The 57,671-nt window shown below is 26.5% G+C and carries 63 protein-coding genes, 2 rRNA genes, 6 pseudogenes and 1 riboswitch (2 of these 72 running past the window's edge); of the genes and pseudogenes, 21 read left to right on the top strand and 50 right to left on the bottom strand.

Features of this window, described 5'->3' with window-relative positions:
• The 3 genes in view from tkt to deoD are tightly spaced (at most 45 nt apart) and all read right to left on the bottom strand, a layout consistent with a single transcriptional unit that may run on beyond the window.
• Positions 1-43: the 5' end (the start) of a transketolase gene (tkt, locus tag AACK91_RS08670; RefSeq protein ID WP_338965907.1), read on the bottom strand. It extends 1,943 nt beyond the left edge of the window; 43 of the gene's 1,986 nt are visible here — the first part of the coding sequence; the start codon lies at positions 41-43; its stop codon lies off the left edge, out of view.
• A 45-nt stretch (positions 44-88) separates the two neighbouring features.
• A complete protein-coding gene (locus AACK91_RS08665) occupies positions 89-712 on the bottom strand; it encodes a deoxynucleoside kinase (protein WP_338965905.1) in 624 nt (207 codons plus the stop codon).
• An 18-nt stretch (positions 713-730) separates the two neighbouring features.
• The gene (gene deoD, locus AACK91_RS08660) at positions 731-1,441 is read right to left on the bottom strand and encodes a purine-nucleoside phosphorylase (RefSeq protein ID WP_338965902.1); all 711 of its coding nucleotides are present in this window, start codon (positions 1,439-1,441) and stop codon (positions 731-733) included.
• Positions 1,442-1,840: 399 nt separating this feature from the next.
• Positions 1,841-2,011, bottom strand: a riboswitch (cobalamin riboswitch).
• A 225-nt stretch (positions 2,012-2,236) separates the two neighbouring features.
• Between deoD and AACK91_RS08655 the strand changes: the two genes are divergently transcribed.
• On the top strand, positions 2,237-3,199 hold the full coding sequence (locus tag AACK91_RS08655) for an IS1/IS1595 family N-terminal zinc-binding domain-containing protein (protein WP_338963247.1): 963 nt from the start codon (positions 2,237-2,239) through the stop codon (positions 3,197-3,199).
• 123 nt (positions 3,200-3,322) lie between these two features.
• Here AACK91_RS08655 and AACK91_RS08650 read toward each other — a convergent pair whose 3' ends face one another.
• From AACK91_RS08650 to AACK91_RS08535, 24 genes are all read right to left on the bottom strand, one after another.
• On the bottom strand, positions 3,323-3,592 hold the full coding sequence (locus AACK91_RS08650; protein WP_338965899.1) for a hypothetical protein: 270 nt from the start codon (positions 3,590-3,592) through the stop codon (positions 3,323-3,325).
• Between the two features lie 608 nt (positions 3,593-4,200).
• On the bottom strand, positions 4,201-5,163 hold the full coding sequence (locus AACK91_RS08645; RefSeq protein WP_338963247.1) for an IS1/IS1595 family N-terminal zinc-binding domain-containing protein: 963 nt from the start codon (positions 5,161-5,163) through the stop codon (positions 4,201-4,203).
• Between the two features lie 46 nt (positions 5,164-5,209).
• The gene (locus AACK91_RS08640) at positions 5,210-5,722 is read right to left on the bottom strand and encodes a hypothetical protein (protein ID WP_338965898.1); all 513 of its coding nucleotides are present in this window, start codon (positions 5,720-5,722) and stop codon (positions 5,210-5,212) included.
• A 30-nt stretch (positions 5,723-5,752) separates the two neighbouring features.
• On the bottom strand, positions 5,753-5,896 hold the full coding sequence (locus tag AACK91_RS08635; protein WP_338965896.1) for a hypothetical protein: 144 nt from the start codon (positions 5,894-5,896) through the stop codon (positions 5,753-5,755).
• A gap of 15 nt (positions 5,897-5,911) precedes the next feature.
• On the bottom strand, positions 5,912-6,916 hold the full coding sequence (locus tag AACK91_RS08630) for a hypothetical protein (RefSeq protein WP_338965894.1): 1,005 nt from the start codon (positions 6,914-6,916) through the stop codon (positions 5,912-5,914).
• Positions 6,917-6,997: 81 nt separating this feature from the next.
• A complete protein-coding gene (locus AACK91_RS08625) occupies positions 6,998-7,786 on the bottom strand; it encodes a hypothetical protein (RefSeq protein ID WP_338965891.1) in 789 nt (262 codons plus the stop codon).
• Positions 7,787-7,816: 30 nt separating this feature from the next.
• Complete coding sequence (locus tag AACK91_RS08620) at positions 7,817-8,374, bottom strand: hypothetical protein (protein WP_338965889.1); 558 nt, start codon at positions 8,372-8,374, stop codon at positions 7,817-7,819.
• Between the two features lie 51 nt (positions 8,375-8,425).
• Positions 8,426-10,150, bottom strand: coding sequence for a hypothetical protein (locus AACK91_RS08615; RefSeq protein ID WP_338965888.1), 1,725 nt, complete (start codon positions 10,148-10,150; stop codon positions 8,426-8,428).
• A 12-nt stretch (positions 10,151-10,162) separates the two neighbouring features.
• Positions 10,163-10,519 (bottom strand): hypothetical protein, encoded by a 357-nt coding sequence (locus tag AACK91_RS08610; protein ID WP_338965887.1) that lies wholly within the window; start codon positions 10,517-10,519, stop codon positions 10,163-10,165.
• A complete protein-coding gene (locus tag AACK91_RS08605) occupies positions 10,509-11,555 on the bottom strand; it encodes a hypothetical protein (RefSeq protein WP_338965886.1) in 1,047 nt (348 codons plus the stop codon). The genes AACK91_RS08610 and AACK91_RS08605 overlap by 11 nt, the downstream gene beginning before the upstream one ends.
• Entirely contained in the window at positions 11,555-11,863 is a 309-nt protein-coding gene (locus tag AACK91_RS08600; protein ID WP_338965885.1) for a hypothetical protein, read from the bottom strand. Before AACK91_RS08600 ends, AACK91_RS08605 begins: the two co-directional genes overlap by 1 nt.
• A 159-nt stretch (positions 11,864-12,022) precedes the next feature.
• Positions 12,023-12,361, bottom strand: a complete 339-nt coding sequence (locus tag AACK91_RS08595) for a hypothetical protein (protein ID WP_338963648.1) — start codon at positions 12,359-12,361, stop codon at positions 12,023-12,025.
• Positions 12,339-12,845: a hypothetical protein gene (locus AACK91_RS08590; RefSeq protein ID WP_338965883.1), complete on the bottom strand. Its 507-nt coding sequence runs from the start codon at positions 12,843-12,845 to the stop codon at positions 12,339-12,341. Before AACK91_RS08590 ends, AACK91_RS08595 begins: the two co-directional genes overlap by 23 nt.
• A gap of 447 nt (positions 12,846-13,292) precedes the next feature.
• Positions 13,293-13,703, bottom strand: coding sequence for a hypothetical protein (locus AACK91_RS08585; protein ID WP_338965881.1), 411 nt, complete (start codon positions 13,701-13,703; stop codon positions 13,293-13,295).
• Positions 13,704-13,897: 194 nt separating this feature from the next.
• Positions 13,898-14,140 (bottom strand): hypothetical protein, encoded by a 243-nt coding sequence (locus AACK91_RS08580; protein WP_338965879.1) that lies wholly within the window; start codon positions 14,138-14,140, stop codon positions 13,898-13,900.
• On the bottom strand, positions 14,140-14,430 hold the full coding sequence (locus AACK91_RS08575) for a hypothetical protein (RefSeq protein ID WP_198049139.1): 291 nt from the start codon (positions 14,428-14,430) through the stop codon (positions 14,140-14,142). The genes AACK91_RS08580 and AACK91_RS08575 overlap by 1 nt, the downstream gene beginning before the upstream one ends.
• A 69-nt stretch (positions 14,431-14,499) precedes the next feature.
• Positions 14,500-14,655 (bottom strand): hypothetical protein, encoded by a 156-nt coding sequence (locus tag AACK91_RS08570; RefSeq protein ID WP_338965877.1) that lies wholly within the window; start codon positions 14,653-14,655, stop codon positions 14,500-14,502.
• A gap of 248 nt (positions 14,656-14,903) precedes the next feature.
• The gene (locus AACK91_RS08565) at positions 14,904-16,001 is read right to left on the bottom strand and encodes a hypothetical protein (protein WP_338965875.1); all 1,098 of its coding nucleotides are present in this window, start codon (positions 15,999-16,001) and stop codon (positions 14,904-14,906) included.
• A gap of 10 nt (positions 16,002-16,011) precedes the next feature.
• Positions 16,012-16,425 (bottom strand): lipoprotein, encoded by a 414-nt coding sequence (locus AACK91_RS08560; RefSeq protein ID WP_338965873.1) that lies wholly within the window; start codon positions 16,423-16,425, stop codon positions 16,012-16,014.
• Between the two features lie 87 nt (positions 16,426-16,512).
• Positions 16,513-18,066: a hypothetical protein gene (locus tag AACK91_RS08555; RefSeq protein ID WP_338965871.1), complete on the bottom strand. Its 1,554-nt coding sequence runs from the start codon at positions 18,064-18,066 to the stop codon at positions 16,513-16,515.
• A 190-nt stretch (positions 18,067-18,256) separates the two neighbouring features.
• On the bottom strand, positions 18,257-19,810 hold the full coding sequence (locus AACK91_RS08550; protein ID WP_338965871.1) for a hypothetical protein: 1,554 nt from the start codon (positions 19,808-19,810) through the stop codon (positions 18,257-18,259).
• Positions 19,811-20,000: 190 nt separating this feature from the next.
• Complete coding sequence (locus AACK91_RS08545; RefSeq protein ID WP_338965871.1) at positions 20,001-21,554, bottom strand: hypothetical protein; 1,554 nt, start codon at positions 21,552-21,554, stop codon at positions 20,001-20,003.
• A gap of 190 nt (positions 21,555-21,744) precedes the next feature.
• Positions 21,745-23,298 (bottom strand): hypothetical protein, encoded by a 1,554-nt coding sequence (locus AACK91_RS08540; protein ID WP_338965871.1) that lies wholly within the window; start codon positions 23,296-23,298, stop codon positions 21,745-21,747.
• Positions 23,299-23,488: 190 nt separating this feature from the next.
• A complete protein-coding gene (locus AACK91_RS08535) occupies positions 23,489-24,799 on the bottom strand; it encodes a hypothetical protein (protein WP_338965869.1) in 1,311 nt (436 codons plus the stop codon).
• A gap of 7 nt (positions 24,800-24,806) precedes the next feature.
• Here AACK91_RS08535 and AACK91_RS08530 point away from each other — a divergent pair, with 7 nt between their 5' ends.
• The 3 genes from AACK91_RS08530 (at position 24,807) to AACK91_RS08520 (ending at position 25,470) form a co-directional block, all read left to right on the top strand.
• The gene (locus tag AACK91_RS08530) at positions 24,807-24,962 is read left to right on the top strand and encodes a hypothetical protein (protein ID WP_338966611.1); all 156 of its coding nucleotides are present in this window, start codon (positions 24,807-24,809) and stop codon (positions 24,960-24,962) included.
• 107 nt (positions 24,963-25,069) lie between these two features.
• Positions 25,070-25,219, top strand: coding sequence for a hypothetical protein (locus AACK91_RS08525; RefSeq protein WP_338965867.1), 150 nt, complete (start codon positions 25,070-25,072; stop codon positions 25,217-25,219).
• Entirely contained in the window at positions 25,219-25,470 is a 252-nt protein-coding gene (locus tag AACK91_RS08520) for a hypothetical protein (RefSeq protein WP_338963620.1), read from the top strand. The genes AACK91_RS08525 and AACK91_RS08520 overlap by 1 nt, the downstream gene beginning before the upstream one ends.
• A gap of 430 nt (positions 25,471-25,900) precedes the next feature.
• On the opposite strand, the gene AACK91_RS08515 is transcribed toward AACK91_RS08520, so the two are convergent.
• Complete coding sequence (locus tag AACK91_RS08515; RefSeq protein ID WP_338963247.1) at positions 25,901-26,863, bottom strand: IS1/IS1595 family N-terminal zinc-binding domain-containing protein; 963 nt, start codon at positions 26,861-26,863, stop codon at positions 25,901-25,903.
• Positions 26,864-27,166: 303 nt separating this feature from the next.
• On the opposite strand from AACK91_RS08515, the pseudogene AACK91_RS08510 reads away from it, so the two are divergent.
• The 6 genes and pseudogenes from AACK91_RS08510 (at position 27,167) to AACK91_RS08485 (ending at position 31,730) form a co-directional block, all read left to right on the top strand.
• Positions 27,167-27,601 (top strand): annotated as a pseudogene (locus AACK91_RS08510) (DUF3627 domain-containing protein).
• Positions 27,602-27,752: 151 nt separating this feature from the next.
• The gene (locus tag AACK91_RS08505; protein WP_338963585.1) at positions 27,753-27,956 is read left to right on the top strand and encodes a DUF2649 family protein; all 204 of its coding nucleotides are present in this window, start codon (positions 27,753-27,755) and stop codon (positions 27,954-27,956) included.
• Positions 27,956-28,969 carry a hypothetical protein gene (locus AACK91_RS08500; RefSeq protein WP_338965866.1) on the top strand — a complete coding sequence of 338 codons (1,014 nt, stop codon included), beginning with the start codon at positions 27,956-27,958 and terminating at the stop codon, positions 28,967-28,969. The genes AACK91_RS08505 and AACK91_RS08500 overlap by 1 nt, the downstream gene beginning before the upstream one ends.
• Positions 28,962-29,222, top strand: a pseudogene (locus AACK91_RS08495) (hypothetical protein); the annotation flags it as partial. The gene AACK91_RS08500 and the pseudogene AACK91_RS08495, both read left to right, overlap by 8 nt.
• 50 nt (positions 29,223-29,272) lie before the next feature.
• Positions 29,273-29,509: a hypothetical protein gene (locus AACK91_RS08490; protein WP_338963583.1), complete on the top strand. Its 237-nt coding sequence runs from the start codon at positions 29,273-29,275 to the stop codon at positions 29,507-29,509.
• A gap of 16 nt (positions 29,510-29,525) precedes the next feature.
• A pseudogene (locus tag AACK91_RS08485) lies at positions 29,526-31,730 on the top strand (spiroplasma phage ORF1-like family protein).
• 20 nt (positions 31,731-31,750) lie between these two features.
• Here the strand turns inward: AACK91_RS08485 and AACK91_RS08480 are convergent.
• Both AACK91_RS08480 and AACK91_RS08475 read right to left on the bottom strand, forming a co-directional pair.
• Positions 31,751-31,936, bottom strand: a complete 186-nt coding sequence (locus AACK91_RS08480) for a hypothetical protein (RefSeq protein ID WP_338965864.1) — start codon at positions 31,934-31,936, stop codon at positions 31,751-31,753.
• Positions 31,937-31,986: 50 nt separating this feature from the next.
• Entirely contained in the window at positions 31,987-32,184 is a 198-nt protein-coding gene (locus AACK91_RS08475; RefSeq protein ID WP_338964626.1) for a lipoprotein, read from the bottom strand.
• A 119-nt stretch (positions 32,185-32,303) separates the two neighbouring features.
• Here AACK91_RS08475 and AACK91_RS08470 point away from each other — a divergent pair, with 119 nt between their 5' ends.
• Positions 32,304-33,275 (top strand): IS30 family transposase, encoded by a 972-nt coding sequence (locus AACK91_RS08470; protein WP_338965834.1) that lies wholly within the window; start codon positions 32,304-32,306, stop codon positions 33,273-33,275.
• A 157-nt stretch (positions 33,276-33,432) separates the two neighbouring features.
• Here the strand turns inward: AACK91_RS08470 and AACK91_RS08465 are convergent, their stop codons facing one another.
• The 5 genes from AACK91_RS08465 to AACK91_RS08445 all read right to left on the bottom strand — a co-directional run bounded on the left by AACK91_RS08465 (position 33,433) and on the right by AACK91_RS08445 (position 40,320).
• A complete protein-coding gene (locus AACK91_RS08465) occupies positions 33,433-35,583 on the bottom strand; it encodes an ATP-dependent RecD-like DNA helicase (protein ID WP_338965861.1) in 2,151 nt (716 codons plus the stop codon).
• A 15-nt stretch (positions 35,584-35,598) separates the two neighbouring features.
• Positions 35,599-36,732 (bottom strand): tRNA 2-thiouridine(34) synthase MnmA, encoded by a 1,134-nt coding sequence (mnmA, locus tag AACK91_RS08460; protein ID WP_338965859.1) that lies wholly within the window; start codon positions 36,730-36,732, stop codon positions 35,599-35,601.
• A gap of 76 nt (positions 36,733-36,808) precedes the next feature.
• Positions 36,809-38,599: an ABC transporter permease gene (locus AACK91_RS08455; protein ID WP_338965858.1), complete on the bottom strand. Its 1,791-nt coding sequence runs from the start codon at positions 38,597-38,599 to the stop codon at positions 36,809-36,811.
• 269 nt (positions 38,600-38,868) lie between these two features.
• Positions 38,869-39,102 (bottom strand): hypothetical protein, encoded by a 234-nt coding sequence (locus AACK91_RS08450; RefSeq protein WP_338965856.1) that lies wholly within the window; start codon positions 39,100-39,102, stop codon positions 38,869-38,871.
• A gap of 75 nt (positions 39,103-39,177) precedes the next feature.
• Positions 39,178-40,320 carry an Mbov_0401 family ICE element transposase-like protein gene (locus AACK91_RS08445; RefSeq protein ID WP_338965854.1) on the bottom strand — a complete coding sequence of 381 codons (1,143 nt, stop codon included), beginning with the start codon at positions 40,318-40,320 and terminating at the stop codon, positions 39,178-39,180.
• A 134-nt stretch (positions 40,321-40,454) separates the two neighbouring features.
• Between AACK91_RS08445 and AACK91_RS08440 the strand changes: the two genes are divergently transcribed.
• Positions 40,455-41,417, top strand: a complete 963-nt coding sequence (locus tag AACK91_RS08440) for an IS1/IS1595 family N-terminal zinc-binding domain-containing protein (protein ID WP_338963592.1) — start codon at positions 40,455-40,457, stop codon at positions 41,415-41,417.
• A 353-nt stretch (positions 41,418-41,770) separates the two neighbouring features.
• Here AACK91_RS08440 and AACK91_RS08435 read toward each other — a convergent pair whose 3' ends face one another.
• The 3 genes from AACK91_RS08435 to AACK91_RS08425 all read right to left on the bottom strand — a co-directional run bounded on the left by AACK91_RS08435 (position 41,771) and on the right by AACK91_RS08425 (position 43,243).
• Complete coding sequence (locus tag AACK91_RS08435) at positions 41,771-42,160, bottom strand: hypothetical protein (RefSeq protein ID WP_338965852.1); 390 nt, start codon at positions 42,158-42,160, stop codon at positions 41,771-41,773.
• Positions 42,161-42,322: 162 nt separating this feature from the next.
• A complete protein-coding gene (locus AACK91_RS08430; protein WP_338965850.1) occupies positions 42,323-42,919 on the bottom strand; it encodes a hypothetical protein in 597 nt (198 codons plus the stop codon).
• An 87-nt stretch (positions 42,920-43,006) separates the two neighbouring features.
• Positions 43,007-43,243: a lipoprotein gene (locus AACK91_RS08425; RefSeq protein WP_338965848.1), complete on the bottom strand. Its 237-nt coding sequence runs from the start codon at positions 43,241-43,243 to the stop codon at positions 43,007-43,009.
• A gap of 620 nt (positions 43,244-43,863) precedes the next feature.
• On the opposite strand from AACK91_RS08425, the gene AACK91_RS08420 reads away from it, so the two are divergent.
• The 7 genes from AACK91_RS08420 to AACK91_RS08390 are packed head-to-tail and all read left to right on the top strand — an operon-like array spanning position 43,864 to position 46,882.
• Positions 43,864-44,151, top strand: a complete 288-nt coding sequence (locus AACK91_RS08420) for a hypothetical protein (RefSeq protein WP_338965847.1) — start codon at positions 43,864-43,866, stop codon at positions 44,149-44,151.
• Positions 44,144-44,308 (top strand): hypothetical protein, encoded by a 165-nt coding sequence (locus AACK91_RS08415; protein ID WP_338965846.1) that lies wholly within the window; start codon positions 44,144-44,146, stop codon positions 44,306-44,308. The genes AACK91_RS08420 and AACK91_RS08415 overlap by 8 nt, the downstream gene beginning before the upstream one ends.
• A gap of 2 nt (positions 44,309-44,310) precedes the next feature.
• Positions 44,311-44,529, top strand: a complete 219-nt coding sequence (locus tag AACK91_RS08410; protein WP_338965845.1) for a hypothetical protein — start codon at positions 44,311-44,313, stop codon at positions 44,527-44,529.
• A gap of 3 nt (positions 44,530-44,532) precedes the next feature.
• On the top strand, positions 44,533-45,483 hold the full coding sequence (dcm, locus tag AACK91_RS08405; RefSeq protein ID WP_338965844.1) for a DNA (cytosine-5-)-methyltransferase: 951 nt from the start codon (positions 44,533-44,535) through the stop codon (positions 45,481-45,483).
• Positions 45,467-45,745, top strand: coding sequence for a hypothetical protein (locus AACK91_RS08400; protein ID WP_338965841.1), 279 nt, complete (start codon positions 45,467-45,469; stop codon positions 45,743-45,745). Before dcm ends, AACK91_RS08400 begins: the two co-directional genes overlap by 17 nt.
• Positions 45,732-46,175, top strand: a complete 444-nt coding sequence (locus AACK91_RS08395) for a hypothetical protein (RefSeq protein WP_338965839.1) — start codon at positions 45,732-45,734, stop codon at positions 46,173-46,175. Before AACK91_RS08400 ends, AACK91_RS08395 begins: the two co-directional genes overlap by 14 nt.
• Positions 46,175-46,882 carry a hypothetical protein gene (locus AACK91_RS08390; RefSeq protein ID WP_338965837.1) on the top strand — a complete coding sequence of 236 codons (708 nt, stop codon included), beginning with the start codon at positions 46,175-46,177 and terminating at the stop codon, positions 46,880-46,882. Before AACK91_RS08395 ends, AACK91_RS08390 begins: the two co-directional genes overlap by 1 nt.
• Before the next feature lie 157 nt (positions 46,883-47,039).
• Here the strand turns inward: AACK91_RS08390 and AACK91_RS08385 are convergent, their stop codons facing one another.
• Entirely contained in the window at positions 47,040-48,011 is a 972-nt protein-coding gene (locus AACK91_RS08385; protein WP_338965834.1) for an IS30 family transposase, read from the bottom strand.
• A gap of 119 nt (positions 48,012-48,130) precedes the next feature.
• Between AACK91_RS08385 and AACK91_RS08380 the strand changes: the two genes are divergently transcribed.
• Positions 48,131-48,325 (top strand): lipoprotein, encoded by a 195-nt coding sequence (locus tag AACK91_RS08380; protein WP_338965832.1) that lies wholly within the window; start codon positions 48,131-48,133, stop codon positions 48,323-48,325.
• 256 nt (positions 48,326-48,581) lie between these two features.
• Here AACK91_RS08380 and AACK91_RS08375 read toward each other — a convergent pair.
• The 9 genes and pseudogenes from AACK91_RS08375 to AACK91_RS08335 form a co-directional block, all read right to left on the bottom strand.
• A pseudogene (locus tag AACK91_RS08375) lies at positions 48,582-50,786 on the bottom strand (spiroplasma phage ORF1-like family protein).
• Complete coding sequence (locus tag AACK91_RS08370; protein ID WP_338964619.1) at positions 50,701-51,039, bottom strand: hypothetical protein; 339 nt, start codon at positions 51,037-51,039, stop codon at positions 50,701-50,703. Before AACK91_RS08370 ends, AACK91_RS08375 begins: the two are co-directional and overlap by 86 nt.
• Before the next feature lie 50 nt (positions 51,040-51,089).
• Positions 51,090-51,350 (bottom strand): annotated as a pseudogene (locus AACK91_RS08365) (hypothetical protein); the annotation flags it as partial.
• Entirely contained in the window at positions 51,343-52,356 is a 1,014-nt protein-coding gene (locus AACK91_RS08360; RefSeq protein WP_338965829.1) for a hypothetical protein, read from the bottom strand. The gene AACK91_RS08360 and the pseudogene AACK91_RS08365, both read right to left, overlap by 8 nt.
• Positions 52,356-52,559: a DUF2649 family protein gene (locus AACK91_RS08355; RefSeq protein ID WP_338965826.1), complete on the bottom strand. Its 204-nt coding sequence runs from the start codon at positions 52,557-52,559 to the stop codon at positions 52,356-52,358. The genes AACK91_RS08360 and AACK91_RS08355 overlap by 1 nt, the downstream gene beginning before the upstream one ends.
• A 151-nt stretch (positions 52,560-52,710) precedes the next feature.
• Positions 52,711-53,145 (bottom strand): annotated as a pseudogene (locus AACK91_RS08350) (DUF3627 domain-containing protein).
• Between the two features lie 323 nt (positions 53,146-53,468).
• The gene (locus AACK91_RS08345; RefSeq protein ID WP_338964624.1) at positions 53,469-54,431 is read right to left on the bottom strand and encodes an IS1/IS1595 family N-terminal zinc-binding domain-containing protein; all 963 of its coding nucleotides are present in this window, start codon (positions 54,429-54,431) and stop codon (positions 53,469-53,471) included.
• A 410-nt stretch (positions 54,432-54,841) separates the two neighbouring features.
• Positions 54,842-55,093, bottom strand: a complete 252-nt coding sequence (locus AACK91_RS08340) for a hypothetical protein (RefSeq protein WP_040092696.1) — start codon at positions 55,091-55,093, stop codon at positions 54,842-54,844.
• The gene (locus AACK91_RS08335) at positions 55,093-55,242 is read right to left on the bottom strand and encodes a hypothetical protein (RefSeq protein ID WP_338965823.1); all 150 of its coding nucleotides are present in this window, start codon (positions 55,240-55,242) and stop codon (positions 55,093-55,095) included. The genes AACK91_RS08340 and AACK91_RS08335 overlap by 1 nt, the downstream gene beginning before the upstream one ends.
• On the opposite strand from AACK91_RS08335, the gene AACK91_RS08330 reads away from it, so the two are divergent.
• The gene (locus AACK91_RS08330; RefSeq protein WP_338966597.1) at positions 55,181-55,477 is read left to right on the top strand and encodes a GNAT family N-acetyltransferase; all 297 of its coding nucleotides are present in this window, start codon (positions 55,181-55,183) and stop codon (positions 55,475-55,477) included. The two genes, AACK91_RS08335 and AACK91_RS08330, sit on opposite strands and share 62 nt — an antisense overlap.
• Before the next feature lie 64 nt (positions 55,478-55,541).
• Here the strand turns inward: AACK91_RS08330 and rrf are convergent.
• Both rrf and AACK91_RS08320 read right to left on the bottom strand, forming a co-directional pair.
• Positions 55,542-55,648, bottom strand: a 5S ribosomal RNA gene (gene rrf, locus AACK91_RS08325).
• A gap of 70 nt (positions 55,649-55,718) precedes the next feature.
• Positions 55,719-57,671 (bottom strand): 23S ribosomal RNA (locus tag AACK91_RS08320) (it continues 960 nt past the right edge of the window).

Raw genomic sequence — 57,671 nt, 5'->3', positions numbered from 1 at the left:
TACTTAAGCTTTTTGTTTCAATATTATTATTTGTATCTTTCATTTCGTTTTCCTCCTAATAAATTTAAAATATCAACGATAATTATTTTTAAATTAAACAAGGAACTTTATTATCTATCATTAATAATTTCTGCATAATAAAGGTCATTTTTTCTGCAAAATTATCGTTATCAGCATCAACAACAATGAAATGATAATCATCCTTTAATTCATGATATAAGACCTCATATTGTTCATTTAATTTTTCCCAATAATGGTATGGCGTTTCTAATTCTAATACGCGGCCACGCTTATTAATCCGTTCAACAGCTTTTGGTGTTGAAACTTTTAAATAAATAATGACATCAAACCCTAATTTTTGTTTTAAAATTGGTGTAATAACATTTTGAAAAAAACGATTGTAAACTTTAAAATCAACATCATTCATAATTTCTAACAAATGTGAAACCCGAACAAAAACCGGATCTTCTAAAATCGTGCGATCAAAAACAGTATCTTCTAAATTATCAATTTCAAAAAATTGTTCAATTCTGGTTGTCAACATGTAAATTTGCATTTTAAAGGCAAATCCTTTCATGTCCTGATAAAAATCATTAAAATATGGGTTTTCTTCTAAGGGTTCTTTAAATAAATTATAATTTAACTGTTGACATAACGTCTCACTAACTTTTGTTTTCCCAGCACCAACAGTTCCAAAAACAGCAATTTTCATTTCTTCTCCTCCGTTAGGTTATTTCATTAATTGCACTGCCGTTGTTAACGCCAATTGCACCATTACCATAAAATTATTTTGGCGTTCCATTGCTGAAGCTGCTTGTTTTGTAACAAGGTTATCAGAAATAGTTAGCAATGTTGCTGCTTGTTTTTTGGTCACAATTGCATTTGCAAACAAGGCATATGATTCCATTTCAACAACATCTAGATTATGTTCTTTCGTAAATGATAACGACTCATCATAGCGATAAAAAACATCAGCAGCATGGGCATTACCAGTATGTGTTTTGATTCCTTGCTTTAACGCTACCTCTTCAATCGTATTGAATAATTTTTCACTTGCTGGAATTAGATGAGAATCTATATTAGCAGCAATTTTGGCATAATTACTTTCACCAAACGCTTCGCGAACATTGAAAATATCATATAGTTCAAACTCTGATTTATAACTACCCGCTGAACCAATGCGAATAATATAATCAACATCATAAAATTTAAATAATTCATAGGAATAAATTCCAATACTTGGACAACCCATCCCACTTCCAGCAATTGTAATTTCAATATCTTGATATTTTCCTGTATACATAAACATATTTCGAACCTCATTGACTAATTTGTAATCGGTCAAATATTTTTCCGCAATTGCTTTTGCTCGTAACGGATCACCGGGCATTAAAACAACTTTTGCAATATCCGTTGGTTTTGCATTAATATGTGGTGTCATTTTTTTATTTCCTTCCTTTTGTACCTTTATTGGACTAACGATCCTATTAATGAGGTTATTATTTAAAATGCTTTTTCTTAAAAATAAATTTAAACAAAACGAAAAGGAATATTTTAATATATTCGTATAAGTGATGTTTAATTAACAGTTTTATTTTTATTTAATAAATTAATTTAATAAAAAATTAAAATTATAAAATATTTTAAAATTAGTTTTATTAAACTTAAAGATTTTTTAATTATTATTATTTTAAATAATGCCCTAATAGGATTATCGCTTTAAATTAACAACTAAAAAACGCTTTTTGACGTCTTTAAAATTATTATTTAATAGTTTTTCACTAATAAATAATTAACTATCCAACCCCAGGGATAATAACTATAAAGGCAGCACTGATAAAATATCAATGTTTTTTAGATCGGTCTACTGGCTCAGTTTCACTTTACTCGCTATTCCTTCTCAAGAATTATCTTCTAAATGGCATATGTTAGCTTTCATCCACTTTACAGTTGCTGGGACAGCCTAGGAGTTTCACCTAATTCCCGTAACATCCAAAATTGCTTTTTAAAGTTGTTAAAGTAATAGTATAAAGTTTAATTTTAAAATGCAAGTTAAAATTAAACTTTTTCTGTGAAAACCACAGACATTTAAGAATTTAGTTCATACCGTTAATAAAATTATAACATTAAAATAAAAAACTGCCATTAATTTTTGGCTTTAATTTTGTCGAAAACTCTTGATATTTATAAAATATACCTAAAATTAGGTATATTTTTAATATATAGAGGTAAATAAATGATGAAAAAAATAATTACAGAATTAATAAATAGCTTAACAGATGATCAATTTTTAGAATTTTATGAAAAAATAAAACAACAAGCAGACTTAATTAAAAAACAAAAACGTTTAAATGAAATTGATCAAAAATTTAGAGATAAAGGCATTATATGTCCTAATTGCAAATCTTTTCATTGTGTTAAAAATGGTCATAATTCCGAAGGAAAACAAAAATATTTATGTAAAAAATGTCGTGCTAGTTTTGATGCATTTCGTCATCATTTTACTTATTGAAGTCATTTAAATTATGAACAGTGAAATTTATTAATTCAAATTTCATTGTTAGGACAATCTAGTAAAATAATTTCTCGTTTTATTAAAACAACCCCAAAAACCGCTTGATATAATCGACAAAAATTAATGCAATCAAAACAATTAGAAAATACACAGTTAAAATTTAAAAAATTAAATGGTCAAATCCAAATGGATGAAACATTTATTAAAGAAATTCATAAAGGCAATTTTAAAGATAAATTTGATAAACGAAAAACTCATCTCGATCCATTTTCAACTGATACCAAATGCTGTATTCAAATGGCAGTTGATAGCAATAATAATATTTTTGTTCAATCCACCAATACCAAAAGATTACAAAAACAATGGATTATTGAAAATATGAATAAGCAACTAATTAAAGAAAAATCAATAATTATTTCTGATATGCAACCACTATATTTATTAGTAGCAAAACAAACAAATTCTACTCTATATTCCACCAAAACTAGTACAAACCCTGATACTAGTTATCAAAAGTTAAATAAGATTAGTAAATTACAATCCAGTCTTAAAGAAGCCTTAATTCATTATCATGGTTTGGGTTTCACTAATATTCAAAATTATTTAAAGCTCTGAAAATGAAAATACCAACACAAAGGTTTAACACCAAACCAACAATCAACGGTATTATATTTTAACGTTTAAAAAATTTAAAGCAAAATCATAATCTTACACAAAATTAGTTTTCAAATTGTCATATTGATGATTTTTTTTATTTCATCAAGAGTTTTCGACAAAATTAAAGATTTTTGGCAGTTATAAATTAAATTAGAATGATAATACCATATTTGGGCCAGCAATAGTACAATGGCCACTTTCAAGTACATCCAGTCCAATTATTGCGTCAAATCCTTGGCTGGAAATATGTTCATTTCCGTGAACCATTGTAATCTTAGTTACAAATGAACTTGGGAATACTCGAGATTTTAATCCCTCAGGTGTTGATACTATTCCTTGTTGAAGGTCAATTGGTAAATGTAAAGCAACCATATATGTATAAAATTCATCTTCTGAATTAGAACCAGTAGAAACTTTCATTTTTCCTCTTGACTCAAGTTTTAATTTTTCAACAATTTTAGTTGATATAACAGAATTTGTTGCACCAGGTATCTATTAAAGCTTTACAAAAAAACCATCCTTTAAATTAATTTCTTTGTTGGAAATGGAAGTAACGACTAAATCAACTTCGAATCTTCTATTTTTAAGTGACGTTCAAATTTTAGGCATAAAAACTTAATACCACATATCCAAAATTATTCATTTTTGGATCTAAATCACTAATTTTTTGAACGATGAATTTTTTATCACTTAAATTTTCTAATGAATAAATATTAGCTTCATCATAATTAGAAAATTTTGCTACAAATTTTTTATCCGAAATTATAACAATATCCTCATTTTTTAAATTATATTTTTTAATTAATTCATTTTTATTATCATTAAATCATTTAAAATTTTCGTCAATATAATTCTTATTTTCACTTTTACTAATTTCACATCAACTCCTATTACATATTAATTATAACTTATTTTTTTAATTTTTAAACTTTAATTTTGTCGAAAACTCTTGATGAAATAAAAAAAATCATCAATATGACAATTTGAAAACTAATTTTGTGTAAGATTATGATTTTGCTTTAAATTTTTTAAACGTTAAAATATAATACCGTTGATTGTTGGTTTGGTGTTAAACCTTTGTGTTGGTATTTTCATTTTCAGAGCTTTAAATAATTTTGAATATTAGTGAAACCCAAACCATGATAATGAATTAAGGCTTCTTTAAGACTGGATTGTAATTTACTAATCTTATTTAACTTTTGATAACTAGTATCAGGGTTTGTACTAGTTTTGGTGGAATATAGAGTAGAATTTGTTTGTTTTGCTACTAATAAATATAGTGGTTGCATATCAGAAATAATTATTGATTTTTCTTTAATTAGTTGCTTATTCATATTTTCAATAATCCATTGTTTTTGTAATCTTTTGGTATTGGTGGATTGAACAAAAATATTATTATTGCTATCAACTGCCATTTGAATACAGCATTTGGTATCAGTTGAAAATGGATCGAGATGAGTTTTTCGTTTATCAAATTTATCTTTAAAATTGCCTTTATGAATTTCTTTAATAAATGTTTCATCCATTTGGATTTGACCATTTAATTTTTTAAATTTTAACTGTGTATTTTCTAATTGTTTTGATTGCATTAATTTTTGTCGATTATATCAAGCGGTTTTTGGGGTTGTTTTAATAAAACGAGAAATTATTTTACTAGATTGTCCTAACAATGAAATTTGAATTAATAAATTTCACTGTTCATAATTTAAATGACTTCAATAAGTAAAATGATGACGAAATGCATCAAAACTAGCACGACATTTTTTACATAAATATTTTTGTTTTCCTTCGGAATTATGACCATTTTTAACACAATGAAAAGATTTGCAATTAGGACATATAATGCCTTTATCTCTAAATTTTTGATCAATTTCATTTAAACGTTTTTGTTTTTTAATTAAGTCTGCTTGTTGTTTTATTTTTTCATAAAATTCTAAAAATTGATCATCTGTTAAGCTATTTATTAATTCTGTAATTATTTTTTTCATCATTTATTTACCTCTATATATTAAAAATATACCTAATTTTAGGTATATTTTATAAATATCAAGAGTTTTCGACAAAATTAAAGTTTTTAAATAATTTAAACCTAAAATAGCTAAAACAACATTCAGCTGCATTTATCATATCCAATTTATTTACACCGGGTTTTTCATCGCGAATATTAGTTTTCTCATTATTAATACAATTAAATAATTCTTGATATAAATAACCATTCTTTTTTACTAATATTTCTTTGTCATTAAATGTTTTAAAAACATCTAAATTCTCACTAAAATAAATTTTTCCTTCGGCTAATAATCTTTTTCATTTATAATGTCGGTCTTGTACACTTCATCCTTTTGTTCCAGTAACTAAAATAGTAGAAAATCTTGTAATATCTAAATCCATATTTTTTCAATCATTATTTTCAAGTAGTGTTTTTCTAACAAAATGGCCAACTGTACGAGCATCATACCCAATACGATAACTAAAGTCTTCCTTTAAGTTATGATAAATTTGTGATCAACTATTAATTTTATTAACCATACTATCAACTTTTTCAGTCATATCCTTAAATTCTGTACTTGATATTGATTGTTATTCAAGAATATAAATTCCTTCAATAAATTCTTCCTTATCAAATTCAAATCCTATTAAAATTTGAGTGGCATCATCTTGCCCTTTTATACTATCAGCATAATCTGCACCAATTTTAATTTTAGTAAATCAATATTTGTTCATATCTTTTCAATAAAATTATTTTGGATTAAAAAATTTGGCACCAGTAATTAAGTCTTTTTTGTAACTATAACGTTCAGGATTAAATTGACGCTCTCCCCCACGAAATAGTGAATCATATACTTCTGGTTTATTTTCATTTAATCAATTTCCTAAATCAAATACTCTTTGATTAAGATTTTTGTTATTTACTTTTGTAGTACCTCTGACAACTGTCACACCAATATCATTCATAAAAGTTTGATCATTAAAATATGATATATCATTATCATCTAGTTCTTTTTGGACTTCCTCTGTTAATGGAAAAATAGATTGGACGAATGTTTCATAAATAATATGATCAGCATTATGATTGTTAAAGCCAAAAATAATAATCTGTTCTTTTCGTAATTCCATTGTTACATCATCATCTGAATAACATAATTGTGGAACTACTTCTCTTGTAGTTGCAATATTTTTCCCACGTGAAATTTGAATTATCATATTGAATAATCGATACATGTATTCGTTTTCATCTAAAATTGTTGCATCTAGCGGAATTACCTCGTCTAAACCAAAAAAGGCATATTCCCCTACTGATGCATCTTGTCCTTCTCAAGTACTTCCGTTGTCAAAACCAACAACTTTAATTATTCTGCCATTCGGTCAAATATATTCAAATCTAGTGTCACTAACTTTTTTCTTTATTATTTTTTCTGAAATAGCTTCTTTGATTGTGACTACATATTCTTCTAAATCATTAATAACTCTTGTCATTTTCTTATCGTAGTTATATTTGGCTGATATGTAAGTATATCTTGCCAGTAGACAATTTCAATCTAAAAAATTGCATGTATAAAATAACGCTAATAAACAAATAAGATAAGATTTTCCAAACCCTTTTGCCCCAGTTAAAATTTTAAATATTGCTGATTTCGATATTGGCTCACAAAATTTAGCAATAAAAATTTTAGCTAATGCGTCAATGTTAAAATTACAGTTTTGTTCATCTCAATTTAAGTTAATTATTTCTTTTGTTTCCATGCCAATATAGATGCACTATTTTTCTTAAAAAGTCAATAAAATTACGCGCGAGCGCTCGTGGATTTTGGCAAATAAAAACCCTTATAATATAAGTGATATTAATGATCTAGATTGATCAGTGCTATCAAATAAACCAATTGCAAATTTAACTTTCTCATTATATTCATCAGTTAATTTAAACTCTCATAATCCATAACCCGGGATTGAACTAACTAATAATTCAGTGATATAAGATGGAAATTGTAACTTGAATTCGCCTTTGTTAGTAAGACTATCATTGTAAGAATCAAATTCAATTTTGCCACTACCATAGCTAGAGTATAATTGTTTGACTTCTTCATCTAAATTAGTAATTCGATGAGCTAAGTATTTTGAATAGCTACCATTAGCTAACTGTTGATCTAAAGGCATTGTGGAAGGAATCGAACTAGTTTCTAACGAATTATTAATTTCCGGAAATGAAAAGTTATTATAGTCTAATTGATAAATATAGTTTTTTGAAATTATATCTTGGTTAAATTCAAAGCTATTTTCAGTAAAAATACCATAATTTGATTTTAATTTAACAACTATATCTTTATATTCATAATAGTCAGTTGCATCTGGACTTTCTAATGGATTAGTAACCTCAAAATAATATGGTAATAAAATTTTGTAATCGTCATTATCTCCTTTATTAATACAATAATTTGATTTTAAATTACTTGATAACATAGCTAATGCATTTTCAATTCGATTAACCATACTTTTATTTTCTAAAACTACTGTAGGATTTCTTTTTTTTCATGCTATTCATAAATTTGTTACTACTGCATATCTATCTTGACCTTCAAATAAAGTTCTAATTTTACGCTTTTTATTTTTGATCATTTTAAATTCCTCCTGGTACATATAGATGCACTATTTTTCTTGATTTGTCAATGAATTTAATTTTCTTTCATTTCATAAATCTTCTTTTTGTTTAATTTTCTTATTGAACATTGTTCAAATTGGTATTGTAATCAAATAAGCAGGTAACCGATAAAGATGTTGAAAACCTTTACCAATATATAATTTTCTAGTTAATGGATTATTAGTTACTTTACAAATTCCTCAAATTCCTAAATATTCCACCGGGTAACCACCCCATTCTCCAAATTTTAAAGTAATAAAATTATGGGTATCAGAAATTGGATATAAACCCTCTCCAAATCATTTGTATTGGCTAGCTACTAATAAAATTGAGAAAATTGATAAATATGGAACATGGCCAAAATAACGAAACATTGCTTGACGTTTAATTTTTAACTCACAAATTTCTTTTGATAACTGCAACTCATTTGTTAGTTCTTTTTGTCGATTATCTCTTTCATCAAGATATTTATTTTTTCACTGCCCTACATTAAATAATTTCTTCAAGCCATCAAAAATGGGTTTTGGATTTAAACTTTCAAATAAATTAAATTTTGTATCTGCCATTATGAGTCATCTCCTTCATTTTTTTGTAATATTTATAGTAAGGATGTAACCCTAATGTTTTCATTCGATGCTCATCTTTTTGCTGTATAAAAATCCATCAACAATAGGTTTAATTTCGCTAATTTGGTCTTCTAATGGCTTAATATCAGATAATTTAGCATTTTCTCTCTTTAATCGTTTGCTTTCCTCTTCTGCTAATTCTAGTTCATGTTGTTTTTCTCAATAGGGAATTGTAAAATTAATTTTCTGATTTGAAATAGGTTTATCAAATGTTATTGGCAATGGTATTCCTTGACCATTATATTCATATACACTAAATTCTGAAATTTGACCTGATAAATTTTTACTATCAGTCATTTGGCTTTTTGTAACATCAAAAGTACAGTTATTTCCCCTTAAACTTATGATACCTTCTCTTGCAATTGCACCATCAATTGGAAAACTAATACTAACTCAAGATGTTTTAATTGAAATAACGCCAGCTTGAGTTGAAGATACATTAGTCTCTGACGATAAAAAAATGTCTTGACTAGTTTTTACTCCTGGTGAAACTTCTTGATAATTTGGTTTAACAAAATTTCAAAAATATAATTCTTTATTATTTATTATTCCAAAAGCAACAATTAAATACTTTTTATTTATATCTAATAAACTACCTTTTGTCTTAAAAAAATCAGTAACATCTTTATAAAGATTATTCTTTAGTAAATCAAATTTATCATTTGTCGAATTAATAGCATTTGTTAAATTATCTTTTTGATCTGTCGTTAATTGAGTAATATCACCAATATTACTTTTGTTATTTGTAATATCAGTTGTATTTTTGGCGATATCAGTTTTTGCTTGCATTACATCATTTTCAACACCATATCCTCAAACACGTCCAATTGCATTTACTAAATCACTATCAGAAGTTGACTGAACAACCATAGCATCTTTAACTTCACCCAAAATGTTATGATTTAAAATTGCACGTTTTTTACCTTCGGGAGTTGTGACAACGGCATTTGCTGGATAACGACTAATTTCTAAAATTTCATCAAATTGACCTAGTTTTTCAATAGGTCCAACTGGTTGACCTTCATCATCAGTTGCTTGCTGATATAAAATTTGATCAGCAATATTTTGCTTTTGGTTAATTTCGGATGTTAATTCAGTTTCTATTTTAACAATTAAATCACGGTTTTTTGTTGTTTCAATTTCAGCAAAACTATGTTCTTCTTGAATTGTATTATCTATTTCCAATAAGAAGGCATCAATTTCTTGTTTGTCATAAAACTGTTTCGGGTCTAATAATGGTGTCTCATTCTTTTTTGCTAAATAAGTTGAATATAGATGCTCTAGACCGGTTGCTCGTCAAGCTCTTCATGCAAAATCACCCAATAAACCATCAATTGTTAATTTAGGAGTTTTAACTGTTGAATCAGTTCGACTACCATTGCTAATTGATATATTAACACGATCATCTTCGACAACAACATAATCGTTAACGGGTAAATAATCCATTGCCCGGTAAGTAAAACGTTTTAAATTTTCCTGTGTAATTGCTGGTAAATCACGTGAATTAAATCAATTAGGATTATCAATCATATTACCAATTTTCTCATTGGCCATTTGTTGTGCGGTAATCATTTGCGCGTTAAAAAATTCCTCTGGAGTCGCATATCCTAAAGATTTTTGATATGACGTTAATTTAGAAAATTGACCTACCGTACTTCTCCAATTATTAAAATAATCATTATATGAAGTTATTTCTCACAATTGATTAAGTTCCATAATTATATCCTCCTAATATATTGTCGATTTAGATGTGAACCTACTTTTGATGTTACAAAAAGACAAATTTAATAACGTATTTTTTAAACTCACATTGTTATTGATAACATCATTTGTTTCCATTACTAAAAAATTCGTAACTCCACTAATAAAAACTTTTCCTGTTGTAATAAACAACTGAGATGCACCTAAACCCTCAATTATTCCTGCCCCAATTCCAGCAGTTAAAAACCCTAAAACTGTTGCTAATACTTGTAGACCAATCATCGCTAATAATAGTTCTCAAAATGATTTTGCTTTTTGAGGCGTTTGATAAACAATCCGTTTTTTATACGTTATTAAGTTTTGATCTAAAATCTTACGAGGCATTTTTAGTGTCTAAAAACTTAAATGCTTCTTCTTTAGTTTTATATACATCATCTAATTTATTTGCATCATTAATTTTTTTAACATATTCACTACGTTCTTTAGTGTGAGGGACACCATCATAAGCTTCAAGAACTAAATCTAAGGCTAATCTTTTTGCATTTTCTAATTGTTCAACATTTTCAATACTTCTTGTTACTCTTGTTGATGATGGTGGCACATAATCAGGGTCTGGATATGAAAATCAAAATTTATTTTGAACAACTTCACCATAATAAAATTCATTATTGGCAATAAATAACTGACCCAAATATCTTCCTTGAGTATACTGTCCCGCTTGTAGTGGCACATCAATAGCAAGAACTCATGCCATTGCTTGTGGTGCAATTGGTACCATTAAATGACCATACTGTTTAATTGGAGCCTCAACAAAATTAAATCCTAATGCGGAAGTAATTGTTGCCAAAGTTCCTTCAATTGTTGCTTTTGAATATTGAATTTTAGCATTAATCATTGCACTTACGACTTCAGGATCAATAAAAATAATACAATCTTCTAAATGAATATCATTTTCTAAAACAAATGCTTGTAAACGTTTTAATTCAGTTACAAAATTATCTTTTGTAATTTTAATTGGACTTGTAATTTTATTTGCTACGTTTGTGCATAAAACTTTAATAATATATTTATCTAAAATTTTAGCTTTTTGTGAATCAGTAATTGTTAATTTATTAGCTGGTCAATTTGATGCCAATTTATCTTGATTAGCAATTCGATTATAAACAGTAAAATTTTGATCTAATTGTACTTTTTTAAAGTCTTCTGTAACATAAGTTTCCGTAAAACCTAAATTAGGATCTCAATCTTTTTGTGTTATTGATTCATTTATAATTGGTAAGTAAACTTCGGCTTTTCATCCACCACCATCTTGTTGCAACTCATTAGGGAATAAAACAGAATATTTAGATCTTCCATATAAATTACTTAATTTAAAATTATCCTTAAAATAAGTTTGAATATTATTTAATGTAATTGCCATTATTCACTACCTCCCACTATTTTGAATGATTGTAAATCAATTCCCATTGAAGAATTTGATTCTTGATTATTATTAACATTTAAGTTATCAGACTGTTTATTTTCTTGAGTAACTCCTACACCTTGATTTCATTTAATTCCTTGTTGAATTTCTGCAAATTGTTTTTCAAGAACTGCAAGACGATCTTCTTTTTCAGTTTTCGTTTTAGTAGTTTGATCTTCTAATTGTTTAGTGGGTATTTCTTTAGCTTTTTCTTCTGCTAATTTTTCACCTTGTTCATTAACTTGTTTTTTTATTTCATCTGCCATTAAAGAGTCTAAATCAACTTCTTCAATTTCAAATTATTTTTTATCATTTAAAATTGGATTACCTTTATCATCTAATTTTAATTTTTTAATTATATTGGCCATAATAATTCCTCCTGGTACATATAGATGCACTATTTTTCTTAATTTGTCAAGGTTTACTTATTTTTTATGATATGCACGATCCAACCTACCTACTTTATCAATTTCAATTAAATTATTAATAACTAACAAATTATTTTTATAATATCGACTAAAAATATTAGTTAAAGAGCCTTTAATGTGAATTACATCATTAACTTCAAATTTCTTTAACTGAGTTATATTTTTTGAAATAGTTTCTTTAATTCAGCCATAACTGGAACCTCAACGAATTTGCATACTCATCACATCAACTTCAACACCATTAATTTTTTCTTTTAATAAATCTTTTTTATAAACTGCAACAATGCCATCAAATACTGATAGCAACATCTTATTATCAATTTTTCTTTGTGCCATAATCAATTACCTCCCAATTGTATTTTTCACATTTATATCCAAATTCTTTTTCCCGAAAATGTGCCTCTAAAATTGCTTTTGCATGAATTGAATGCTCATTTTTAGTAGTTCGTTCTTTAAGTTCTTTTTTAATCATTTCCTTGTTTTTATCAGCTGGGTAATGTAATTGCATTTTATTTTGCAATTCATATCTTAAAATTCCAATTAACTCACGGGTTGCACGCACCTCACGCATTTTTTCAGGACCCATGTGCAAATTCTCAACTACTACCACATTTAAAGATAAATCATGATGTTTATTTTTAAAATTATTGATAATAGTTAAAATTTCATTTGCTGAATCCGTTGGATTACTGCACCTTACTTGGACATATTTATAGTGGGGAAATCGTGTTCCAATTGTCTTAATAAAAATACCAGTAGTTCCAATTCCAGCTGGATCTATCCCAACTGAGAAACTAGGAAAATAACTTTGTTGTTTCATAAAAACCTCCATATCAATATTCGTGACTTTTATGTGTACCTTTCTGTGATTTCTTTTGTATATTTTATGTGAACAAGAATATCAGAATATTTTGCCAAAGCAAAAATAACAATTTACGCAAAAATAGTCTATTGTGTTATAATTTACACGTAGACGTATGTTTCTATTAAATTCCCTCTCCTATCATTAATCTCATAAAATATTGTCGTCATTATCAAAAACAATGGTTGGAGGATCATTATTACTGTCAGGGTTATCATTAATTTTATATTATGCACCACGGTAGGTTACAGGTTGGTTTGCTAATTGTTTTTCTTGCACTTCAGCAAGTTTTTTTATTCTTTCATTATTTTCGATACGCTTATTAATTCATTCTTGATTGTTATTTCATATTTTTGTTAATTGATTATTAGCCTCAATTTGTGTTTTATGATCATATTGTTCTAATTAAATTAAATCAACAAAAATATTAAATCATTTTTTCTTAATACTTGGAATTCCATGTGCAGCTTCTCTATTTGTTCGAGTATAATAAATAAATTGTGGAACAATTCCAACTATTAAAAAATCATCTTTAAATTTATCCTTATGAACAAAAGAACCAGGAAAAATAATTCAACGCTCAGGAGTTTTAACAATGTAACTAATTATTTTTTGGCCACAATTATTATATTTTTGCATAGAACTTTTATGAATTCGATAATTAGATATATTTTTATTTTTATCTTTTTGCTTGTAAGGTTTATAAATTTCTTTAGTTTCAGAATTAGTGCTAAACTCTTTTATAAAATCAAAGTCTTTAGCAAAATTCCTACTTCGATCATAGCAACCAGATTCACAAATTTTTATGTTTTCCATTGTAGCTAACCCCTTTCTAATTAAAAATAATTAATTTTTCAACAGTTATGTTGCACTTTTTTTAAATTTAATATGTGGAATATCTGCTGCTCACTTAACAGCATATTGATGTATTTTTTTAATTTCTTTTAGTTGTTTTATTTTTTTTCATAGTTTCTTCATAATTTTTTCCTAGCTTTTTTATTTTAGTAAATTTATAATTCAATAATTGTTTGTAATTTATTTTTTTCTCCTTTTAATTTAATTGATATAAAGTCTTTAACTACTTCAGGTTCAATTCAATGTCATGTAGAATTAAAATAATCTTCAGTAATTCATGCAATTCAATCTCAATCGTCATTGCCTATAACATATAGGAATAAATATTTCTCTGAGTTAGGTAATTTTTTAACTATATATCCATTTTTATATTTATAATTAAATTCTTTTATTGTCATTATTTTATATTCTCATTTTGAATTTCTTTATTTCAAGGTAATTCACTAATTTTACCTTTTGCATTAATACAATGTTGACAAGTTAAAAGTTCTTGTTTTCCTACTATTTGTGCATTGATAAAATTATTAAAATGTTCCATCATTGATTTACCTTTTTCATAATCATCTAAACTTAATTTTTTACATAATTCAATAAATTCATCACAAACATCTTTATATGTTTTATTGCTTAAACTTTCTTGTAAATATATTTGTTGCTCTTGGCTTATTTGTATAACTGTTTTTGCCATTATTAGTATCCTCCCTTACAAAATAAACATAAATCGCTATCAATCGTATTTACTGGACATTGAAATTTTTTAAAATATTTTGCCATTATCAATTGCCTCTTTTAATTCTTCATAAACCATTTTTAATGTTTCATGTGCCATTTTGTTAGGTCATTTTTTGAAATCATCACCACAGATTTGTTTTACTTGTTCTATTTGTTTAACAATACTATTAATTTTTTCCATACCGTATTTCTCCTTTAAACATAAAAAAACCGCTTTTATGCGGTATTCTGCTAAATTCTTAAATGTGTATGGTACCTTACAAAATTAAACTTTTTCCTAAAACGACAACACTTATTTACAACCTAATTTTTATCCATTAAATATTTGGAAAGAAACATTGATCTTCCTTTAAAGAAAATAAAAAGCAAGATCTTCTTGCTTTTTTAAGATAGTCTTATTTTCCTTAAATTATAAAAATAATTTAATAACTAAACAACTTTAAATTCAATTGTTTGTAAAAATTCATCTTTCTTATCAGTATTTGTTTCTTTACTATCTGGTTTAAAGAAAAAACTATAACCAAAACTATTATAACTAAAGTTTATATCTAATCATGAATAATATCCATTTTTATCCATTTTTCGAAATAATTGAAAAGTAAATGATTTTGCTTTTTTGGTTAAAGTTACTTTGTCTAAAATTCGTGCAAAAGAAATTCTTGTATCACGATTAATTTTTGAATCTAATTTATCATTAAAGATTTTAAAAATTGTTCGAAACACTGGTGATAAATTAGCATATGAACTATTCTTTTCTGAAAAAGAATTAGTTGTTTTTATTAAGTCATTAAAATCATCTTGGTTCATTTTAAAAACAAGTTTATCGTTATATGTTTCAATTTGATAATACTGCCATAATTTCATTGTTGTTTCCGCAAATTGATTTAAGCCCTGGTCAACCTTTTCTTTTTCAATCAACACTTTAACTGGTGTTTTTAAGGTTTTAGATGACCCTTTATTATTAAATGGTAAATTTTCAATTGTAAAACTATTTGGGGTAAAAGAAACAATATTTCCTTTAACATAATAATCTGATAAAGTAGTTGCGGTAAAATATTTCTTTTTATAAAATTGTAAGAATTGTTCTGGTGTTAATTTAGCTACATTATATCCTTCACCAGCTCATGTTAAAACTGAATCGCTTCTAAGAACTGTCTTTATAAGAGTAAAAGTACTATTAAAAGAACTTCACGAGCAATTGCCTTTAAATAGAATTCCTCTTGTTGTTAAATCTTTTGTAATCATTGGTCAAATAGTATTTGATGAATCAATGTTATTATAACCACGATTTCCTTTATCAATAGCTTGATAGTTTTCAGCTTTAAAAATATCATCAATAAAAGTAATAAAATAATTTTCAAGATTTTTTTGAATCCCATTTAAAGCCTCAATGTTATTACAAATAACAACTAAGCTATCAACACTATCACGTTGCTCCAAATCTTTAAATTTAATTTGATATGAAATTTTAACATTAATTGTAATTCCCATAATACTATTATTATTAACAGTAATTAATTTTGCCAAATTATCAAAATTAATATGACTCAAATTGTAAATAAAAATTAGAATATTCATTGGCAATATCACGATTTAAATTATTAAATTCTGTTTTGAATCCAGTCACTAATTGGTCAAGAAAACGCCACTTGCTAATTGTAGCACCAGTTAAAACTTCCCCATCATTAGTTTTTAAATGCGTAACTAATTCTTTAAATTCTGCAATTTGATCAGGATAATTATTAATATCAATTGTTGCTTTCTCAGCTAATCATGTTTTTAAATGTTGTGATACTTTGCTCATAAGCTTGTTCATAATTTCAACATCGTTCGTAGTTTCTTTGGAATCATCATCAGGAATATACTTTGGTCGATTATTGCAGCTAACAATGGTATTAATCGTTGGTGTTATTAAACTAAAAGTCGTTAAAATAGTTAATAATTTTTTCATAGTTCTTTCTCCTTTTAAAATATCTTGTGTTAAATATTTGTGATAATTATAAAAAAAGCAAGAACTTTCTTGCTTTTTAAGTTAATGTTATTTTTTAGTAAATTCTAATGTAAATAATGTTGATGTTCACCCAGTATAATAAACGGCATTATTTGTCCCAAAAGTTAGATCAAAGTTTCAAACCGCACCACGACGTAATGAAAAAGTATCTTTTGTATCATTTAAAGTAACATCATGACCACGTTTTTCTCAATCACCTGTTGTAAAAATATCTAATCCTGATAAGCCCTTGGCCTCAGAAGACGCTTTAAAATCATCGATTAAAATTCTTAAAACCTTTTGATATTTGTATTCTGATAAAGCTGAAATTTTATTAAAGACAGCTTCACTAAGATGTCAGACCCCAGAATTTTGATTTGATTCGAGACGGAAATGTTTATAAAAAGCTGTTACCAATTTTCCATATTCCAGTAATTTTTTATCCAAACCATCTTTTGTAATTTCAACTTGAACTTTTAATGCTTCACCACCATTCATAACTGCTCCCGATAATGGGAATCCAAAAACTAACACTTTTGATAAATTAACATTAAAATAAGCTAAATTTAAACTATTATGTCCTGTATTAAAAATATTAACTAATGAACGATAAAATGTAACAAAGTTTTCTGGTGTAATTTTATCTGGTTGATAACCCATTCCGGCTCAAACATAAGAAGCTGTTTTCTCATTTACGACATCAACACCATTTGTAGTGTTATTAATAGCACTTGTTAATAATGTTAATAACGTTAATGAATCATTATATTTAATACTTCCAACAAGGTCTGTTAACTCAAGATCTCCCTCAACAGCTTTTTTTAATTTTGCAAAAATAATATTATCTAAATCACGAAAGCCTTGGGTATAGTTAACATTAAAATTATCATAAATATCTTTAAAACCCTCAGTTTTATCAATTTGGAATGTTCCTTCTTTAACGAAGAAATTTACAATTACTTTCGAAAGTTTTTGAACAACACCTGTTAAAACATCCCCTATTGTTTTTGAATCATTAGTAATAACATATTGAATAAAGTAATTTGAAGTAGCTGCTAAATTTTTAAAATTAACCTTAAAATTAAAACTAAAATCTAATCGCGTTGCTTTAATATCTTTAACAGCCGGATTATTTGCTAACTTTGCTAATTCTTCTGTATCAATAAAATTTAAATTATATTTTAAACTATCCTCAGATAAATCAATTGGTTTAGTATCAATGTAATAATTTGAATAATCATTAATAATTTGCTGACTCACATTATTAAAAACAGCCATAAAACTAGTTTTTAAAATTTGTAAAGCACCTGCAACTTTAGGATCACTTTGATCTAATGCTTTACTTTGTGTCGTTTTATCAACCATAGTATATAACTCATCAAATTTTGTTTGATAATCTTTACTATTAATTGTATTTTTAGTACGAACATATTCTAAAAATGCATTTGAAACCCGTTGCGAAATTTTATTTAAAGTTTCAGCATCTTTATGGCCTCCAAAATCTGGATCATCTGGTTGTGGCATCTGATGACAACCAACAATTGTGCTAGCTCCTGTTACAGAAAACGCAGAAACACCCAATAACGCCAATAATTTTTTCATTTTTTAACTCCTTTTCACAAAATCTGTTGCTATATTAATATTATACTGAAAAAAACAAAAAAACAAATGGTCCCACTGATAAAACGCGGCAAAATTGCGGCCTACACATCTGGTGCATACTATCTTTAAAATTCTTTAACATAATATTAAAATAAAAAAAGCAAGAACTTTCTTGCTTTTTAAGTTAATGTTATTTTTTAGTAAATTCTAATGTAAATAATGTTGATGTTCACCCAGTATAATAAACGGCATTATTTGTCCCAAAAGTTAGATCAAAGTTTCAAACCGCACCACGACGTAATGAAAAAGTATCTTTTGTATCATTTAAAGTAACATCATGACCACGTTTTTCTCAATCACCTGTTGTAAAAATATCTAATCCTGATAAGCCCTTGGCCTCAGAAGACGCTTTAAAATCATCGATTAAAATTCTTAAAACCTTTTGATATTTGTATTCTGATAAAGCTGAAATTTTATTAAAGACAGCTTCACTAAGATGTCAGACCCCAGAATTTTGATTTGATTCGAGACGGAAATGTTTATAAAAAGCTGTTACCAATTTTCCATATTCCAGTAATTTTTTATCCAAACCATCTTTTGTAATTTCAACTTGAACTTTTAATGCTTCACCACCATTCATAACTGCTCCCGATAATGGGAATCCAAAAACTAACACTTTTGATAAATTAACATTAAAATAAGCTAAATTTAAACTATTATGTCCTGTATTAAAAATATTAACTAATGAACGATAAAATGTAACAAAGTTTTCTGGTGTAATTTTATCTGGTTGATAACCCATTCCGGCTCAAACATAAGAAGCTGTTTTCTCATTTACGACATCAACACCATTTGTAGTGTTATTAATAGCACTTGTTAATAATGTTAATAACGTTAATGAATCATTATATTTAATACTTCCAACAAGGTCTGTTAACTCAAGATCTCCCTCAACAGCTTTTTTTAATTTTGCAAAAATAATATTATCTAAATCACGAAAGCCTTGGGTATAGTTAACATTAAAATTATCATAAATATCTTTAAAACCCTCAGTTTTATCAATTTGGAATGTTCCTTCTTTAACGAAGAAATTTACAATTACTTTCGAAAGTTTTTGAACAACACCTGTTAAAACATCCCCTATTGTTTTTGAATCATTAGTAATAACATATTGAATAAAGTAATTTGAAGTAGCTGCTAAATTTTTAAAATTAACCTTAAAATTAAAACTAAAATCTAATCGCGTTGCTTTAATATCTTTAACAGCCGGATTATTTGCTAACTTTGCTAATTCTTCTGTATCAATAAAATTTAAATTATATTTTAAACTATCCTCAGATAAATCAATTGGTTTAGTATCAATGTAATAATTTGAATAATCATTAATAATTTGCTGACTCACATTATTAAAAACAGCCATAAAACTAGTTTTTAAAATTTGTAAAGCACCTGCAACTTTAGGATCACTTTGATCTAATGCTTTACTTTGTGTCGTTTTATCAACCATAGTATATAACTCATCAAATTTTGTTTGATAATCTTTACTATTAATTGTATTTTTAGTACGAACATATTCTAAAAATGCATTTGAAACCCGTTGCGAAATTTTATTTAAAGTTTCAGCATCTTTATGGCCTCCAAAATCTGGATCATCTGGTTGTGGCATCTGATGACAACCAACAATTGTGCTAGCTCCTGTTACAGAAAACGCAGAAACACCCAATAACGCCAATAATTTTTTCATTTTTTAACTCCTTTTCACAAAATCTGTTGCTATATTAATATTATACTGAAAAAAACAAAAAAACAAATGGTCCCACTGATAAAACGCGGCAAAATTGCGGCCTACACATCTGGTGCATACTATCTTTAAAATTCTTTAACATAATATTAAAATAAAAAAAGCAAGAACTTTCTTGCTTTTTAAGTTAATGTTATTTTTTAGTAAATTCTAATGTAAATAATGTTGATGTTCACCCAGTATAATAAACGGCATTATTTGTCCCAAAAGTTAGATCAAAGTTTCAAACCGCACCACGACGTAATGAAAAAGTATCTTTTGTATCATTTAAAGTAACATCATGACCACGTTTTTCTCAATCACCTGTTGTAAAAATATCTAATCCTGATAAGCCCTTGGCCTCAGAAGACGCTTTAAAATCATCGATTAAAATTCTTAAAACCTTTTGATATTTGTATTCTGATAAAGCTGAAATTTTATTAAAGACAGCTTCACTAAGATGTCAGACCCCAGAATTTTGATTTGATTCGAGACGGAAATGTTTATAAAAAGCTGTTACCAATTTTCCATATTCCAGTAATTTTTTATCCAAACCATCTTTTGTAATTTCAACTTGAACTTTTAATGCTTCACCACCATTCATAACTGCTCCCGATAATGGGAATCCAAAAACTAACACTTTTGATAAATTAACATTAAAATAAGCTAAATTTAAACTATTATGTCCTGTATTAAAAATATTAACTAATGAACGATAAAATGTAACAAAGTTTTCTGGTGTAATTTTATCTGGTTGATAACCCATTCCGGCTCAAACATAAGAAGCTGTTTTCTCATTTACGACATCAACACCATTTGTAGTGTTATTAATAGCACTTGTTAATAATGTTAATAACGTTAATGAATCATTATATTTAATACTTCCAACAAGGTCTGTTAACTCAAGATCTCCCTCAACAGCTTTTTTTAATTTTGCAAAAATAATATTATCTAAATCACGAAAGCCTTGGGTATAGTTAACATTAAAATTATCATAAATATCTTTAAAACCCTCAGTTTTATCAATTTGGAATGTTCCTTCTTTAACGAAGAAATTTACAATTACTTTCGAAAGTTTTTGAACAACACCTGTTAAAACATCCCCTATTGTTTTTGAATCATTAGTAATAACATATTGAATAAAGTAATTTGAAGTAGCTGCTAAATTTTTAAAATTAACCTTAAAATTAAAACTAAAATCTAATCGCGTTGCTTTAATATCTTTAACAGCCGGATTATTTGCTAACTTTGCTAATTCTTCTGTATCAATAAAATTTAAATTATATTTTAAACTATCCTCAGATAAATCAATTGGTTTAGTATCAATGTAATAATTTGAATAATCATTAATAATTTGCTGACTCACATTATTAAAAACAGCCATAAAACTAGTTTTTAAAATTTGTAAAGCACCTGCAACTTTAGGATCACTTTGATCTAATGCTTTACTTTGTGTCGTTTTATCAACCATAGTATATAACTCATCAAATTTTGTTTGATAATCTTTACTATTAATTGTATTTTTAGTACGAACATATTCTAAAAATGCATTTGAAACCCGTTGCGAAATTTTATTTAAAGTTTCAGCATCTTTATGGCCTCCAAAATCTGGATCATCTGGTTGTGGCATCTGATGACAACCAACAATTGTGCTAGCTCCTGTTACAGAAAACGCAGAAACACCCAATAACGCCAATAATTTTTTCATTTTTTAACTCCTTTTCACAAAATCTGTTGCTATATTAATATTATACTGAAAAAAACAAAAAAACAAATGGTCCCACTGATAAAACGCGGCAAAATTGCGGCCTACACATCTGGTGCATACTATCTTTAAAATTCTTTAACATAATATTAAAATAAAAAAAGCAAGAACTTTCTTGCTTTTTAAGTTAATGTTATTTTTTAGTAAATTCTAATGTAAATAATGTTGATGTTCACCCAGTATAATAAACGGCATTATTTGTCCCAAAAGTTAGATCAAAGTTTCAAACCGCACCACGACGTAATGAAAAAGTATCTTTTGTATCATTTAAAGTAACATCATGACCACGTTTTTCTCAATCACCTGTTGTAAAAATATCTAATCCTGATAAGCCCTTGGCCTCAGAAGACGCTTTAAAATCATCGATTAAAATTCTTAAAACCTTTTGATATTTGTATTCTGATAAAGCTGAAATTTTATTAAAGACAGCTTCACTAAGATGTCAGACCCCAGAATTTTGATTTGATTCGAGACGGAAATGTTTATAAAAAGCTGTTACCAATTTTCCATATTCCAGTAATTTTTTATCCAAACCATCTTTTGTAATTTCAACTTGAACTTTTAATGCTTCACCACCATTCATAACTGCTCCCGATAATGGGAATCCAAAAACTAACACTTTTGATAAATTAACATTAAAATAAGCTAAATTTAAACTATTATGTCCTGTATTAAAAATATTAACTAATGAACGATAAAATGTAACAAAGTTTTCTGGTGTAATTTTATCTGGTTGATAACCCATTCCGGCTCAAACATAAGAAGCTGTTTTCTCATTTACGACATCAACACCATTTGTAGTGTTATTAATAGCACTTGTTAATAATGTTAATAACGTTAATGAATCATTATATTTAATACTTCCAACAAGGTCTGTTAACTCAAGATCTCCCTCAACAGCTTTTTTTAATTTTGCAAAAATAATATTATCTAAATCACGAAAGCCTTGGGTATAGTTAACATTAAAATTATCATAAATATCTTTAAAACCCTCAGTTTTATCAATTTGGAATGTTCCTTCTTTAACGAAGAAATTTACAATTACTTTCGAAAGTTTTTGAACAACACCCGTTAAAACATCCCCTATTGTTTTTGAATCATTAGTAATAACATATTGAATAAAGTAATTTGAAGTAGCTGCTAAATTTTTAAAATTAACCTTAAAATTAAAACTAAAATCTAATCGCGTTGCTTTAATATCTTTAACAGCCGGATTATTTGCTAACTTTGCTAATTCTTCTGTATCAATAAAATTTAAATTATATTTTAAACTATCCTCAGATAAATCAATTGGTTTAGTATCAATGTAATAATTTGAATAATCATTAATAATTTGCTGACTCACATTATTAAAAACAGCCATAAAACTAGTTTTTAAAATTTGTAAAGCACCTGCAACTTTAGGATCACTTTGATCTAATGCTTTACTTTGTGTCGTTTTATCAACCATAGTATATAACTCATCAAATTTTGTTTGATAATCTTTACTATTAATTGTATTTTTAGTACGAACATATTCTAAAAATGCATTTGAAACCCGTTGCGAAATTTTATTTAAAGTTTCAGCATCTTTATGGCCTCCAAAATCTGGATCATCTGGTTGTGGCATCTGATGACAACCAACAATTGTGCTAGCTCCTGTTACAGAAAACGCAGAAACACCCAATAACGCCAATAATTTTTTCATTTTTTAACTCCTTTTCACAAAATCTGTTGCTATATTAATATTATACTGAAAAAAACAAAAAAACAAATGGTCCCACTGATAAAACGCGGCAAAATTGCGGCCTACACATCTGGTGCATACTATCTTTAAAATTCTTTAACATAATATTAAAATAAAAAAAGCAAGAACTTTCTTGCTTTTTAAGTTAATGTTATTTTTTAGTAAATTCTAATGTAAATAATGTTGATGTTCACCCAGTATAATAAACGGCATTATTTGTCCCAAAAGTTAGATCAAAGTTTCAAACCGCACCACGACGTAATGAAAAAGTATCTTTTGTATCATTTAAAGTAACATCATGACCACGTTTTTCTCAATCACCTGTTGTAAAAATATCTAATCCTGATAAGCCCTTGGCCTCAGAAGACGCTTTAAAATCATCGATTAAAATTCTTAAAACCTTTTGATATTTGTATTCTGATAAAGCTGAAATTTTATTAAAGACAGCTTCACTAAGATGTCAGACCCCATAATTTTGATTTGATTCGAGACGGAAATGTTTATAAAAAGCTGTTACCAATTTTCCATATTCCAGTAATTTTTTATCCAAACCATCTTTTGTAATTTCAACTTGAACTTTTAATGCTTCACCACCATTCATAACTGCTCCCGATAATGGGAATCCAAAAACTAACACTTTTGATAAATTAACATTAAAATAAGCTAAATTTAAACTATTATGTCCTGTATTAAAAATATTAACTAATGAACGATAAAATGTAACAAAGTTTTCTGGTGTAATTTTATCTGGTTGATAACCCATTCCGGCTCAAACATAAGAAGCTGTTTTCTCATTTACGACATCAACACCATTTGTAGTGTTATTAATAGCACTTGTTAATAATGTTAATAACGTTAATGAATCATTATATTTAATACTTCCAACAAGGTCTGTTAACTCAAGATCTCCCTCAACAGCTTTTTTTAATTTTGCAAAAATAATATTATCTAAATCACGAAAGCCTTGGGTATAGTTAACATTAAAATTATCATAAATATCTTTAAAACCCTCAGTTTTATCAATTTGGAATGTTCCTTCTTTAACGAAGAAATTTACAATTACTTTCGAAAGTTTTTGAACAACACCCGTTAAAACATCCCCTATTGTTTTTGAATCATTAGTAATAACATATTGAATAAAGTAATTTGAAGTAGCTGCTAAATTTTTAAAATTAACCTTAAAATTAAAACTAAAATCTAATCGCGTTGCTTTAATATCTTTAACAGCCGGATTATTTGCTAACTTTGCTAATTCTTCTGTATCAATAAAATTTAAATTATATTTTAAACTATCCTCAGATAAATCAATTGGTTTAGTATCAATGTAATAATTTGAATAATCATTAATAATTTGCTGACTCACATTATTAAAAACAGCCATAAAACTAGTTTTTAAAATTTGTAAAGCACCTGCAACTTTAGGATCACTTTGATCTAATGCTTTACTTTGTGTCGTTGGCATCGTGTAAGTGAAGTGCAACAAATCAACTCAGAAAGGAGTTGATTTTTTAATGGAAAGAAAACATTATTTTATTTTACGGTCCTTAGTAACTAAGTATGGAAAAGATAATGTTATTAATACGGTAAATAATATTGTAATTAATAATGAAAAAGAAGATGAATAAATTATCCGCGTAATTTATTAGCGGTAATTTATTCAATATAGTTTATTTTGAGCGTAGCGAACACGCGAAGCGTGCCGCGAAAATTAGATTTTTAGGAGGAATAAGTTATGCCAGTTTGATTAACGACAATTTTTAGTGTTGTTATTATACTAGGTATTTTTGCGTGAATTGGTTTATCAATTTATCAAAAAATTCGCCAAATTCGAGGAAAGAAAAAAGATAAAAAAGAAATTGAAAATAAGGGGGATAAAAAATAATGTTAGGTATGTATTTAACAACAGCAATTAATTTTTTAGCAGTTGGTGATAAACCTACTATTTCAGATGGAATGGGTTCTATTTGAAGTGGTTTAGGGCAAGCAATGATGAAAGTTAAAGAAGCAATTTATGCTGTATTACCACAATTAATGACCTTTTTAGGTGATGCGTGAATTATTTTAATTCCATTTGGTATTTTTGTTATCATTAAGATTTTAAACTTTTTCCGTGTTATGGTTAAAGTATTTTAATATTTATTATTACTGATCATATATCTTAGCTATGGCACACTAGCTTTTATGTGAGTTGATTAAATAATTTTGTTGTTTATTTTTGTATTACACACTGTCTATAAGTTATTATTGAAATTATTAGTAATGAAATAATTGTTTTAAAGTAGGATTTAATAAAAATAAGAATATTTTTATTAAGGGTCATATTAATAGTGGTTTTGGAATATAAATTTTTATAATATTCTTTATAAATATATCTACTTTCTTTTTAAAATTTGTAGGCAGTGTGTAGTGCAAAAATATCAATTTAATTATAAATGATTAATTTTATATTTTAATAACTATTATCTTTAATTTTGTCGAAAACTCTTGATGAAATAAAAAAAATCATCAATATGACAATTTGAAAACTAATTTTGTGTAAGATTATGATTTTGCTTTAAATTTTTTAAACGTTAAAATATAATACCGTTGATTGTTGGTTTGGTGTTAAACCTTTGTGTTGGTATTTTCATTTTCAGAGCTTTAAATAATTTTGAATATTAGTGAAACCCAAACCATGATAATGAATTAAGGCTTCTTTAAGACTGGATTGTAATTTACTAATCTTATTTAACTTTTGATAACTAGTATCAGGGTTTGTACTAGTTTTGGTGGAATATAGAGTAGAATTTGTTTGTTTTGCTACTAATAAATATAGTGGTTGCATATCAGAAATAATTATTGATTTTTCTTTAATTAGTTGCTTATTCATATTTTCAATAATCCATTGTTTTTGTAATCTTTTGGTATTGGTGGATTGAACAAAAATATTATTATTGCTATCAACTGCCATTTGAATACAGCATTTGGTATCAGTTGAAAATGGATCGAGATGAGTTTTTCGTTTATCAAATTTATCTTTAAAATTGCCTTTATGAATTTCTTTAATAAATGTTTCATCCATTTGGATTTGACCATTTAATTTTTTAAATTTTAACTGTGTATTTTCTAATTGTTTTGATTGCATTAATTTTTGTCGATTATATCAAGCGGTTTTTGGGGTTGTTTTAATAAAACGAGAAATTATTTTACTAGATTGTCCTAACAATGAAATTTGAATTAATAAATTTCACTGTTCATAATTTAAATGACTTCAATAAGTAAAATGATGACGAAATGCATCAAAACTAGCACGACATTTTTTACATAAATATTTTTGTTTTCCTTCGGAATTATGACCATTTTTAACACAATGAAAAGATTTGCAATTAGGACATATAATGCCTTTATCTCTAAATTTTTGATCAATTTCATTTAAACGTTTTTGTTTTTTAATTAAGTCTGCTTGTTGTTTTATTTTTTCATAAAATTCTAAAAATTGATCATCTGTTAAGCTATTTATTAATTCTGTAATTATTTTTTTCATCATTTATTTACCTCTATATATTAAAAATATACCTAATTTTAGGTATATTTTATAAATATCAAGAGTTTTCGACAAAATTAAAGACTATTATTAAAAATTAAATAGTATTTTTCAGTGTGTCAATTTTTATTATTTTATATATTTAACATTGTTAATAACATTGTTTATTAAACATTAAATAAGCAATATATAAACATTATGTATAACATTGTTAATAATCAGTGTTTTTATCAATAAGTAAACAATATATAAACATTAAATATAACATTGTTTATTAAATAAATATTTAGTTAGGAGTTGATAAAATTGAGTAATTTTGTTAAGAAAAATCAAAATATAGAAAATTATTTTATTCGTAAAGAGTTGATAGTTTTTGAAACAAAAAAAGCAATTTTTATAAATTTACCTAATCATAATCGTCATATTGGTTTTTGGTTGAGTAATAAATTTATTTATCCGAGTGAAAAACACTCAGAACAAGTAGCAATCGGTTTGATTTATGATAATTCTTATCGTATTGTAAAATATGATGAAAATTTAAAACGTCATGTGTGAAAATATTTAACTGGAGCAGAACTAATCAATTTGTATAATCAATACAAATAAAATTATTTTACACAAATGAAAAAAGCAATATTTCCTGGTGAACCTCAAAAAGTAAAAACAACTAACAATAATTTAACAAATTGAAGTGATGAAAAAGTAGATAAATTAATTAATGACTTGAAGGACTTAAATTAATGGGTTTATATGATTATTGAGTTCAATTTGTTAGTTATATTATTGGTTCAAATGCTCCTGAATTTTTATATGTCATATCATTTGTATTATTTATCGTTTTATTTTTGGTGATGTTTTTTAAACTTATTCAGAAAATGTGGAGTTTTTAAATATGCAAAATGATTGAGAAAAATTAAAAGAGTTTTTTATTTATGTATTTTTGTTTATAGATAAAACGAATGTTGAAATTATTACAACTTGAAATTTAACTCAAAATGAATATTTAACTCTTATGATTGGTATTTGAATTGTGATTTTATTTTTAACGTGGTTTTTATTGTGAATGGTTTTTAAAATAGTTGGGTATTTTAAGTAATGAAAAAATTTATATTTTTCTTAAAAAATTATTGTTATATTGGTGGTTCAATGATTTTGTTTAGTTTAATTGATTTATTACTTTGAATAATTTCATTAAATTATACCGGTTTAGTATTTTGATTATTGTTTGCTTTGCAATGTGTTTATTTTGTCTGATGAGTTTGAAAAAACATATTTTATCAGTTGAGTGCTTTTCGTTTAGTTAATTTTGTTTGAGATAATCCGTTATCAGTAATTATTGGTAAGTTAGGGACGGGAAAAACTTTACTTTTAACTTATTTGTCAGAAACAATGAAATTATTAACGGATAAGATTTATAGTAATTATCCGTTAGAAGATGATAAAGTTAAAGTTTTAACATTTAAAAATTTAGATTTTACAGATAGAACAAAACCAGTTCCCCCAGATGATAGTGTTATTTTATTTGATGAAAGTTATTTATATATTGATGGAACTAGTCCCCACGATGAGAAAAAAGTTCGTAGTGGTAAAATTCCGTGAATTGTATTAGCAAGACATTTTGGTAATCGTGCTTTATTTACTGCTCAGCGTGAGGGTATGATTTGAAATAATATTCGACAATTAGCAAGTGGTATTATTATTCCAATTTCATTGAAAAAACCTATTGCTAAAAAAGGATTTAATTTTTTTAATCGTTTCTTTATTATGCGAATTGGTATTTTTCAAGATATTACAGATTATGAAATTTGAAAAACAAAATCAGTAGAACGAACAGCCGAAGGTAAACGAGCAAAACATAAGTCGGATGTTGGGTTAGGAATTCTGTTTTTTAAAATAATTATTCCATTAGAATTTGCACAGAAATATGATAGTAAATGATTAAAGTTTGTTCGTGATTTAAAAAATGATGAAATAGTTAATTATAAAGAATATTATTGGTCAGAAATTACTAAATTAAGTGTTAAAGAGCGTTTAGCATTGTTTGATATTGATATTTTGAAAAAAAATTTAAAACCTAAAAAAGAAAAAGGAAGTGATAAAGATGATTAATTTATTATCAGAAAGTAATAATTGAGATAAGATTTTTAGTTTTATTTTTGATGTATTTTTGTTTATTTTTGATGTAATTTGAAATACTAAATTACCAATGACAAATACAACTATTGCTTATTTTATTATCTTTTTTATGGTTGTTAAGTTATAAATTTATGCTATCCACGGAACAAGAACACAATATAATGAATTAGGTTCAACTGTTAAAAACAATACATCAAAATTGTATGCTTCAACAGTACGTGGTGTTAAAAAAGCACATAAGGCTAATAAAAATGGTCGGTGAAAGGAAACAGATTAATGATTAGATTAGTTTTATTAGTTGCTGCAATTGCTATTTTTGGTACTAGTTTTATTACGGTGATTATAAATCAATTAACATCAGCAAAAAATATCATTATGGATTTATATAACTCAGATACTTTTTTACTTTCTTTGTTTGGTAAAATGGCAATTTTGTTTAGTCATCCATTAATGTTAACAATATCAAGTTTATATATTGTTGGGTTTATTGTTTCAAAAACATTGTATAGTTAGGGGTTGAATTATAAATATGAAAAAATCATTATCTTTATTTGCCATATCTATTTTAGGTATTTTAGGTTTAATTATTCCATTTATTACTTTAACAGCATTTAAACCCTTAAATCAGCAGAATTATACTGTTAATTAACAAACAATGGGAATGAATGAAACTGATTTTATTAATACAATGTTTTTACGCAGTAGTTTTTTTGAAAACTGGTCTGAAACAAATTACTTTATTAATCCAACTCTAAAAACATCACAAACATTAACTTATAATGATAAATGATATTTAGACTTTTTAAAGGATAGTTATTCAACGGGAATTTCATTTGATAAGCCTAGTGATGAGTTTATGGATTTATATAAAAATTGAGATACTTATGCTAAACAATATAATATTGATAAATTCTATGATGTTGATAAAAAACAATTTTTAAAAGAATTAACTAATTTTTCTTATTCTTTTGCTAAGTATTTTAATACTGTGGAAGTTATTAATAAATTAGAAAGAGGTATTGATAATTTACAATTAGTTAAAATGATTAATGAGTTTTGAATACAAATTCCTAGAACACAGGCACCTAATAAAGAATTTTTAACTGCTACTAATAAATGATATTTTTATGGAGAAAAAAGAAATGGTCAATATTTGCTTACAAAATTTTATTTTGATAATAATTTTATTAAAAATCAAAATTTGTTATGACAACACTTAAAAAATGATTCAGATTTTATTTGAAACTATAATTTAGTATATCGTTGAGATGGAAACGGTGAACCAGAATTACCCGTTGTTGATAATGATGGCAAATTAAAATTATATACTGAATATTATCAAAATGTTCGTTCTTTTTTGCTTAAATATATTGATGTTATTGTACAAGAAAATATCCGAATTCAGCAAGGTGGTAATCCAAACTATGATGACCCAAATTTGGGTAGTGAAAGAATAATTTTTGATTTTGAAATTATTAATAATATGGAAAAATTAGATTGAAAACCTGATGTTATTTTAACTAGAAAATCAATTTATCGGATGATTTTAACAATTGATGAAAATAAAAATATTGTTGCATATAGTTTAGAATTAACACATTTTAAACAATATTGGGATGGTAATAATGCAAATAGTTATCGGTATACTGATGATTTAGGTTTTTTGTTTACTTTTATGAAAGAAAAAGAAGATACTTTTAATTTTAGTGCTGAAACATATAATTATAATCAAGGTAATTCTCCTAATATTGGTAAAATGGTTTTTGAACAGATGAAAGGTCAAATTGATATTAATAAATTTTTAAAAGCCTTTTTTACCCATGCTTTGGTACCTGTATTTCAAAATCGCAGTAATTTTATTGAAAGTGGTTATATTGATAATTTACAGTATGATACTGTTTTAATTAATTTTTTTGGTTTAAAATTGATTAATTTTAGAGATGTTTTAATTGATGAAACTAATACTAATAAAAATCAATTTGAAAAACTATTAAATAGTATGTTTACGGTTTCCCAAAATTTTTATAAAGATTATTTACGAACAATTTTTGATTTAGAAAATGATACTTATTTACAAGGATATAATAAAAAATATGGTTTATTAGTAAATAATGGTTTTAAAATTTATCCTCGTTATTTTTATTTTTCTGATAAATACAATCAATTAGACATTAAATTGTATTCAGCATTTAAAAATCGTTTTTATAACACAAATTATGGAGATGTATTTAATTATGATTTTTCAGTTGCAAATAATTATAATATTAATCAAAATGAAGGTTATATTTTTGAAGGTGCTTTAAAAGATAAATACGGTTTAAAATACAAAAAAATTGAATAACAAAAAATCGGTTATAATGTCTTTGAATTACAAGCCCAAAAAGAAAATGATATGTACCGTTATTATGATTTTAATTTTGGAATTTATAACTGACAAGAAATAAATAATGGCGGGTTGTTTCCTGATGGACAATGATGACAAGCCCAATATGAAAGTTGTAGTTGATATAATTTAGCGTGTCATATAAAAAATGCTGCAATTTGAATTGTAAATAATATTCCCGGTGTTAAACAAGTAAACGAATTAGCAAGCGGTGTTGGTAAAATATTTCAAACAATATATAGTTTTTTTAGTCAAACATTTGAGGTATGAAAATTTAGTCCAGCATTATATAATACAATAACAAATATATTCCTATTAATTATCTTTATGAAGTTTGTTAGATTAATTTAAAAAAGGACTTGTTAGTCCTTTTATTCTTTTCAATCAATTATTAGTCCCGTGTCTTTATTAATTTCTGGTATTTGTGGTTCATTGTTTTTATTTCAACGATATACTAAATTATAGTTTCAAATAAAATCTGAATCATTTTTTAAGTGTTGTCATCAAGTGTTTTGATTATTAATAAAATTATTATCAAAATAAAATTTTGTAAGCAAATATTGACCATTTCTTTTTTCTCCATAAAAATATCATTTATTAGTAGCAGTTAAAAATTCTTTATTAGGCGCCTGTGTTCTAGGAATATTAGTTCATTTGCTATTTTCTGGTAGTTGTTGTGGTTATGGTGTAGGTTTATTACCCCCCCCCCGTTTTCATTATTATTTGGTTTTTCACAACTAATTAATGTTGTTGTACTTGTTGCTGTTAATCCGATTACTCCTAAAATACTTAGTAACTTTTTCATATTTTACTTCTCCTTTATTAAAATTACTTGAATGCTATAATTGATTTTATCATATATCAATAATGTATTAAATAATTTTAATATTAAATTTATAAATTAATGAAAGGTATATAAATGTTATGTATAGTCATTTAAGTTTTATTGATAGGGTTAAATTGGAAAAATTATTATTATCAAAATTATTTTTAAAAAAGAATGGTGAAATAAATATTGCACAAATTGCTAAATGTTTGAACAGAAATCGTAGTACTATTTTGCGAGAAATTAAGCGTTTTAAAACTATTGATGAATATAGTGCTTATAAGTCAGATAAAATGTATTATGAGAAAAGAAAAAAGAATAATAAAAGATATAAGTTTACAGAAGAACAATTAAATTTTATTAATATAAGATTTAATGTTTATCGTGATTCTCCATCACAACTTATTAATCGTTATTTTCTAAAGTTTGGTATTAAATTTCCTGTTTGTGTTAAAACATTGTATAAATGAATTCGTTTGGGTTTTTATGGTTTTTTAAAACAGAATTTACGTCATCGTGGTAAAAAATATAAAACAAAAGGAAAATTTGATAATCGTGGTAAATTAATTAATTTTAAATCAATATGAGATATTGAGAATAAAGAGACTGATGTTGGTTGATTTGAAATGGATACCGTAGTTGGAAAAGAGCATCAATATAGTAATTTGGTTTTAGTTGAACAAAATAGTAAAAGTTATTTTGTTATGAAATTAAAAAATCATACTGCTAATGAAGTTGTGGAAAAGTTTAAAGATATTGTTATAAGTAATAATTTATTTGGGAAAATTAAAGGAATAATAACTGATAGAGGAAAAGAATTTAGTAAATGAAGAGAATTAGAAATATTTGCTGAAACACAAGTTTATTTTTGTGACCCTGGTAAACCACAACAAAAACCATTAATTGAATATATGAATTCTGAACTTAGACAATGATTTCCTAAGGGAACTGATTTTAATAATGTTAGTCAACAAAAAATAAATTGAGTAGTTAATGTTATAAATGATAAATTAAGGCCTGTTCTTAATTGAAAAACAGCAAAAGAGGTATTTTCAGATAATTTTAAATAGGTTTATTTGAAGTAATTTAATAAATTATTTTTTAGTGTGCTTAATTTTCCTTAAAATAAAATAAAAACTATAAATATTTTGATTTTTAAAAATTTATAATTGATTTTTTATGATTTTTATTGTATTATTTGACTAATAAGATTTGTTGCACTTCATTTTACATAATTCCTCTAAGAACTTCTTCTAGCGTTGTTCGTCGTTTTTGCGGCAAATTATTAACACCTTGCAAAAAAGCTCTTTGTTCGCCAATTAAATATAAATTTGTTTTTGCTCGATTAATTGCAGTATATATTAAATTCCGTTTTAACATCATTCAAAAACTTTTAGTGATAACAAAAATGATATTATCATATTCACTTCCTTGCAATTTGTGCACACTACATGCATAAGCTAAAGTAATATCGTAATACATTTCTTTACTATATTCAACAATATTGTCATATTTTATTAATAAAACATCGTTAAAGTTTCTATCTTTTTTAATATCAACAATAACTCCAACATCACCATTATAAATTTCCAACTCGGGACGATTTTTTAATTGCATTACTTTATCATTAACCCGAAAAATCCGATGACCAATTTTAATCTCTTTTTGGCCATAAGAACGATTTATTTTATCTTGTAAATAAGTGTTTAACATGTTAATGCCAACAGGACCATTATACATCGGAGCAATTACTTGAATTGCATTATAATCTCCTGCTTTTTCTTCATTTAGTTTCTGATATAAATCACCAATTGTTGTTAATAATAAATGAGGATCAGTTTCTTCAATAAAAGTTAAATCTTTTTTGTTTAGTAAATCATATTCAAAATGGTCTTGCTCAATCGCATAACTTAATTCCAAAATATCATTTCCTGCTTCTTGGCGGTAAACTTCTTCTAACTTAATGACATTGAAAACATCACTTTGGATAATATCACGTAAAGTGTTACCGCAAGCAACAGAAGGCAACTGATTTGGATCACCAATTAAAATTAATTTTCGTAAATTTAAACTAGCTTTGGCAATTTGAGCTAATAACAAACTATCAACCATACTAACTTCATCTAAAATTAAAATATCATTTTCTAACGGATTACTTTCATTATAAAAAAACTGATTTGTAATTGCATCATATTTCAATAATTTATGAATCGTTAAGGCTTTTTGTCCTGTTTTTTCGCGCAATCGTTTTGCTGCCTTTCCGGTTGGTGCTGCTAAAACAATTTTTGATTGTTGATAAACTTGCTTTAAAATACTAACAATTCCATCAACTACAGTTGTTTTACCAGTTCCTGGACCACCAATAATTACTAAAAAATTGGAATGAACAGCGGCTTTGATTGCTTTCGTTTGATTTGCATTGTAACTAATTTGTTTCTTGCTTGTTAACTTCTCTAAATGCTTTACTAGTTTTTCTTCATCATATTGATCCGTTGAATTTAGACCACTTAACATGGCAGCAATATTTAACTCACTATGATATATTTCTGCAACATAAATTTTATCATTTTTAAAAATTAGTAAGTTGATTTCTTTACTATATTTTAACCCCGCTAAAATAGATTCTTTTGTTAAATCATTAAAATGTTTTTGTAAAATAGCTGTTAATTCATCTAATGTTAAATAAGTATCACCAGTATTATTACAAAATTCTTTTGCTAAATATCAGGCATAATAACCAATTCGAATATCACTAAGCGGGTCTTGGTCAAACGCTAAATAAATTTGATCAATTATTTTGAATGAAATATTATCTTTTAACAGTAATGAATAAGGGTCTTTTGTTAATAAAGCATAAATTTGATCAACATTATATTTTGTTTTTAATAATGATAAAACTTGCAAAGACAACCCTTTTTGATTAAATTGATGGTTTAATTCATCATCTTGGCTCATTTCGTTAAATGATTTTGCAATAATATCCGCTTGTTTAGTAGTAACTCCTGGAATTTGTTTTAGTTCTAAAATATTGGCCTTAATTTTACTAACAATATCGTTTCCATAATAATCAATAATACTTTGTGCTGTTTTTGCTCCGATTGTTGGAAACAAACTACTTGTTAAGTATTTCAAAACTTCATCATTGCTTTGGGGTCCAATTTGTTTTAATTCTTTAACTTCAAAATTTTGACCATAACGATTATTATAAACAAATTCACCAGTTAATTCGTATAATTGATCAGGTTGTAACGTTGCTAAAAAACCTTTAATAAAGATAAAATGGGTTTTATCTTTTTCTAATTGAAATTTACAAATCCGATAACCATTCTTTGATTCAAAAACAATTAATTTTAAATAACCACGTATCTTTTCAGCCATTACAATATTCCTTTCTTATAAGTAACATAGTTTTTGATCATTTAAATAAACTTCATTAATTGTTCCACCACCAATACAAACATCACCATCATAAAAAACAGCAGCTTGACCAGGAGTTATCGCTTTTACTTTATTATCAAAATGAACAAGACATTTGTCATCACTTAAAACCGTTACTTTAACTGGAATATCTTTTTGGCGATAACGAAATTTTGCTGTAGAGTTAAACTGATCAGTTTTCAGTGTATTAATTCAATTAACATCTGTTACAAGACAACTAGTTGAATATAGTCATTTTTCTTCACTACTTTTTGCCACATATAAAATATTTTTTGCCGCATTTTTGCCAGCAACAAAATAAGGTTCTGTCATCCCCCCTAAATTTAATCCTCGTCGTTGCCCAATTGTATAATACATAATACCATTATGTGTTCCAACAACTTCTTTTGTTTCAATATCAACAATCGGACCATTTTGATTTGGAATATAATTTTGCAAAAAGTTTTTAAAATCACGTTCACCAATAAAACAAATTCCAGTTGAATCTTTTTTATTTGCTGTTATTAAATTTTGTGCATTAGCAATTTCTCGAACTTCTTTTTTGGTTAAATTTCCTAACGGAAAAATTGTTTTTGCTAATTGATGTTGATTTAATTGACTTAAAAAATAAGTCTGATCCTTGTCACCATCGACTCCTCGTAATAATTGATATTCATTTATTTCTTGATTAAATTGTACCCGCGCATAATGCCCCATTGCAATAAAATAAGCTTGATAATTATTAATCGCATACTTTAAAAAATAATCAAATTTAATATATTTATTACATAAAATATCTGGGTTTGGTGTTCGTCCTTTTTGATACTCACTAATAAAATATTCAAAGACATATTCTCAATACTCTTTAATAAAATCAACGCGATGTAATGGCACTTTCAAAGCAGCACTAACTTTTGCTGCGTCATTATAATCAACTTCTTGGGGGCAAATTGGATTATTGATTGCCTTATTCCCTAAAATATCATTATTTAATTGACTATCTCAATTTCGCATAAACAGCCCTTCAACTTGATAGCCAGCTTGTTGTAATAAATATAAGCTAACAGAAGAGTCAACACCTCCCGATAAGCCGACAACAACTTTTTCCATTTATAATCACTTCCCTTAATAATATAATTAGCAATATTATTTTAACATTAAAACACTAAGTTTAAAAAACTTAGTGTTATCTTTTTTGACGCTTTAAGAATAAAATCCCTATTAACATTAAGATATTTGCTAATATTAAAAAACTATAACTAATAATTTGCATTATACCACTTGTTAACAGAAAAGTATTATTATTGTAAAAATAACCATACAAAGCAATTCCAATTACACTTCCTAATAATAATAAACCAAAAGGTAAAAGCAAATATAATTGAATTTTAAAATTAGGAATAACACAGAATGGTAAAATAATAACAATAGCATAGATACTAAGCAAGATAATTATAAACAACCGGCTCGGTAAAAAATAATCTTGGTTAGTTTGAATAAAATCAAATTCTCCAAAAGTTGTTGTAATAAAATTATATAAATCCAATGATGAATTATTAATTCAATTATTAAAGATTAAAAAAGCACCACATAAAAGAATTAGACCAACAACAGCAATAATCCGTGCTGTTAAAATCGTTGGATTACGTCATGTAATAATGTTATTTTTCGTAATTTTACTAATTCTTTGTCTTCCGTTTGGTAATCGTTGAATTTGATAACTATTGCTAAAAAAAGTTGCTGGTTGAACATCATTTTTTTGCTTTTCTTGATTTAGATCCTCATCGTTGGATTTTACCTGCTTCTTTGCACGAATTCGTTTAATTTTAACATTTTTAATTGGTTTGCTTGGTTTAACAGTTGACTCTACTGTATCAAACAAACTTGCATAAAAATTATTGATTCGATAGTTTCCTACTGGTTCATCAATTTCAATTGCCCGTGGTATTTCAGTTTCAGACTCATCTTTTTGCGTTATTGGCAAAGAACCTATCTTTTCTTCTTCTTTTGGGGTTATTTCTTCTTGATGATAATATTTATTAGTCGTATGATCAAGTCCTAAATTTGGTCGTTTTGTGATATCCCATTCCATAACATCAGCTTCATCATAAACCTCCGAACCGCTACCAAATGCGACGTTTAAGTTAATCCCTTTAGCTTCTGGTTTAGATCTTGGTTGTTCAGGCTCGTTTGTCTGCGGTTTTTTTGCTTCTTCCTTAATTAAGTTTATTTTATTATTAAAAAGCGGTTGTGATTTTTTTCAAGATGAACTTTCTGTATTTTTAGTTTTATTATTATAACTTTGTGTCACAATAACATCTTTTTTTGGAATTGGATTAACGGCACTAACCTTCGGAAAATGTGTTGATAAAATTGATTTTGGTTTTAAAACAGGTTTATTTTCAACAATTGTCTCATTTGTTTTCCGAGCTGTTTCCTGTTCTGTTTTTTGGACAATTTTTTGAGCAATAGCACGCGCTTGTGCTTTTAAGTCTGTTCGATCAACATCAATCTGATCATCTTTAAGAACACGATGAACTGGATTGTTATTATTAAAATGGGTTAAATCAATCTTTTTGCTCATCACTGGCGGTTCTTGTAAATGGTTATCATTATGAAAAGGTGCTTTTTCATCAAATGTTGTTTTTATTCGATCTAACCGTTGGTGAAAACTTGTCTTTTCTTGTTCTAACTGTTCTGTTTGAGTATGCAAAACTTTTAACGCGTCAGGATTATCAAGATTTAAATTTAATTCTAGGCATTGGGTTAATGAAGAAGGATAATTTTGTGGCATCATTTGTGTTGGGACAGATGAGTTTGATGCAAAAAAACCATTATTAAAAAAATGGCTATTTTCACCACCAAAAAAATGTGACTTAGCAATTAAAGAAGGCTCTTGACAATCAGAATGCTGATTGTTAAGAAGGCCTTGCTTAATTGGTTTAATTTTTAAAATTTTAATGTCATTGCTCTTCATTATTTAGCACCCACTTTAATTTAACCCCAAAACTCTATGTAATAATTATATCCTAAAATCGCCAAAAAATAAAGCGTTGTTGGTGTTTTGACCGCTTTATGTTGGAATAAAGTAAGTGTTTGTTTAGTAGACATAAATTTAATGCTTTTTATTTATAAAAGCATTAGCAAGACTTGTCTTTTTAAGTTAAGATAATTAAACCACGAATTTTTATATTCTGCAACAACAAAATAGCAAATTATTAAAATTTGCCCTAAATTCTTAATTAATTAGTTTTTTGAATTAAGAATTTTTCTTATTAGTTTTGTAATTCCTTTATCTTTTGAATTCAAAATTGGTACTGAACCCTGTTTTGGTTCATAATCAGAATTTTCATTAGTTGGATTGAATCACATATTTTGTCGATAATATTCTGTTGCATCGTTAACTTCTTCAATATGTTCATTAATAATTAATTTAATAGGATTTCATTTATTTACTTTTGCCATTCGTATGCATAACATATTACGAAAGACAATCTCACTATATGCTTTTGCACCATAAGATTTTAATGCTTTAACATTATGTGAAATTTGTGATTAAGTTTGACAACCAATATAATATTCTTGTTGATAATTTTTGATTCCTTCAGTATTAGTAGTTATATATTGAATTAAATCTTTGACTTTGTCTTTTTTATCTTTTAAAAATGGATATATATCTTGCATTTCTTTTGTCAAAAATGGTTTTAAATAATCCAAAATAGAATTAACTTCCCCTTTTCTAACAAAAGCATATACATCTTGATAAATTGCTTTTTTCTGAGTTTCTTCTACAGTTAGTTCTTTTTTTGAATCTTTACCTAGTCTACGAAAATTAAAGCAGTGATGAACTTTAGCCATTAAATGAAATTCATCTAGGACATAATCTGTTTTCAAATATTCAGCTAATTTTTTAATTCATTCTGCACCATCACCCATTACTATTAGTTGCTTGCCTATTAAATCATAGTTATTATTAATAAATTTCTTTAATAATTGACGATATTCTTTCATTTTAAGATTTACATTTTTTGACATTACCATTAATAATCGTTTATTTTGTAAGAAATGTCTTTTTTTACTAGATTTTTGCCAATCAATTCCGGTATGTAAATATGCTAATCTAACCATATTTTTGTCAATTTTCTTATGCTTTTTAAAAATTTTAGTAAATGTGTCATCCAGCCCTAAGTAAACATATTTGCTATCGGCTCTTATTTTATTTGGAAGAGCCATATGTTTAAAATTTTCATTTATTTCAGCTAAATCAACACTACGAAAAATATTAGAAATAGTCATTGGTGAAATCTTTGAATCTTTATACTTATCAATAATATCTCGATAACGTTTACCAGAATCTAATTCCTTGAGAACTTTAATATATAAATCAAAATGAATTCGTTGATATGGTTTTCTGCCCATTTCTGTATCTAGTAAAAAAACTAAATCCATTGCCTCGATTGTCATTCTAATATCGGTCGCATTTTTTCCGGTAGAATATGACAATTGTATGATTGGCATTAATCCTAACTTCTTAAGTTTTTCTGAAAGTTTTTTATCTTCAAAATTAGAATAAAAAACTTTTTTCATTATTATATCTCCAAACATTTCTAGTTCTTTTAATAAAATTTTTAAATCTTCTTCATTATTAAAATTATCATAATCAATAAGTAAAGCGGTTTTATATTTAACTTCTTCCATCAATTATCACCTTCAAATTTATAGTATCATAATATTTTAAAAATCACTTGTCTTCTTTAATTTTGTCGAAAACTCTTGATATTTATAAAATATACCTAAAATTAGGTATATTTTTAATATATAGAGGTAAATAAATGATGAAAAAAATAATTACAGAATTAATAAATAGCTTAACAGATGATCAATTTTTAGAATTTTATGAAAAAATAAAACAACAAGCAGACTTAATTAAAAAACAAAAACGTTTAAATGAAATTGATCAAAAATTTAGAGATAAAGGCATTATATGTCCTAATTGCAAATCTTTTCATTGTGTTAAAAATGGTCATAATTCCGAAGGAAAACAAAAATATTTATGTAAAAAATGTCGTGCTAGTTTTGATGCATTTCGTCATCATTTTACTTATTGAAGTCATTTAAATTATGAACAGTGAAATTTATTAATTCAAATTTCATTGTTAGGACAATCTAGTAAAATAATTTCTCGTTTTATTAAAACAACCCCAAAAACCGCTTGATATAATCGACAAAAATTAATGCAATCAAAACAATTAGAAAATACACAGTTAAAATTTAAAAAATTAAATGGTCAAATCCAAATGGATGAAACATTTATTAAAGAAATTCATAGAGGCAATTTTAAAGATAAATTTGATAAACGAAAAACTCATCTCGATCCATTTTCAACTGATACCAAATGCTGTATTCAAATGGCAGTTGATAGCAATAATAATATTTTTGTTCAATCCACCAATACCAAAAGATTACAAAAACAATGGATTATTGAAAATATGAATAAGCAACTAATTAAAGAAAAATCAATAATTATTTCTGATATGCAACCACTATATTTATTAGTAGCAAAACAAACAAATTCTACTCTATATTCCACCAAAACTAGTACAAACCCTGATACTAGTTATCAAAAGTTAAATAAGATTAGTAAATTACAATCCAGTCTTAAAGAAGCCTTAATTCATTATCATGGTTTGGGTTTCACTAATATTCAAAATTATTTAAAGCTCTGAAAATGAAAATACCAACACAAAGGTTTAACACCAAACCAACAATCAACGGTATTATATTTTAACGTTTAAAAAATTTAAAGCAAAATCATAATCTTACACAAAATTAGTTTTCAAATTGTCATATTGATGATTTTTTTTATTTCATCAAGAGTTTTCGACAAAATTAAAGCTTGTCTTTATTAAAGATTTATATTTATAAAGTTGCAAAAAATAACAACAAAACAAGTTAATAATCCTAAAGAAAAAATGAGTCTAAATTAAACCCATTTTTAAATTAAAGCCACAATTGTTGATTAAATTTAAGGTTATTTTTTTACATTGGTGAACCATGTGGTTTAAACGCAATATTTCACTTATCAACTGGTCAAGGGGTATAATAAATGTTATTGGTTGTTGAATTAACCCCAAATTGGAACCCTAAATTATAATTCTGGTAAATTTGGTATATCACGACGCATTACAATGTCTTTGTTACTAAATGTTGATACTCAAAACTTATCAAGATCTGGTAATGTTTGATTTTTAGGATCTTCTTTAAATTTTTTTAATAAAACACTTCATATTTTTTTATAAGTATATGTTTGTGGATCATCAAACATCATTTCATGCAACTTTGGTTCTAACTGAATTCTTCCTTCAGTATAACGCTTGATATCTCACGTAATTTGATAATACTTGTAAAAAGTCGCAATAATCCGCCCAAAGTTTTTAATTTTATTAATCATTCCGTCACGAGTAATTCCAATATTAATATAAAAAGGTTTTCCATCATTTAAGACAACCCCAGCTAAAGGAATCCCAGCAACTAACACTTTTGCTAAGTTAACCTTAAATTGCCCTAACTGTAATTTTGGACCAGTTTTACTTGTTAAAATGTTTAATTTTTCCCCATAATATGTTAAAAAATTTTCTGGTGTTAATTTATCTGGGGCATAACCAGTATTAACCCAAGTATATTTTTCATCTTCTGGTAATTATGGTGTCACCCCATTTGTATCAGGATTAATAATTGAATTTAATAACGCTAAAATTTCTTCATCATGAGCATAAGTAATACTATCTCGAATATCACCAAGTCCAGAATCCGCTTGTAACGCCGTACTTAATTCATTTTGAACAATTGTATCTAGAATACTATGATCATAAGCATAATTTAAATCAAAATTATCATAAATGTTTCGATAAGCTGGATTTTGATCGACAATAATATCACCACCATTTGTATTAAAAAATTTAACAATTGCTTTTGAAACTGCCCCAGTTACAGCTGTTAGAATTTTTTTCATCCGCACACCATCATTGGTAATTGCATATTGAAAGGTAAAAGGCATACCAGTTTCTAAGGATTTAAATTTAACCTTTAGTTGCAATTTAAAATCCAAGCGAACTCCTTTTAAACCATTCGTGTCAACATTTGTTAATGTTCCTAATTTATTAATATCAATATAGTTTAAAGTAAATTTCATATCACTCTGATCAGTTGCCATTGGGACACTATCTGGATAATAGTTTGAATAGTCATCAGCAATTTTACGATTAAGATTATCAAAAACAGCTAAAAAACCATTCACTAACGCCTATAAAGCTGGTTCCACTTGTTGATCATTACGATCTGATTTTTGAGATGGTTTTGCAGCACTTACCATTGAAAATAAGTTTTAAAATTCCGGGATTGAATAATCATTAATATCGATTAGTGTTTTTTCAGTCGCATATTGCTGAAAACTATCAGCAATATGTTTTGTAATTGTATTTAAAATTTTTAAATCCCCTTGATAATCAAGGCCGCCCCCATCAGCTTGTTCAGGATTACTTTTTATTGTACAGCTAATAATAGTATTAACTGCTGTTGTTGTTAAAGATAAGCCCGTTAACAAAGTTAATATTTTTTTCATATTTTATACCTCCACTAGTTTTTCATCAGTTATGAAATTATTATAAGATGTAGAATAAAGGATGAAATAGGAAAAATCAACTCTTTAATAAGAGTTGATTTTTTTATTTAAAAATTAACTTTAAAAATTAAATATATTGGTTCTACAATTATTTAATTTACAATTATATATTTTTAGTGGAAGGGTTCCCCAACATGACATTTTGTCAGTAAAGAAACCACTAGAACTGTTAACTTGTTTTTTGCGATTTTGTAATTAATGATTTTGATTAAGATAAACAGATAATGCTGTATTCATAACTTTTAATTAACAAGAATAAAAATAAAATCGTGTGCGTAGGGGTTGATTAACTTTTAAGAACTGGGCAAGTATTTCTTAATTAATCTACTAGAGGGGACTTGATGAGGAGGTACTTACAACTACAAACACCTACAAATTGTAGAACATTGTAGTTAATTTACCAAAAATTACCAAAATTATAGGAGGTTTATATGAAAAAGTTAAATAAAAAAACTATTAATAAATTAAATCAATTAATGCTTAAAAGTTATGCAGTCTCATTTGAAGATATGACTGATGAACATTGAGCATTAGGTAAACAGAATTAGGAGGAATTAAAAATGTCATATTGTATTGGTGATTACTTAAATGAAAAATGAATTAATAATAAAGCATTAAAAATTAGTAATAAATATATTATTTATGCACAAATTGATAGTGATAATGAAAATTTAGAATTAAATTTATATCTTAAATTTGGTAATGAAGAACGCTGGGTGGGCAATGTTTTGTTGCCAACAAATTTTTACTTGAATTTGAAATGATATCAAATTAATGAAGTTAAAGGTTTAATTAGTGATTATTTAGAAGATGAAGAAGCAGATTACGAGGTGATAAATTATGAATAAAAGATACTTATTAGTAATTAATACTAAATATACAACAAATACTTTATTTTTTTATACATTAGAAGAAACAAAAATTACAGCGGAAGAAAACTCTTCTTTTAGAACAACTATTATTGATTTAGAAAATGAAAATATTAAATGACAAGGAGTTGAATAATAATGATGAATTTAAAAGATTTATTAAATGAAATGTTTGATAATTACCCAGATTGTTATAAAGATTGTGGTTTAGCAATTGTGGATCGTTATGAAATTGAAGTTGAAAATAAAAAATTAACACCCGAAGAAATAGATAATTTAACACATTTATATTTTGACAAACCTAAAAATAATTATATTGGAAATGAAGATAATGAAAAAGTTGATAAAATTGAGTAATTTATGTTTAAAATAATAGAATTATTTGCAGGTATTGGCACTCCTCGTAGAGCATTAGAACTTGCAAATATTCCACATAAAACTATATGATTTAGTGAAATTGATAATTATGCAGAACAATCATATCGAGCAATCTATAATGATTACAAAACACCAAACTTAAATGATATTACTAAAATTGATGTAGCAAATCTTACAAAGGAAAAAATTGACATTATTATTGGTGGTTGACCTTGTCAAGATATATCAAAAGCAGGTTTTTTAAAAGGAATGGATAAAGATAGTGGTACTAGGTCGAGTTTATTATGAGATACATTAAAAATCATTAAATTTTATAAACCTAAATGAATTATTAACGAAAATATTGATAATGTATTAAGTGAAAAAAACTTTAAGAATATTCAAAAATATTGTGAATATCTTAATAATCTTGGATATGAAACAGATTATAAAATATTAAATGCAAAAGATTATGGAATACCACAAAAACGCAAAAGAATATTTATTATAAGTAAATTAAATGAAAATTGAATATGAAAATTCCCTTGACCAACTCAAAAACTATTAGAATATCAATTTAAAGATATTGTAAATTGAACTATTCCAGGTAATAAAGAAATTCCAAAAGGAACAACTTTCCATAATGGTTTTATTCTATTAAATGGTACACGTAATAGTTGAGATTATTGTCCAAATGCTGATGAAAAATTATATCCTACTTTAACTACAAAAGCAGATAGAACCAAAGTTCTATTAAATGATAAATATCGTTATTTAACAACAGATGAAATGACTTTATTAATGGGTTATACATTAAATGATTTAGAAAAAATGTTAAGTGTTAATAGCAAAAGTCAAATTCAAAAACAATTAGGTAATTCAATAGTACCAAATGTATTAAAATATATATTTTTAAATTTAGTAAAGGAGAATGAAAATGACAAAAACAGTTAAAGAATTAATTCAATGATTTGAAGAAAAATTAAATTTTCTTAATGAAAATGAGTATACATATTTAGATTTTGAAATTACAGATACAGAATTGGAAGAAACAATTGATATCTTACAAGCATATGAAAATGAACTTGCTGAAAAAGATAAAGAAATTGAATTACTAACTAAAAAATATAGTTTTGTTTCACAATATGCTAAAACAGCAGCGTTACATATTGAAGATAAATTATCAAGAAAGGAAGAAGATAATGAAAACATTTAAAGAATGAATAGATGAAATAATAATACATTATTCGGAAACATCATTTCCAGTTCCACCTTATCAAATTTTAGGATTAATTGAAGAATTTAAAATATTTTATAAAAATGAAATTAGTAATGCAATTAAAAATGAACAAATGACATTTGATTGATTAAGAGATATAATTGCTAAAAAAGATAAAGAAATTAATTTTTTTAAACAACAATTAGAACTGGCATATAATTTAAATAAAAATTTAGAAACGAAACAATTATATAAAGAAGATTTTACAGAATTTTATGTTTGTGAACAACACGCTATAAATTTAGATAATTGTAAATGTAATATTATCTGATATTGAAATAATACAAATGATAACTTTAGAATTAAATGATTATTAAAAGACAATTCAGAATATGACAAATTAGAAAGTAAAGAGGAGGAAGAATAATGAGTGATACTGTTAAGAATACTGTTAAAAATGTAATATATCCATTTTCAATAAAAGGATCAGATTTTGAAAATTTATCAATGCTAGCGTTACCTATTAAAAATTGAATTGATGAAAACGGGCAGGAATTTGCAGATTTTATTATGCGACATCGTAATCTTTGAAATGCTACTAATTATGAAAATATCCATTTAAAAGATATGCCATCAGCGATGGATAAAGTTGATATATTATTTCGCGAACCACTACAATTAATTAAAAATTTTAAAGATGAATTAAATCGAATTCGTACTAATATTATTACATTTGAAAATTATTTACAAAATCATAAAATTGAAATTAAAAATAATATGACACAAGCACGAATCCAAAAACAAAAAGAATTATTTAAAGAAGAGGAATTAAAAAAACAAGCATTAATTGAAGAAGCTAATAATTTAAGTGAAGATATGGGGCTTGATATGGATCAAATTCAAGATGAGCAAGTTCGTGTAATGGAAGAAATTGAGCAAATTGATAAATCACTTGATCCAAAACAACTTAAAAAAGTTGGTATTAATATAATTAAAGAAAAATTATTAGTTAAAGATATTGAAGTAATTGGAATTGATGAAGATTTTGTAGAAAATGCTAATCAATATGAATTAAAGCAATTAATTAAATATTTAATTGTTGATGAAAAGTTATTTAAAACAGGAATTATGTAAAATGAAGTGCAACAAATCTTATTAGTCAAATAATACAATAAAAATCATAAAAAATCAATTATAAATTTTTAAAAATCAAAATATTTATAGTTTTTATTTTATTTTAAGGAAAATTAAGCACACTAAAAAATAATTTATTAAATTACTTCAAATAAACCTATTTAAAATTATCTGAAAATACCTCTTTTGCTGTTTTTCAATTAAGAACAGGCCTTAATTTATCATTTATAACATTAACTACTCAATTTATTTTTTGTTGACTAACATTATTAAAATCAGTTCCCTTAGGAAATCATTGTCTAAGTTCAGAATTCATATATTCAATTAATGGTTTTTGTTGTGGTTTACCAGGGTCACAAAAATAAACTTGTGTTTCAGCAAATATTTCTAATTCTCTTCATTTACTAAATTCTTTTCCTCTATCAGTTATTATTCCTTTAATTTTCCCAAATAAATTATTACTTATAACAATATCTTTAAACTTTTCCACAACTTCATTAGCAGTATGATTTTTTAATTTCATAACAAAATAACTTTTACTATTTTGTTCAACTAAAACCAAATTACTATATTGATGCTCTTTTCCAACTACGGTATCCATTTCAAATCAACCAACATCAGTCTCTTTATTCTCAATATCTCATATTGATTTAAAATTAATTAATTTACCACGATTATCAAATTTTCCTTTTGTTTTATATTTTTTACCACGATGACGTAAATTCTGTTTTAAAAAACCATAAAAACCCAAACGAATTCATTTATACAATGTTTTAACACAAACAGGAAATTTAATACCAAACTTTAGAAAATAACGATTAATAAGTTGTGATGGAGAATCACGATAAACATTAAATCTTATATTAATAAAATTTAATTGTTCTTCTGTAAACTTATATCTTTTATTATTCTTTTTTCTTTTCTCATAATACATTTTATCTGACTTATAAGCACTATATTCATCAATAGTTTTAAAACGCTTAATTTCTCGCAAAATAGTACTACGATTTCTGTTCAAACATTTAGCAATTTGTGCAATATTTATTTCACCATTCTTTTTTAAAAATAATTTTGATAATAATAATTTTTCCAATTTAACCCTATCAATAAAACTTAAATGACTATACATAACATTTATATACCTTTCATTAATTTATAAATTTAATATTAAAATTATTTAATACATTATTGATATATGATAAAATCAATTATAGCATTCAAGTAATTTTAATAAAGGAGAAGTAAAATATGAAAAAGTTACTAAGTATTTTAGGAGTAATCGGATTAACAGCAACAAGTACAACAACATTAATTAGTTGTGAAAAACCAAATAATAATGAAAACGGGGGGGTAATAAACCTACACCATAACCACAACAACTACCAGAAAATAGCAAATGAACTAATATTCCTAGAACACAGGCGCCTAATAAAGAGTTTTTAACTGCTACTAATAAATGATATTTTTATATAAATAAATATGAAAATAATTATATAACGACAAAATTTTATTTTGATAATAATTTTATTAATAATCAAAACACTTGATGACAACACTTAAAAAATGATTCAGATTTTATTTGAAACTATAATTTAGTATATCGTTGAAATAAAAACAATGAACCACAAATACCAGAAATTAATAAAGACACGGGACTAATAATTGATTGAAAAGAATAAAAGGACTAACAAGTCCTTTTTTAAATTAATCTAACAAACTTCATAAAGATAATTAATAGGAATATATTTGTTATTGTATTATATAATGCTGGACTAAATTTTCATACCTCAAATGTTTGACTAAAAAAACTATATATTGTTTGAAATATTTTACCAACACCGCTTGCTAATTCGTTTACTTGTTTAACACCGGGAATATTATTTACAATTCAAATTGCAGCATTTTTTATATGACACGCTAAATTATATCAACTACAACTTTCATATTGGGCTTGTCATCATTGTCCATCAGGAAACAACCCGCCATTATTTATTTCTTGTCAGTTATAAATTCCAAAATTAAAATCATAATAACGGTACATATCATTTTCTTTTTGGGCTTGTAATTCAAAGACATTATAACCGATTTTTTGTTATTCAATTTTTTTGTATTTTAAACCGTATTTATCTTTTAAAGCACCTTCAAAAATATAACCTTCATTTTGATTAATATTATAATTATTTGCAACTGAAAAATCATAATTAAATACATCTCCATAATTTGTGTTATAAAAACGATTTTTAAATGCTGAATACAATTTAATGTCTAATTGATTGTATTTATCAGAAAAATAAAAATAACGAGGATAAATTTTAAAACCATTATTTACTAATAAACCATATTTTTTATTATATCCTTGTAAATAAGTATCATTTTCTAAATCAAAAATTGTTCGTAAATAATCTTTATAAAAATTTTGGGAAACCGTAAACATACTATTTAATAGTTTTTCAAATTGATTTTTATTAGTATTAGTTTCATCAATTAAAACATCTCTAAAATTAATCAATTTTAAACCAAAAAAATTAATTAAAACAGTATCATACTGTAAATTATCAATATAACCACTTTCAATAAAATTACTGCGATTTTGAAATACAGGTACCAAAGCATGGGTAAAAAAGGCTTTTAAAAATTTATTAATATCAATTTGACCTTTCATCTGTTCAAAAACCATTTTACCAATATTAGGAGAATTACCTTGATTATAATTATATGTTTCAGCACTAAAATTAAAAGTATCTTCTTTTTCTTTCATAAAAGTAAACAAAAAACCTAAATCATCAGTATACCGATAACTATTTGCATTATTACCATCCCAATATTGTTTAAAATGTGTTAATTCTAAACTATATGCAACAATATTTTTATTTTCATCAATTGTTAAAATCATCCGATAAATTGATTTTCTAGTTAAAATAACATCAGGTTTTCAATCTAATTTTTCCATATTATTAATAATTTCAAAATCAAAAATTATTCTTTCACTACCCAAATTTGGGTCATCATAGTTTGGATTACCACCTTGCTGAATTCGGATATTTTCTTGTACAATAACATCAATATATTTAAGCAAAAAAGAACGAACATTTTGATAATATTCAGTATATAATTTTAATTTGCCATCATTATCAACAACGGGTAATTCTGGTTCACCGTTTCCATCTCAACGATATACTAAATTATAGTTTCAAATAAAATCTGAATCATTTTTTAAGTGTTGTCATAACAAATTTTGATTTTTAATAAAATTATTATCAAAATAAAATTTTGTAAGCAAATATTGACCATTTCTTTTTTCTCCATAAAAATATCATTTATTAGTAGCAGTTAAAAATTCTTTATTAGGTGCCTGTGTTCTAGGAATTTGTATTCAAAACTCATTAATCATTTTAACTAATTGTAAATTATCAATACCTCTTTCTAATTTATTAATAACTTCCACAGTATTAAAATACTTAGCAAAAGAATAAGAAAAATTAGTTAATTCTTTTAAAAATTGTTTTTTATCAACATCATAGAATTTATCAATATTATATTGTTTAGCATAAGTATCTCAATTTTTATATAAATCCATAAACTCATCACTAGGCTTATCAAATGAAATTCCCGTTGAATAACTATCCTTTAAAAAGTCTAAATATCATTTATCATTATAAGTTAATGTTTGTGATGTTTTTAGAGTTGGATTAATAAAGTAATTTGTTTCAGACCAGTTTTCAAAAAAACTACTGCGTAAAAACATTGTATTAATAAAATCAGTTTCATTCATTCCCATTGTTTGTTAATTAACAGTATAATTCTGCTGATTTAAGGGTTTAAATGCTGTTAAAGTAATAAATGGAATAATTAAACCTAAAATACCTAAAATAGATATGGCAAATAAAGATAATGATTTTTTCATATTTATAATTCAACCCCCAACTATACAATGTTTTTGAAACAATAAACCCAACAATATATAAACTTGATATTGTTAACATTAATGGATGACTAAACAAAATTGCCATTTTACCAAACAAAGAAAGTAAAAAAGTATCTGAGTTATATAAATCCATAATGATATTTTTTGCTGATGTTAATTGATTTATAATCACCGTAATAAAACTAGTACCAAAAATAGCAATTGCAGCAACTAATAAAACTAATCTAATCATTAATCTGTTTCCTTTCACCGACCATTTTTATTAGCCTTATGTGCTTTTTTAACACCACGTACTGTTGAAGCATACAATTTTGATGTATTGTTTTTAACAGTTGAACCTAATTCATTATATTGTGTTCTTGTTCCGTGGATAGCATAAATTGATAACTTAACAACCATAAAAAAGATAATAAAATAAGCAATAGTTGTATTTGTCATTGGTAATTTAGTATTTCAAATTACATCAAAAATAAACAAAAATACATCAAAAATCAAACTAAAAATCTTATCTCAATTATTACTTTCTGATAATAAATTAATCATCTTTATCACTTCCTTTTTCTTTTTTAGGTTTTAAATTTTTTTTCAAAATATCAATATCAAACAATTCTAACCGCTCTTTAACACTTAATTTATTAATTTCTGACCAATAATATTCTTTATAATTAACTATTTCATCATTTTTTAAATCACGAACAAACTTTAATCATTTACTATCATATTTCTGTGCAAATTCTAATGGAATAATTATTTTAAAAAACCGAATTCCTAACCCAACATCCGACTTATGTTTTGCTCGTTTACCTTCGGCTGTTCGTTCTACTGATTTTGTTTTTCAAATTTCATAATCTGTAATATCTTGAAAAATACCAATTCGCATAATAAAGAAACGATTAAAAAAATTAAATCCTTTTTTAGCAATAGGTTTTTTCAATGAAATTGGAATAATAATACCACTTGCTAATTGTCGAATATTATTTCAAATCATACCCTCACGCTGAGCAGTAAATAAAGCACGATTACCAAAATGTCTTGCTAATACAATTCACGGAATTTTACCACTATGAACTTTTTTCTCATCGTGGGGACTAGTTCCATCAATATATAAATAACTTTCATCAAATAAAATAACACTATCATCTGGGGGAACTGGTTTTGTTCTATCTGTAAAATCTAAATTTTTAAATGTTAAAACTTTAACTTTATCATCTTCTAACGGATAATTACTATAAATCTTATCCGTTAATAATTTCATTGTTTCTGACAAATAAGTTAAAAGTAAAGTTTTTCCCGTCCCTAATTTACCAATAATTACTGATAACGGATTATCTCAAATAAAGTAAACTAAACGAAAAGCATTCAACTGATAAAATATATTTTTTCAAACTCATCAGACAAAATAAACACATTGCAAAGCAAACAATAATCAGAATACTAAACCAGTATAATTTAATGAAATTATTCAAAGTAATAAATCAATTAAACTAAACAAAATCATTGAACCACTAATATAACAATAATTTTTTAAGAAAAATATAAATTTTTTCATTACTTAAAATACCCAACTATTTTAAAAACCATTCACAATAAAAACCACGTTAAAAATAAAATCACAATTCAAATACCAATCATAAGAGTTAAATATTCATTTTGAGTTAAATTGCAAGTTGTAATAGTTTCAACATTCGTTTTATCTATAAACAAAAAGACATAAATAAAAAACTCTTTTAATTTTTCTCAATCATTTTGCATATTTAAAAACTCCACATTTTCTGAATAAGTTTAAAAAACATCCCCAAAAATAAAACGATAAATAATACAAATGATATGACATATAAAAATTCAGGAGCATTTGAACCAATAATATAACTAACAAATTGAACTCAATAATCATATAAACTCATTAATTTAAGTCCTTCAAATCATTAATTAATTTATCTACTTTTTCATCACTTCAATTTGTTAAATTATTGTTAGTTGTTTTTACTTTTTGAGGTTCACCAGGAAATATTGCTTTTTTCATTTGTGTAAAATAATTTTATTTGTATTTATTATACAAATTGATTAGTTCTGCTCCAGTTAAATATTTTCACACATGACGTTTTAAATTTTCATCATATTTTACAATACGATAAGAATTATCATAAATCAAACCGATTGCTACTTGTTCTGAGTGTTTTTCACTCGGATAAATAAATTTATTACTCAACCAAAAACCAATATGACGATTATGATTAGGTAAATTTATAAAACTTGCTTTTTCTGTTTCAAAAACTATCAACTCTTTACGAATAAAATAATTTGCTATATTTTGATTTTTCTTAACAAAATTACTCAATTTTATCAACTCCTAACTAAATATTTATTTAATAAACAATGTTATATTTAATGTTTATATATTGTTTACTTATTGATAAAAACACTGATTATTAACAATGTTATACATAATGTTTATATATTGCTTATTTAATGTTTAATAAACAATGTTATTAACAATGTTAAATATATAAAATAATAAAAATTGACACACTGAAAAATACTATTTAATTTTTAATAATAGTCTTTAATTTTGTCGAAAACTCTTGATGAAATAAAAAAAATCATCAATATGACAATTTGAAAACTAATTTTGTGTAAGATTATGATTTTGCTTTAAATTTTTTAAACGTTAAAATATAATACCGTTGATTGTTGGTTTGGTGTTAAACCTTTGTGTTGGTATTTTCATTTTCAGAGCTTTAAATAATTTTGAATATTAGTGAAACCCAAACCATGATAATGAATTAAGGCTTCTTTAAGACTGGATTGTAATTTACTAATCTTATTTAACTTTTGATAACTAGTATCAGGGTTTGTACTAGTTTTGGTGGAATATAGAGTAGAATTTGTTTGTTTTGCTACTAATAAATATAGTGGTTGCATATCAGAAATAATTATTGATTTTTCTTTAATTAGTTGCTTATTCATATTTTCAATAATCCATTGTTTTTGTAATCTTTTGGTATTGGTGGATTGAACAAAAATATTATTATTGCTATCAACTGCCATTTGAATACAGCATTTGGTATCAGTTGAAAATGGATCGAGATGAGTTTTTCGTTTATCAAATTTATCTTTAAAATTGCCTTTATGAATTTCTTTAATAAATGTTTCATCCATTTGGATTTTACCATTTAATTTTTTAAATTTTAACTGTGTATTTTCTAATTGTTTTGATTGCATTAATTTTTGTCGATTATATCAAGCGGTTTTTGGGGTTGTTTTAATAAAACGAGAAATTATTTTACTAGATTGTCCTAACAATGAAATTTGAATTAATAAATTTCACTGTTCATAATTTAAATGACTTCAATAAGTAAAATGATGACGAAATGCATCAAAACTAGCACGACATTTTTTACATAAATATTTTTGTTTTCCTTCGGAATTATGACCATTTTTAACACAATGAAAAGATTTGCAATTAGGACATATAATGCCTTTATCTCTAAATTTTTGATCAATTTCATTTAAACGTTTTTGTTTTTTAATTAAGTCTGCTTGTTGTTTTATTTTTTCATAAAATTCTAAAAATTGATCATCTGTTAAGCTATTTATTAATTCTGTAATTATTTTTTTCATCATTTATTTACCTCTATATATTAAAAATATACCTAATTTTAGGTATATTTTATAAATATCAAGAGTTTTCGACAAAATTAAAGATAATAGTTATTAAAATATAAAATTAATCATTTATAATTAAATTGATATTTTTGCACTACATACTGCCTACAAATTTTAAAAAAAAAGTAGATATATTTATAAAGAATATTATAAAAATTTATATTCCAAAACTACTATTAATATGACCCTTAATAAAAATATTCTTATTTTTATTAAATCCTACTTTAAAACAATTATTTCATTACTAATAATTTCAATAATAACTTATAGACAGTGTGTAATACAAAAATAAACAACAAAATTATTTAATCAACTCACATAAAAGCTGGTGTGCCATAGCTAAGATATATGATCAGTAATAATAAATATTAAAATCCTTTAACCATAACACGGAAAAAGTTTAAAATCTTAATGATAACAAAAATACCAAATGGAATTAAAATAATTCACGCATCACCTAAAAAGGTCATTAATTGTGGTAATACAGCATAAATTGCTTCTTTAACTTTCATCATTGCTTGCCCTAAACCACTTCAAATAGAACCCATTCCATCTGAAATAGTAGGTTTATCACCAACTGCTAAAAAATTAATTGCTGTTGTTAAATACATACCTAACATTATTTATTATCCTCCTTATCTAATTTTTCTTGTTCTTTTTTCTTATTTGCTTTAATTTGGCGAATTTTTTGATAAATTGATAAACCAATTCATGCAAAAATACCTAATATAATAACAACACTAAAAATTGTCGTTAATCAAACTGGCAACTTATACTTTGAACCAGAATTAGCAATTATTGATGATATTGCAACCCATAGTGATCATCAAAAACAAGGTTTTGCCAAAGAAATGCTAATTCATTTATTAAACCAAGCAAAACAAGCCAATTACCAATATGCTGGTTTAATTGCCACTCCTGATGGGTTACCACTATATGAAAAACCTGGTTTTAAAAGTCAAAAATTATATTTTAATGTTTATACGATGCATTATTCAAAATAATAATGCATTTTTTAATGTTAAAATTTAACAAATAAAAAAAAGACTTATTTAAAGTCTTTTTTTAACCTGGCACTGCCCTATTTTCACCTTGCGGCTATCGTCGGCGTGATAGTGCTTAACTTCCGTGTTCGGGATGGGAACGGGTGTGTCCACTATGCCATAAGCACCAGATCACTTGAGTGGAATTATCCCCTCAAAACTAGATAATAAACATTCTAAAATTTGTAAATAAGCTCTCGCTTTTTTGAAGTCCTCGACCTATTAGTATTGGTTAGCTGAACACGTCACCGTGCTTACACACCCAACCTATCAACCTTGTCGTCTTCAAGGGGTCTTACTCCATAAAGGATGGGAAATCTCATCTTAAAGTATGCTTCTCGCTTAGATGCCTTCAGCGATTATCATTTCCACACATAGCTACCCAGCTGTGCCACTGGCGTGACAACTGGAGCACCAGAAGTGTGTCCATCCCGGTCCTCTCGTACTAGGGACAGATCTCTTCAAATTTCCTACGCCCACAACAGATAGGGACCAAACTGTCTCACGACGTTCTGAACCCAGCTCGCGTACCGCTTTAATGGGCGAACAGCCCAACCCTTGGAACCAACTTCAGCTCCAGGATGCGATGAGCCGACATCGAGGTGCCAAACCTCCCCGTCGATGTGAACTCTTGGGGGAGATCAGCCTGTTATCCCCAGGGTAACTTTTATCCGTTGAGCGACGGCCCTTCCACACGGGACCGCCGGATCACTAAGCCCAGCTTTCGCTCCTGTTCGACTTGTAAGTCTCACAGTCAAGCACCCTTCTACCTTTGCGCTCTATGTATGATTTCCGACCATACTGAGGGTACCTTTGGGCGCCTCCGTTACATTTTAGGAGGCGACCGCCCCAGTCAAACTACCCACCTGACACTGTCTCTGATCTGGCTTACAGATCTAGGTTAGGATTTCGACATAGCAAGGGTGGTATTCCAAGGGTGACTCCACAACAACTAGCGTCGCTGCTTCAAAGTCTCCCACCTATCCTATACATACTATATCAAAACCCAATATCAAGCTATAGTAAAGCTCCATGGGGTCTTTCCGTCTAGTTGCGGGTAACCTGCATCTTCACAGGTACTAAAATTTCACCGAGTCTGCAGCCGAGACAGCGAAGGGATCATTACGCCTTTCGTGCGGGTCAGAACTTACCTGACAAGGAATTTCGCTACCTTAGGACCGTTATAGTTACGGCCGCCGTTCACTGGGGCTTCGGTTCAAAGCTTCGCTAATGCTAACTAATCCCCTTAACCTTCCAGCACTGGGCAGGCGTCACCCCCTATACGTCGTCTTACGACTTTGCAGAGAGCTGTGTTTTTGCTAAACAGTTGCCCCTTCCTCTTCACTGCGGCTCATATTGCTATGAGCACCCCTTCTCGCTAACTTACGGGGTTATTTTGCAGAGTTCCTTAGCTACAGTTATCTCGCTTGCCTTAGGATTCTCTCCTTGACCACGTGTGTTCGTTCTAGGTACAGGCACCATATAAATAGTGCTAGAAACTTTTCTTGGAAGCATGGAGTCATATACTTCGCTACTAGGCGAACCGTTCGCTCCCAATCACACTTCAAGGTTATGCAAGGCGGATTTGCCAACCTTACCCTCTTTGTGCTTAGCCCGGAATCCAATAACCGGGATATACTATCCTTCTCCGTCACTCCATCGCTCTATATGGTGGTACAGGAATATCAACCTGTTGTCCATCGACTACGCCTTTCGGCCTCGCCTTAGGTCCTGACTAACCCTGGGTGGACGAACCTTGCCCAGGAAACCTTGGTCAAACGGCATAAGGGATTCTCACCCTCAAACGTTACTCATGCCGGCATTCTCACTTCTAACCAGTCCAGCAGTCCTCACGGTCTACCTTCATCCCTGTTAGAACGCTCCCCTACCGCCCTGTATATAAATATACAAAACCCATAGCTTCGGTATTATGCTTAGCCCCGGTACATTTTCGGCGCAAAGTTACTCGACTAGTAAGCTGTTACGCACTCTTTAAAGGGTGGCTGCTTCTAAGCCAACCTCCTAGCTGTCTAAGCGACTTCACATCCTTACACACTTAGCATAAATTTTGGGACCTTAGCTGATGATCTGGGCTGTTTCCCTTACGTGCATGGACCTTATCACCCATGTACTGACTGCCGAGTATACAAAATTG

The sequence above is a fragment of the Spiroplasma endosymbiont of Sarcophaga carnaria genome (assembly GCF_964019595.1).
GTDB classification, from domain to species: Bacteria; Bacillota_I; Bacilli_A; order Mycoplasmatales; family Mycoplasmataceae; genus Spiroplasma; species Spiroplasma poulsonii.
This window is presented reverse-complemented; position numbering and strand designations above follow the sequence as displayed.